Annotated in this window: 51 protein-coding genes (1 of these 51 running past the window's edge); 28 read left to right on the top strand and 23 right to left on the bottom strand. The window is 73.5% G+C overall.

What is annotated here, in order from left to right; translation table 11 throughout:
- The first annotated feature begins 528 nt into the window (after positions 1 to 528).
- The 11 genes from ACFYMP_RS15935 (at position 529) to ACFYMP_RS15985 (ending at position 11,435) form a co-directional block, all read left to right on the top strand.
- On the top strand, positions 529 to 1,749 hold the full coding sequence (locus ACFYMP_RS15935; protein ID WP_388856764.1) for a cytochrome P450: 1,221 nt from the start codon (positions 529 to 531) through the stop codon (positions 1,747 to 1,749).
- A 106-nt stretch (positions 1,750 to 1,855) separates the two neighbouring features.
- The gene (locus ACFYMP_RS15940; protein ID WP_388856767.1) at positions 1,856 to 3,022 is read left to right on the top strand and encodes an acyl-CoA dehydrogenase; all 1,167 of its coding nucleotides are present in this window, start codon (positions 1,856 to 1,858) and stop codon (positions 3,020 to 3,022) included.
- A gap of 41 nt (positions 3,023 to 3,063) precedes the next feature.
- Positions 3,064 to 4,500, top strand: a complete 1,437-nt coding sequence (locus tag ACFYMP_RS15945) for a GNAT family N-acetyltransferase (protein WP_388856770.1) — start codon at positions 3,064 to 3,066, stop codon at positions 4,498 to 4,500.
- The gene (locus ACFYMP_RS15950; protein ID WP_388856773.1) at positions 4,488 to 4,985 is read left to right on the top strand and encodes an SRPBCC family protein; all 498 of its coding nucleotides are present in this window, start codon (positions 4,488 to 4,490) and stop codon (positions 4,983 to 4,985) included. The genes ACFYMP_RS15945 and ACFYMP_RS15950 overlap by 13 nt, the downstream gene beginning before the upstream one ends.
- A complete protein-coding gene (locus ACFYMP_RS15955; protein ID WP_388856776.1) occupies positions 4,972 to 6,303 on the top strand; it encodes an aspartate aminotransferase family protein in 1,332 nt (443 codons plus the stop codon). Before ACFYMP_RS15950 ends, ACFYMP_RS15955 begins: the two co-directional genes overlap by 14 nt.
- Positions 6,300 to 6,608 carry an acyl carrier protein gene (locus ACFYMP_RS15960; protein ID WP_388856779.1) on the top strand — a complete coding sequence of 103 codons (309 nt, stop codon included), beginning with the start codon at positions 6,300 to 6,302 and terminating at the stop codon, positions 6,606 to 6,608. The genes ACFYMP_RS15955 and ACFYMP_RS15960 overlap by 4 nt, the downstream gene beginning before the upstream one ends.
- Entirely contained in the window at positions 6,605 to 7,864 is a 1,260-nt protein-coding gene (locus ACFYMP_RS15965) for a beta-ketoacyl-[acyl-carrier-protein] synthase family protein (RefSeq protein ID WP_388856782.1), read from the top strand. Before ACFYMP_RS15960 ends, ACFYMP_RS15965 begins: the two co-directional genes overlap by 4 nt.
- A gap of 57 nt (positions 7,865 to 7,921) precedes the next feature.
- On the top strand, positions 7,922 to 8,950 hold the full coding sequence (locus tag ACFYMP_RS15970) for an SDR family oxidoreductase (protein WP_388856785.1): 1,029 nt from the start codon (positions 7,922 to 7,924) through the stop codon (positions 8,948 to 8,950).
- Positions 8,951 to 9,061: 111 nt separating this feature from the next.
- Entirely contained in the window at positions 9,062 to 9,661 is a 600-nt protein-coding gene (locus ACFYMP_RS15975) for a PadR family transcriptional regulator (RefSeq protein WP_388856788.1), read from the top strand.
- 84 nt (positions 9,662 to 9,745) lie between these two features.
- On the top strand, positions 9,746 to 10,738 hold the full coding sequence (locus ACFYMP_RS15980) for a hypothetical protein (protein WP_388856791.1): 993 nt from the start codon (positions 9,746 to 9,748) through the stop codon (positions 10,736 to 10,738).
- Positions 10,739 to 10,808: 70 nt separating this feature from the next.
- Positions 10,809 to 11,435, top strand: coding sequence for a GNAT family N-acetyltransferase (locus ACFYMP_RS15985; RefSeq protein ID WP_388856794.1), 627 nt, complete (start codon positions 10,809 to 10,811; stop codon positions 11,433 to 11,435).
- Here ACFYMP_RS15985 and ACFYMP_RS15990 read toward each other — a convergent pair.
- From ACFYMP_RS15990 to ACFYMP_RS16015, 6 genes are all read right to left on the bottom strand, one after another.
- A complete protein-coding gene (locus ACFYMP_RS15990; protein ID WP_388856797.1) occupies positions 11,410 to 12,213 on the bottom strand; it encodes an NAD-dependent epimerase/dehydratase family protein in 804 nt (267 codons plus the stop codon). The genes ACFYMP_RS15985 and ACFYMP_RS15990 overlap by 26 nt on opposite strands.
- A gap of 229 nt (positions 12,214 to 12,442) precedes the next feature.
- Positions 12,443 to 13,888: a cellulose binding domain-containing protein gene (locus ACFYMP_RS15995; RefSeq protein ID WP_388856800.1), complete on the bottom strand. Its 1,446-nt coding sequence runs from the start codon at positions 13,886 to 13,888 to the stop codon at positions 12,443 to 12,445.
- Positions 13,888 to 15,435 (bottom strand): beta-N-acetylhexosaminidase, encoded by a 1,548-nt coding sequence (locus ACFYMP_RS16000; RefSeq protein WP_388856803.1) that lies wholly within the window; start codon positions 15,433 to 15,435, stop codon positions 13,888 to 13,890. The genes ACFYMP_RS15995 and ACFYMP_RS16000 overlap by 1 nt, the downstream gene beginning before the upstream one ends.
- Before the next feature lie 164 nt (positions 15,436 to 15,599).
- The gene (locus ACFYMP_RS16005; RefSeq protein ID WP_388856806.1) at positions 15,600 to 16,514 is read right to left on the bottom strand and encodes a carbohydrate ABC transporter permease; all 915 of its coding nucleotides are present in this window, start codon (positions 16,512 to 16,514) and stop codon (positions 15,600 to 15,602) included.
- The gene (locus tag ACFYMP_RS16010) at positions 16,511 to 17,515 is read right to left on the bottom strand and encodes a carbohydrate ABC transporter permease (protein WP_388856809.1); all 1,005 of its coding nucleotides are present in this window, start codon (positions 17,513 to 17,515) and stop codon (positions 16,511 to 16,513) included. Before ACFYMP_RS16010 ends, ACFYMP_RS16005 begins: the two co-directional genes overlap by 4 nt.
- Before the next feature lie 40 nt (positions 17,516 to 17,555).
- Positions 17,556 to 18,812 carry an extracellular solute-binding protein gene (locus ACFYMP_RS16015; protein WP_388856812.1) on the bottom strand — a complete coding sequence of 419 codons (1,257 nt, stop codon included), beginning with the start codon at positions 18,810 to 18,812 and terminating at the stop codon, positions 17,556 to 17,558.
- Between the two features lie 246 nt (positions 18,813 to 19,058).
- Here ACFYMP_RS16015 and ACFYMP_RS16020 point away from each other — a divergent pair, with 246 nt between their 5' ends.
- Positions 19,059 to 19,898, top strand: coding sequence for a GntR family transcriptional regulator (locus tag ACFYMP_RS16020; protein WP_388856815.1), 840 nt, complete (start codon positions 19,059 to 19,061; stop codon positions 19,896 to 19,898).
- Positions 19,899 to 20,035: 137 nt separating this feature from the next.
- Here the strand turns inward: ACFYMP_RS16020 and bla are convergent, their stop codons facing one another.
- Positions 20,036 to 20,968, bottom strand: coding sequence for a class A beta-lactamase (bla, locus tag ACFYMP_RS16025; protein ID WP_388857514.1), 933 nt, complete (start codon positions 20,966 to 20,968; stop codon positions 20,036 to 20,038).
- Between the two features lie 322 nt (positions 20,969 to 21,290).
- Between bla and paaE the strand changes: the two genes are divergently transcribed.
- The 7 genes from paaE to ACFYMP_RS16060 all read left to right on the top strand — a co-directional run bounded on the left by paaE (position 21,291) and on the right by ACFYMP_RS16060 (position 29,853).
- Entirely contained in the window at positions 21,291 to 22,406 is a 1,116-nt protein-coding gene (gene paaE, locus ACFYMP_RS16030; protein WP_388856818.1) for a 1,2-phenylacetyl-CoA epoxidase subunit PaaE, read from the top strand.
- 179 nt (positions 22,407 to 22,585) lie between these two features.
- Positions 22,586 to 23,638: a slipin family protein gene (locus ACFYMP_RS16035; protein WP_388856821.1), complete on the top strand. Its 1,053-nt coding sequence runs from the start codon at positions 22,586 to 22,588 to the stop codon at positions 23,636 to 23,638.
- A 270-nt stretch (positions 23,639 to 23,908) separates the two neighbouring features.
- On the top strand, positions 23,909 to 24,631 hold the full coding sequence (locus tag ACFYMP_RS16040; RefSeq protein WP_388856824.1) for an alpha/beta fold hydrolase: 723 nt from the start codon (positions 23,909 to 23,911) through the stop codon (positions 24,629 to 24,631).
- Positions 24,632 to 25,074: 443 nt separating this feature from the next.
- Entirely contained in the window at positions 25,075 to 26,241 is a 1,167-nt protein-coding gene (locus ACFYMP_RS16045; RefSeq protein WP_388856827.1) for an LLM class flavin-dependent oxidoreductase, read from the top strand.
- 567 nt (positions 26,242 to 26,808) lie between these two features.
- Positions 26,809 to 27,657: an LLM class F420-dependent oxidoreductase gene (locus tag ACFYMP_RS16050; protein WP_388856830.1), complete on the top strand. Its 849-nt coding sequence runs from the start codon at positions 26,809 to 26,811 to the stop codon at positions 27,655 to 27,657.
- Positions 27,658 to 27,923: 266 nt separating this feature from the next.
- Positions 27,924 to 29,108 (top strand): alcohol dehydrogenase catalytic domain-containing protein, encoded by a 1,185-nt coding sequence (locus ACFYMP_RS16055; RefSeq protein ID WP_388856833.1) that lies wholly within the window; start codon positions 27,924 to 27,926, stop codon positions 29,106 to 29,108.
- A gap of 79 nt (positions 29,109 to 29,187) precedes the next feature.
- Positions 29,188 to 29,853: an HAD family hydrolase gene (locus ACFYMP_RS16060; RefSeq protein WP_388856836.1), complete on the top strand. Its 666-nt coding sequence runs from the start codon at positions 29,188 to 29,190 to the stop codon at positions 29,851 to 29,853.
- A 70-nt stretch (positions 29,854 to 29,923) separates the two neighbouring features.
- Here ACFYMP_RS16060 and ACFYMP_RS16065 read toward each other — a convergent pair whose 3' ends face one another.
- From ACFYMP_RS16065 to ACFYMP_RS16080, 4 genes are all read right to left on the bottom strand, one after another.
- Complete coding sequence (locus ACFYMP_RS16065) at positions 29,924 to 30,919, bottom strand: SDR family NAD(P)-dependent oxidoreductase (RefSeq protein ID WP_388856837.1); 996 nt, start codon at positions 30,917 to 30,919, stop codon at positions 29,924 to 29,926.
- Between the two features lie 206 nt (positions 30,920 to 31,125).
- A complete protein-coding gene (locus ACFYMP_RS16070; RefSeq protein WP_388856839.1) occupies positions 31,126 to 32,079 on the bottom strand; it encodes an SDR family NAD(P)-dependent oxidoreductase in 954 nt (317 codons plus the stop codon).
- Between the two features lie 184 nt (positions 32,080 to 32,263).
- Positions 32,264 to 33,100, bottom strand: coding sequence for an aldo/keto reductase (locus ACFYMP_RS16075; protein WP_388856842.1), 837 nt, complete (start codon positions 33,098 to 33,100; stop codon positions 32,264 to 32,266).
- 281 nt (positions 33,101 to 33,381) lie between these two features.
- Positions 33,382 to 34,764 carry a cryptochrome/photolyase family protein gene (locus ACFYMP_RS16080; protein ID WP_388856845.1) on the bottom strand — a complete coding sequence of 461 codons (1,383 nt, stop codon included), beginning with the start codon at positions 34,762 to 34,764 and terminating at the stop codon, positions 33,382 to 33,384.
- Positions 34,765 to 35,221: 457 nt separating this feature from the next.
- On the opposite strand from ACFYMP_RS16080, the gene ACFYMP_RS16085 reads away from it, so the two are divergent.
- Complete coding sequence (locus tag ACFYMP_RS16085; protein WP_388856848.1) at positions 35,222 to 35,737, top strand: lytic polysaccharide monooxygenase auxiliary activity family 9 protein; 516 nt, start codon at positions 35,222 to 35,224, stop codon at positions 35,735 to 35,737.
- A 113-nt stretch (positions 35,738 to 35,850) separates the two neighbouring features.
- The gene (locus ACFYMP_RS16090; protein ID WP_388856850.1) at positions 35,851 to 36,582 is read left to right on the top strand and encodes a chitinase; all 732 of its coding nucleotides are present in this window, start codon (positions 35,851 to 35,853) and stop codon (positions 36,580 to 36,582) included.
- An 85-nt stretch (positions 36,583 to 36,667) separates the two neighbouring features.
- Here the strand turns inward: ACFYMP_RS16090 and ACFYMP_RS16095 are convergent, their stop codons facing one another.
- From ACFYMP_RS16095 to ACFYMP_RS16105, 3 genes are all read right to left on the bottom strand, one after another.
- Positions 36,668 to 37,405: a DUF4232 domain-containing protein gene (locus ACFYMP_RS16095; RefSeq protein ID WP_388856853.1), complete on the bottom strand. Its 738-nt coding sequence runs from the start codon at positions 37,403 to 37,405 to the stop codon at positions 36,668 to 36,670.
- Between the two features lie 270 nt (positions 37,406 to 37,675).
- Positions 37,676 to 38,425 (bottom strand): BlaI/MecI/CopY family transcriptional regulator, encoded by a 750-nt coding sequence (locus ACFYMP_RS16100; protein WP_388856856.1) that lies wholly within the window; start codon positions 38,423 to 38,425, stop codon positions 37,676 to 37,678.
- 265 nt (positions 38,426 to 38,690) lie between these two features.
- Positions 38,691 to 38,927 carry a hypothetical protein gene (locus tag ACFYMP_RS16105; RefSeq protein ID WP_388856859.1) on the bottom strand — a complete coding sequence of 79 codons (237 nt, stop codon included), beginning with the start codon at positions 38,925 to 38,927 and terminating at the stop codon, positions 38,691 to 38,693.
- A 144-nt stretch (positions 38,928 to 39,071) separates the two neighbouring features.
- On the opposite strand from ACFYMP_RS16105, the gene ACFYMP_RS16110 reads away from it, so the two are divergent.
- On the top strand, positions 39,072 to 40,349 hold the full coding sequence (locus tag ACFYMP_RS16110; RefSeq protein WP_388856862.1) for a VWA domain-containing protein: 1,278 nt from the start codon (positions 39,072 to 39,074) through the stop codon (positions 40,347 to 40,349).
- Positions 40,349 to 41,164 carry a hypothetical protein gene (locus tag ACFYMP_RS16115; protein ID WP_388856865.1) on the top strand — a complete coding sequence of 272 codons (816 nt, stop codon included), beginning with the start codon at positions 40,349 to 40,351 and terminating at the stop codon, positions 41,162 to 41,164. The genes ACFYMP_RS16110 and ACFYMP_RS16115 overlap by 1 nt, the downstream gene beginning before the upstream one ends.
- 67 nt (positions 41,165 to 41,231) lie before the next feature.
- Here the strand turns inward: ACFYMP_RS16115 and ACFYMP_RS16120 are convergent, their stop codons facing one another.
- The 3 genes from ACFYMP_RS16120 to ACFYMP_RS16130 form a co-directional block, all read right to left on the bottom strand.
- Positions 41,232 to 41,585: a hypothetical protein gene (locus ACFYMP_RS16120; RefSeq protein ID WP_388856868.1), complete on the bottom strand. Its 354-nt coding sequence runs from the start codon at positions 41,583 to 41,585 to the stop codon at positions 41,232 to 41,234.
- Between the two features lie 46 nt (positions 41,586 to 41,631).
- A complete protein-coding gene (gene ctaD, locus ACFYMP_RS16125) occupies positions 41,632 to 43,377 on the bottom strand; it encodes a cytochrome c oxidase subunit I (protein ID WP_388856871.1) in 1,746 nt (581 codons plus the stop codon).
- A gap of 196 nt (positions 43,378 to 43,573) precedes the next feature.
- Entirely contained in the window at positions 43,574 to 44,962 is a 1,389-nt protein-coding gene (locus ACFYMP_RS16130) for a carboxypeptidase regulatory-like domain-containing protein (RefSeq protein WP_388856874.1), read from the bottom strand.
- Between the two features lie 271 nt (positions 44,963 to 45,233).
- On the opposite strand from ACFYMP_RS16130, the gene ACFYMP_RS16135 reads away from it, so the two are divergent.
- A complete protein-coding gene (locus ACFYMP_RS16135; protein ID WP_388856877.1) occupies positions 45,234 to 45,971 on the top strand; it encodes a GNAT family N-acetyltransferase in 738 nt (245 codons plus the stop codon).
- A 345-nt stretch (positions 45,972 to 46,316) separates the two neighbouring features.
- Positions 46,317 to 48,320 carry a SpoIIE family protein phosphatase gene (locus ACFYMP_RS16140; protein ID WP_388856880.1) on the top strand — a complete coding sequence of 668 codons (2,004 nt, stop codon included), beginning with the start codon at positions 46,317 to 46,319 and terminating at the stop codon, positions 48,318 to 48,320.
- 12 nt (positions 48,321 to 48,332) lie between these two features.
- On the opposite strand, the gene ACFYMP_RS16145 is transcribed toward ACFYMP_RS16140, so the two are convergent.
- Together ACFYMP_RS16145 and ACFYMP_RS16150 are read right to left on the bottom strand one after the other, a co-directional pair.
- Positions 48,333 to 49,004: a helix-turn-helix domain-containing protein gene (locus ACFYMP_RS16145; RefSeq protein ID WP_388856883.1), complete on the bottom strand. Its 672-nt coding sequence runs from the start codon at positions 49,002 to 49,004 to the stop codon at positions 48,333 to 48,335.
- Between the two features lie 63 nt (positions 49,005 to 49,067).
- Complete coding sequence (locus ACFYMP_RS16150) at positions 49,068 to 49,868, bottom strand: VOC family protein (RefSeq protein ID WP_388856886.1); 801 nt, start codon at positions 49,866 to 49,868, stop codon at positions 49,068 to 49,070.
- A 222-nt stretch (positions 49,869 to 50,090) separates the two neighbouring features.
- On the opposite strand from ACFYMP_RS16150, the gene ACFYMP_RS16155 reads away from it, so the two are divergent.
- Positions 50,091 to 50,564 (top strand): helix-turn-helix domain-containing protein, encoded by a 474-nt coding sequence (locus ACFYMP_RS16155; protein ID WP_388856889.1) that lies wholly within the window; start codon positions 50,091 to 50,093, stop codon positions 50,562 to 50,564.
- Positions 50,565 to 50,669: 105 nt separating this feature from the next.
- Here the strand turns inward: ACFYMP_RS16155 and ACFYMP_RS16160 are convergent, their stop codons facing one another.
- Positions 50,670 to 51,524 (bottom strand): MerR family transcriptional regulator, encoded by an 855-nt coding sequence (locus ACFYMP_RS16160; RefSeq protein ID WP_388856892.1) that lies wholly within the window; start codon positions 51,522 to 51,524, stop codon positions 50,670 to 50,672.
- A gap of 119 nt (positions 51,525 to 51,643) precedes the next feature.
- Between ACFYMP_RS16160 and ACFYMP_RS16165 the strand changes: the two genes are divergently transcribed.
- Positions 51,644 to 52,252, top strand: a complete 609-nt coding sequence (locus tag ACFYMP_RS16165) for a TetR/AcrR family transcriptional regulator (protein ID WP_388856895.1) — start codon at positions 51,644 to 51,646, stop codon at positions 52,250 to 52,252.
- A 124-nt stretch (positions 52,253 to 52,376) separates the two neighbouring features.
- Here ACFYMP_RS16165 and ACFYMP_RS16170 read toward each other — a convergent pair whose 3' ends face one another.
- Entirely contained in the window at positions 52,377 to 53,579 is a 1,203-nt protein-coding gene (locus ACFYMP_RS16170) for an aromatic acid exporter family protein (RefSeq protein WP_388856898.1), read from the bottom strand.
- A 145-nt stretch (positions 53,580 to 53,724) separates the two neighbouring features.
- On the opposite strand from ACFYMP_RS16170, the gene ACFYMP_RS16175 reads away from it, so the two are divergent.
- Positions 53,725 to 54,771 carry a glutathione S-transferase family protein gene (locus tag ACFYMP_RS16175; protein ID WP_388856901.1) on the top strand — a complete coding sequence of 349 codons (1,047 nt, stop codon included), beginning with the start codon at positions 53,725 to 53,727 and terminating at the stop codon, positions 54,769 to 54,771.
- An 18-nt stretch (positions 54,772 to 54,789) separates the two neighbouring features.
- Here ACFYMP_RS16175 and ACFYMP_RS16180 read toward each other — a convergent pair whose 3' ends face one another.
- Both ACFYMP_RS16180 and ACFYMP_RS16185 read right to left on the bottom strand, forming a co-directional pair.
- Positions 54,790 to 54,951 (bottom strand): hypothetical protein, encoded by a 162-nt coding sequence (locus ACFYMP_RS16180; RefSeq protein ID WP_388856904.1) that lies wholly within the window; start codon positions 54,949 to 54,951, stop codon positions 54,790 to 54,792.
- Positions 54,952 to 55,001: 50 nt separating this feature from the next.
- Positions 55,002 to 56,159: the 3' portion of an MFS transporter gene (locus ACFYMP_RS16185; protein WP_388856907.1), read on the bottom strand. It continues 45 nt past the right edge of the window; only the last 1,158 of its 1,203 coding nucleotides appear in the window; the start codon falls outside the window, past its right edge; its stop codon occupies positions 55,002 to 55,004.

Below are 56,159 nucleotides of genomic sequence, written 5' to 3' on the forward strand. Positions count from 1 at the left end.
GGGCGGCCGGGGGGGGGGGTGGGGGCGGGGCCGGCGGGGGGGGGGGCCGGGGGGGGGCGGGGGGGGGGCGGTGGGGGGGGGCCCCCCGCGCCCGGGGGGGGCCCCCCCCCCCCCCGCGCCCTTGCGTTGTTGTCCCGTGCCCTCCTTCCTTCCGGGTACGGCCCGTGTACGGCCGCCCGCACCGGGCACCGGTTCCGCCCTCCGGCCCCCGCACTCTCAAGGGCCCAGGGCTCCTTCGGCGGTCGCACGCCTTCCGCTCGAACGAGGGCCGGTGCGGGTGCGAACAGCGGACCTGGGCCTCACCCGATGAGGTAGCCAGCAGGGGTTTATCTCCTCGCGCCGCGAAAGAATGTAGTGCGAACGCAGTCCGTCCCCTAACCTCTCGAAAGAGCCCCCCGGTCTCTCGGAGGAGATGGGTCGGGAGAGGTGATGGGACCTCAACCACAGGCTGCACACACTCCGTTGGCGGCGATTGACCGCCACTCAGGATTTCCGCGTTCGTACCGTTCTCCTCAGTGAGGGACGCGCATGGACCCGCACTCGGCGTTGTCCACTCTTTTCACCCCGGCCGGCCGGGACAACCCCTATCCCGTATTCGCCGCACTCAGGAGTTCCGCGCCCGTCCACCACGACGCGGAACTCGACACCTACGTCCTCACCCGCTTCGCCGACTGCCGGTACGCGCTGGGCGATCCCGCCCTCCTCGTCCCCGACCTCGACTGGTACGCGCGCCAGGACCCCGGCTGGCACGAGCATCCCGGCGCCGACTTCTTCTACTCCTCCCTGCTGCGGCGCAACGGGGCCGACCACGGCCGGCTGCGGCGGCTGGTCGCCGGTGCCTTCTCGGTACGCCGCGTGCAGGCGCTGCGCGCGGGAGTCGGCAATCTGGCCGACGGCTTCCTGGACAGCTTCGCCGACGCCTGCGCGGCCGGTGGCACCGCCGACTTCCAGGCCTTGGTGGGTTATCCGCTACCCGTCGCGGTCGTCGGACGGCTCATCGGCGTTCCGGCCGGGGAGCAGCCGGACTTCCAGCGCCTGGGCCACGACGCCGGCCGGCTGCTCGAACCCCTGCGCACCGCGCGGGACTGGGACCTGGCCGATCGCGCGGTGGACACGCTGCGCGCCTACTTCGCGGAGCTCGTCCGGCGGCGCCGGGCCGAACCCGCCGACGACCTCACGACCGACCTGCTGCGCGCCAGGGACGCCGACGACACGAGGCTCGACGAACGGGAGCTCGTCGACACCCTGCTCCTGGTGCTCGTCGCGGGCTACGAGACCACGGCGGGCCTGCTCGGACTCGCCGTCCACGCCCTGCTGACCCACCCCGACCAGTGGCGGAAGCTCAGGGAGCGCCCCGCACTGGTCCCCCGCGCCGTCGAGGAGGCCATGCGCTGGGACACCCCGGTGCAGATGACCGAGCGGATCGCCGCCCGAGCCCTCGTGATCGGCGGGGTCCCGGTGCCCGCGGGCGCCAATGTGACGACCGTGCTCGCCGCCGCGCACCGCGACCCCGAGCGCCACCCGGAGCCCGACGCCTTCCGCGTCGACCGGGCCGACGTCAAGGTGCTCGGGTTCGGGGGCGGGGCGCACTACTGTCTCGGCGCGGCCCTGGCCCGGCTGGAGACCGCCGAACTCCTCGAACGGCTCCTGATCCGCTTCCCCACGCTCTCGCTCGCTGGCGGCGCCCTTCGGCGCACCTCGATCAGTCTGCGCGCCTTCGACGTCCTGCCCCTGTCCGCACACGGCTGACCTCTTCGCGTCCGTCGCACGCGGCTGACCTCTTCGCGTCCGTCCGCACACGCCTGACCTCCCTCGATCCGTCCGCACACGGCTGACCGCCCCCGAAAGGCTTTCCGTGAGATTTCTCGACCAGGAACGTGCCGCCGCCGAGCGGCTGTTACCCGGCCTGGACGCCGCCCTCGCGCGTCATCCGCTCAGGGAGCTGGAGAGCTGCCCGAGCCCGGGGATCGCCGCGTTCCGCGCGAGCGGTGGTCCCGGGCTTCTCGTGCCGCGCCGGTACGGCGGGCTCGGGGCGAGTCCCCTGGACGCCGTCCGGGTGCAGCGTGCCGTCGGGGCCCGCAGCCCCTCTCTCGCGGTGGCCACCACCATGCACCACTTCTCCGTGGCGGGACTCGTCCACGCGGTCCGCGACGACGGCGGAGCACCGGGCCCGGAGGGGCTGCTGCTGGCCTCGGTGGCCGCTGAACGACTGCTGCTGGCCTCGGCGTTCGCCGAGGGACGCACCGGGCAGAACATCCTGCGGCCGCATGTCGTCGCGCGGCGCAGGAACGGCCGCGTCGTCCTCAACGGCAGCAAGATGCCGTGCAGTCTGTCCCGGTCGATGGACCTGCTGACGGTGTCCGTGGTGCTGCCCGACGAGGAGGGCCCCGGCCCGCGAGGGCGGGGGCCGGCCGCCCCGGGCCGGCTGGCCGTGGCCCTCGTGCCGGCCGGGACACCCGGTGTGGAGGTCCTTCCGTTCTGGGGCAGTCCGCTGCTGGCCGGCGCGGAGAGCGAGCAGGTCGTGCTCCGGGACGTGGAGATCGACCCGCAGCAGGTGGTGACCACGGAGGTGACCGCGGACGCGGTGCCCGACGACCTGCACCTCGCCGGCTTCCTGTGGTTCGAACTCCTGTTGACGGCAGGCTATGTGGGGGTGGCCAGCGCGCTGGTCGAGCGGGTCCTGCGGCGCAGCGGCCCACCCGCCGACCCCACTGTCCTCGTGACCGGTGTCGAGGCGGCGGCCCTGTCGCTGGAGGCGGTGGCCCGCGCCATGGAGACGGAGGAGTGGACCGACACGCTGCTGGCCGGCGTACTCGCCGCCCGCTACGCGGCACAGGACACCATCGCCCGCACCACGCGCGACTGTCTCGCCGCCCTCGGCGGCATGGCCTTCGCCGCCGAACCGGACGGCAGTTACCTCGCCTCGGCGGCGGGCGCCCTCACCTTCCACCCTCCGGCGCGCGGCCGCATGGCGCGGCCGCTGGGCGACTACCTCGACGGCCGGCCCCTGCGCATCGGCTGAGACGAGACACCGGCCCCGCTCACAGAGAGGTGAACGACACCGTGGAACCCGTGGACACCGGCCCCCGAGGACACCACGTCGACGTGGTGCGCACCATCGACGCGCTGCCGCCAGGACTGTGGCAGCGGCTCGCCCCGCCGCACGACCCGATGTGGTCACCCGCCGTCTTCACCGCGATGGAACGCGGTCACCTCGGCCCCGAGGGCTACGCCTACCTCGTCGTGTACGAGAACCTCGTGTACGAGGACTCCCTGTCCGAGAAGGCCCTGTCCGAGCGGGCCGGCTACGAGGAGGTCGCGGGCGACGGGCGCAGGGGCGGCGGGGCCGGGCTGGGGGACGGCGGCCGGATCAGGCCCCTGCTGCGGTCCCGCCCCAGGCCCCGTCTCCTGGACGTCGAACCGTACCGGGACGGGCGTGTTCCCGTCGCCGTGCTGCCGCTGTGCCTCTTCCGCTCGCTGCGCCTGGACGCCGTGGTGGGCCCGCGGGAGCGGCGTGTGCTGGCGCCACTGCGCCGTCTCGCGCCTCGGCTGCTGCGCGTGCCCATGCTCCTGTGCGGCCATCTGCTGGGGCAGGGGCACGTGTTGAGCGCGCGGCCGCTCACCGCTCCCCTCGCCCGGGTCCTGGTGCGCGCCGTGATCGATTTCGCGCGTCGCGAGCGGCTCGGCACGGTCGTGCTCAAGGACTTCGCGCCCGAGGCGCTCGCCCCGTGGGACGCGGTCCTGCGCGAGGCGGGCTTCTTCCTGGCCCCGGGCCTGCCCGACACCGAGCTGCGACTCGACCCGGACGGCCCGCCGGACGCCGGGGCCGGCGCCGGCTCGCTCTTCGACGCGTACGTGGCCTCCCTGCCGCCCACGCCGCGGCGCAACGCGCGCCGCAACATGCGCACGCACGCCGCACATCCGGGTCTGCGTACGGAGACCGTCGAGGACTTCGCGCACCTGATCCCCGAGATGCTCGGCCTGTACGGGCAGGTGATGGAGCGCGCCGACCAGACCCTCGACGTCATCGACGCCGCCTTCCTGCACGCGCTCAACGCGGACCGGGACAACTGCCTGGTCGCCTGTTTCCACGGGCGGCGGCTCGTCGCGTTCCTGCTGTGCCTGTTCACCGGGGAGGGCGCGACGGGCGCCAGGATCGGCCTCGACTACTCACTCGCCCACCGGGCCCGTCTCTACCACCACGTCCACTACGCGGCGATCCGCCTGGCGCTGTCGCGCGGCTGCCGCCGCATCCGCTTCGCGCAGACCGCGTACACCCCGAAGACCGAGATGGGCTGCGCGCTCGTCGAGCAGACCTACGCCCTCACCCATGTGCGACGGCTGCCGCGCGCCGTGCTGCGCACCCTGCTGCCGGACGCCCTCGCCGCGGCCCGCGACCGGGCGCTGGGCCGCTCGGGGCGCGGTACCGGCCCGGCCCGGCAGACCGGCACCACGGCGTCCGGCCCCGGTCAGGAAGGCGGGAAGCCGTGCCCCGAGTAGAGGTGGATCTGCACATCGCGGTGCCGCCCGCGGCGGCCTGGGCCGCCGTCGTCGACGTCGAGGCGTTCCCCGGCCGCATGGCCGCCGTCGAGTCCGTCACCGTACTCGCCCGGCCACGGCCCCGGCGCCGTACCACCGCGTGGTCGGTGCGGCTGAGCGGTTCGGTGCTGCGCTGGATCGAGGACGAGGTGATCGACGAGGCCGCGCGGCGCTTCGACTTCCGCCAGACCAGCGGCGACCTCGCAGCCTTCACCGGGCACTGGGGCGTCACCGCGGGCCCGGACGGCGGCAGCACCGTGTCCCTGCACGTGGACTTCGACATCGGTATCCCGCTGCTCGCCGACCTCCTCAACCCGGTGGCCGCCGAGGCCCTGCGGGAGAACGCCGGACAGATGCTCGCCGCCCTCGAACAGCAGCTGACCGCCGGCCCGCAGCACCCGCCCCGCGAGGGCCGCACCCCGGAGGGCACGAGTGCCCCGGCCTGAGACCCCCGAGCCCGGCACCTCCCGGGCCACTCCCCCGCCGCGCCCCGCCGGCCCCTCCTCCGTCTTCGACCTCGTACGCCGCCACTTCTCGCCCCGGCTCGCCCTCGCGGGGTCCTTCGCGGGGCGCGGCGCCCACGAGGAGTCCGCCGAGGGCTGCCGGGTCACGCTGTCCGACGGGCGGCGCGCCCTGGACTTCGGCTCCTACGCCGTGACCCTGCTCGGCCACCGTCACCCCGCCGTGGTCGCCGCGGTCCGCGACCAGCTCGGCCTGATGCCGACCTCGACGCGCGGTCTGGCCAACCCCACGACCGCGCGCGCCGCCGAGACCCTCAGCGGCTACTTCGGTGATGTCCTGCCGAAGGTGTGCTTCGGCCTGAACGGGGCCGACGCCGTCGAGGTCGCCGTCAAACTGGCGCGCCTGGCCACCGGCCGCCCCCGGGTCCTCGCGGTGCGCGGCGGCTTCCACGGGAAGTCGGCGGGCGCACTGTCCCTGACTCACCACTCCGCCTACCGCGTGGGCCTGTTCGGCAACGCCGCCGACACCGCGCACCTCGATCCCGGTGATCCGGGCGCCTTCCGGCGTGCCCTGGGCGCGGGCGAGGCCGCCGCCCTCGTCCTGGAGCCGGTCCAGGGGGAGAACGGGGCCTTCCCGCTGCCACTGGAGGTGCTGCGCGAGTGGTGCGCCGAGGCCCGCGCGCACGGGACCTTCGTGATCTCGGACGAGATCCAGTGCGGGCTGCGCCGCTGCGGTGACCGCTCCCCCGCGCTGGCCGCGGGGCTGCCCGTGGACGCCCTGCTGGTGGGCAAGGCGCTGGGCGGGGGTGTGGTCCCGCTGTCGGCCGTGGTGTGCTCGCCGCGGATGTACGCCCCGCTGGACGACGATCCCTTCCTGCACTCGGCGACCTTCGGCGGCCATCCCCTCAGTTGTGCCGCGCTGCCCGCCGCCCTCGGCGCGGTCGAGGGGCTCGCCGGCCACGGCGAGACCCTGTCCGCCGCTCTCGACACCGCCCTCCAGGCACTGCTCGGCGCCCACCCCGAGGTGGTGCGGACGGTACGCGGCCGGGGGCTGCTGCGCGGACTGGAGTTGTGCTCGCCGCGCGCGGCGGGCCGGGTGGTCGTCGAACTCGCCGCCGCGGGCCTCCTGGTGTCCCCGTGCCTGAGCCGGCCCACCACGATCCGGCTGCTGCCGCCCCTGGTGAGCACCGTGCGGGACATCGAGGAGGCCGCGGCGATCCTCGACACCGCGCTGCTCGCCGCCACCGCCGATCTCGACCGGGCCCCGGCCGCCACCGACCACGAGAACAGGAACCGCCCGTGACAGCTCCCGAACCCTCTCTCGGTCCCGCACCGGCCCCTGAGCGACCCGGACCGGTCACCCGCGCGCAGATCTCCGCGCTCGTGCGGACCGCCGCGGCCGACGTCCTGGGCGCCGCGCCCGAGGAGATCGACGAACACACCGACCTGGAACGCGACTTCGGTATCGACAGCCTGGAGCTGATGGACATCGGCTCCCGGCTGGAGAACGCCCTGCGCGTCCGTATCCCGCTCGCGGATCTGGTGGAGGCGCGGACCGTGTCGGACGCCGTCACCGTGCTGCACGACCGCCTGGCGGGCCGCCGGTGACCCTCCACCACCTCGCGGACGGCCCGGACCGGGGCCGTACCCGCGTCGTCGTCACCGGCATGGGCCTCAAGTGCCCGGCGGGCAACAGCGTGGAGGAGGTGTACCGCGCGCTGTTCGCCGCCCGTTCGGCCGCGGTGCGCGTACCGGAGCTGACGGCCGCCGGACTGCCCGTGGACTTCGCCTGCCTCGTCCCGGCGTTCGACACCGGCCCCTACGTGCCCCCTCGGGAGCTGCGCCAGATCGACCGCACCACCCTGCTGCTGTTGTGCGCGGCGGCCGACGCGCTCGGCGACTCCGGCCCGCTGCCCGACGTGCCCCCGCACCGCGTCGGCGTGCAGATCGGCACCGGCGTGGGCGGACTGCCGAGCATGGAGGCGACCGCGCGTGAGCACGGCGCCCAGCCGCTGCGGATGCCGGTGCACACCGTGCCCCGCACGATGGCGAACTCCCCGGCCTGCCGGCTCGCCATGCGGCACGGTTTCCGGGGTGACTGCACCACGTACTCGACCGCCTGCGCGAGCGGTACGACGGCGATCGGGGAGGCCGCGCGCAGGATTCGCGGCGGGGAGCTGGACGTCGCGGTGGCCGGCGGGGTCGACGCGGCTGTCACGCCGGTCGTCATGGGCGGCTTCGCACGGCTGCGCGCCCTGTCCTCACGCGGCGAACCGGCGCTCGCCAGCCGCCCCTTCGACACCGACCGGGACGGATTCGTGATGGGCGAGGGGGCGGCCGTCCTGGTCCTGGAGCGCCTGGACCGGGCGCGGGCCCGTGGCGCCCGCGTGCACGGTGAGGTGTGCGGGTACGCCTCCACGTGCGACGCCTTCCACATCGTCGCCCCGCGGGAGGACGGGCTCATGGCGAGCACCTGCATGAGCGCCGCCCTCGCCGACGCGGGGCTGGGCCCCGGCGACATCGGGCACGTGAGCGCCCACGGCACCTCCACGCCGCGCAACGACCGGGCCGAGGCGCGCGCGGTGCACCACTGCTTCGGGGGCGACTCACCGCCGGTGACGGCGGTCAAGGGTGTCACCGGCCACCTCATCGGCGGTTCGGGCGCCGTCGAGGCCGTCCTCGGCCTGCTGTGCGCCGCCCGGGGGCAGGTGCCGCCCGTCGCCAACACGCGTACCAACGGGGAGGCCGGCCTCCTGGACGTGGTGATCGGCCGGCCGCGCGGTGTGCCGCCCTCGCCCGTGCTGTCCAACTCCTTCGGCTTCGGGGGCCAGAACGCCTGCCTGGTACTGGGCCCGCCGCCCTGATCCGGCCGTCCTCCCGGCCGGTCGCCCCCCTCCCCCACCTCTCCCAGGACGGCTGACATGCGCATCCTCGTCACTGGCGCCACCGGCGTCGTCGGCACCGAGGTCCTCGCCGGGCTGCGGGCCCATCCCCTGTGCCGCCACGGCCGGGTGACCGGGGTCGCCCGGCGCGCGGCCCCGGGCGTCCTGTCCTGGGAGCTGGGGGCCGCGCCCACGCCGGCCGGCCTCGCGGGACCGTGGGACGTCATCGTGCACACCGCTGCCTCCACCCGCTGGACGCTGACCCGAGCGCAGGCGCGGCAGGCGAACCTCCTGCCGCTGCGCGCCGTGCTCGCGCTCGCCGGGCGCGGCACCCATCTGGTGCACGTCTCGACGGCGTACGTGGACGGGGTGCGGGCCCCCGAGGACCTGCGCGGCGCGGAGTTCGAGGGGTACCGCAACGGCTACGAGTGGTCGAAGGCGGCGTGCGAGGACGTGGTGCGCGGCGAGCACCGCGGACCGCTCACGGTGGTGCGGCCCCCGCTGATCGTCGGGCGGCGCGACACCGGGGAGATCGCCCGTTTCTCCGGCCCGTACACCCTGCTCCAGGCGCTCGTCTCGGGTCTCGCCGCCGTCGTCGTCGGCGATCCGGAGGGTTACGCGGAGATCGGCCCGGTCGACGAGGTCGCCCACGCCGTGGTGGACGCCGCCCTGAGCGCCCCGCCGCTGCTGGCCCGCACGGAGGTCGTCGCGTCCGGCCGCCAGTGCCTGCGGTTGTCCGGTCTGCTCGACGTGGTGTGCACGACCCTGGACGAGTTCCGCGCCGACCACGGCGCGCCCCCGGTGCCCCGGCCGCCCATCGTCCCCACCGAGACGTGGAACCGCTTCTTCCTGCCGCTGGCGGAGCAGTACCTGTCGCCGCTCCAGCAGCAGGCCGTCCGCCTCCTGGCCATGTTCCAGAGCTACACCAGCATGAGCGCCCCCTTCGAGCCGACCCGTCAGGTCGAGGACCCGGCGGCGGTCATGGCGGCCTCGGTGCGGCACTGGGCGCGGAGCAGGCCGCGGCTGGCGCTGGCCCGGCCCACCCCGTGGACGCTTCTGGGCGCCTGACCCGGCCGAGGCGCCGCGAAAGGCCCTGTCACCTACGGATAGGAGGCGTCCCGCGCGGACCGCGCCGAGACCCGGTCAGACATAGTCTATTTAGACTGGTACAGTTCGACCATGCCGCGTCGCACTCTCGACAACCCCGTCGTCCTCGCCGTCCTGGGCCTCCTGCTGGAACGGCCTTCGCACCCGCACCAGATGCTGAGCGAGCTGCGCCACCGCAGTGCGCACCACGCCGCGGCGATCTCCCGGGGCACGCTCTACAACACGGTGGCGGCACTGGCCGAGGCGGGCTGGGTGGCGGAGGAGGACAGGCAGCGCGCCGGGAACCGGCCGGAGCGGACTGTCTACGCCCTCACCGCGGCGGGCCGGACGGAGCTCGTCCGCCGCCTCGACCTACAGATCCGTACACCCGAACGGGACTTCCCCCAGTTCCTGGGCGCGGTCACCTACCTGGGCGCGCTGGGCCCCGAGGGCGCGACGGCGGCCCTGTCGGAGCGGGTCCGGCTGCTCGCCGAGCGGACGGCGGGCGACGAGGAGCGACTCGCCGCCGCACTCGCCGGCGGCGTCCCCCGGCTGCACGTCATCGAGGCCGAGTACGCCCTGAGCCTGGCCCGCGCCGAGTCCGCGTGGATCGGCGCGGTCCTCGCGGACATCCGCTCCGGCGCGCTCGCCTGGCCCGAGGGGCAACCGGACAGCGCACCGGCCGGAGGGTGACCGCCGTCGGCCACCCGTCGCGCGCCGCGACGAGACGTACACCGGACATCCAGCACGCGGCGTCAGCCGCAGGAGGGGTACATCATGACGTGGACCACGCGGGAGGGACTGCTCTTCGGGATATACCCGGGCTCGGCCACCGGGGACGACACGGGCGGACTGGCCCGGGGGGCGCCCGACGATCCGGCACAGGTGGAGGAGGCGCTCGACCGTCTCCAGGGACGGCGTGAGCGGCCGTTCCTCGTACGCGCGTACACCGCCTTCGAGGACTCCACCCGCGCGGGCACGGCGCACCGGACCGAGACCCCGGCCGACGCCGCGCGGTACGCCCGCCGCGGACGGCGCCTCGATCTGGTCGCGCAGTACCGCTCGGCCTCCGGTGACGTCGACGGCTACTGCGTGTTCCTGCGTGAACTGGTCGAGCAGTACGGCGCGGTGACGGGCACTCTGCAGGTGGCGGAGGAGCCGAACGTCACGGGCAACCCCACGCTGGACGGGTACTGGCCACGGGTGGCCGAGGCGATCGTGCGGGGCGTCTCGGCCGCCCGGACGCGCGCCCGCGAACTGGGCCACACCCACCTGCGGATCGGCTTCAACACCACCCCGCTCCTCGGCCCCGGGGCGTCCTTCGTGAGCGATCTGGCCTCCCTCGGGGGCGAGGAGTTCCGCGCGGACCTGGACTACGTGGGGCTGGACTTCTTCCCGGACGTCTTCCGCCCCGTGGCGGCGCCGGAGCTGGCACCGGCCGTGGAGGGGCTGCTGCGTCACCACCGTGAGGCGGTGCTGACACCGGCCGGTCTCGGCGCGGTTCCGCTGCACATCACCGAGCACGGCTGGCCGACGGGCCCCGATCGCTCCCCGGCCCGGCAGGCCGCCGTGGTGGAGACCGTGGTGGAGACGGTGGCCGCTCAGGCCCAGGCGCTCCGCCTAAGTGGTTACACCCATTTCGCGCTGCGCGACGCGGACAGCGCGCACCCCGGCCTGTTCCACCAGTTCGGGCTCACCACGGACGACTACACCCCCAAGCCCGCCTTCGAAACGCTGCGGGGGCTCGTCGAACGGTTCGGCGCCGGGTGAGGGAGAGGGCGTGGAGCAAGCTCACCGCACCGCTGTGGACAGGCCGGGCGGTCTTTGATCAACTGCGCGGATGACGACATCGATATGGGCGGGTGATCTGGTGCGGCTGCGCGCGGTCGAGCCGGAGGACTGGGTCGCGTTGCGGGGTTTCGCCGAGCAGGAGGAGCGCCTCGGAGACCTGGCGCAGCCGCCTCGTTCTGCCGAGAGCCACCGTCGGCGGGTCAAGGAGCAGTCGGTGCCAAAGGACGAGAGCGACCAATTCGTGCTGGCCGTCGAGACGGTGGAGAGCGGAGAGATCGTCGGTGCCGTCGGCTCGCACCACACGGACACGCGGGCAGGCTGGTTCGAGTACGGCGTGTCGATCGGAGCGGAGCACCGGCGCAAGGGGTACGCGGCACAGGCCGCCCTGCTGCTGATGCGTTTCCTGTTCGAGGAACGGCGCTACCACAAGTGTGTGGCCCGGGTCTTCGCCCACAACGAGGCCTCGCTGAGGCTCCAGCGTCGGCTCGGTTTCGTGGAGGAGGGCCGGCTGCGCGATCAGGTGTTCGTCGCGGGACGCCACCGCGACCTCGTCGTCCTGGGCCTGCTCGCCGAGGAGTACACGCGCCTGCACACTCCGGATCGTGCCCGGGAGCCGGGAGGCGACGAGGCCCCGACAGGGCTACGGGCCGTCAGGGCCGAAGGTGGCGCAGGGTGAACTCGGGTGCGGCGAAGGCGCCGCCCTGGGGTGCCTCGGGGTCGGTGGGGTCCTGGGCGCCCGGGATCTGTCCGGCGTACGCCTCCGCGTCGTCGACGGGTGTGTAGTCCAGCTCGCGCGCGCCGGGCAGCGTCCAGAAGCGCCGGGTGTTCGCGGAGACGGCGTACACCGTGGTGAAGGGGGTGGTGGGCGGGGCGCTGAGCGCGGCGCGGAAGAAGCCGAGCGCGTCGCGCGGGCTGAGCCAGGTCGCCAGGTGCCGCGGCTCCTGGGGGGCCTGCTCGTAGCTGCCGATCCGCAGGCAGATCACCGACAGACCGAACTTGTCGGCGTACAGCCTGCCCAGCGCCTCGACCGCCACCTTGCTCACTCCGTACAGGCCGTCCGGGCGTGGTGGTGCCTCGGGGCCGGTGAGCTGCCCGGCGGGGTGGAAGCCGGTCAGGCGGTTGCTGCTGGCCAGCACCACGCGGGAGATCCCCTGGCGGCGCGCGGCCTCCAGGACGTGGTGGGTGCCCAGTACGTTGGCGTCCAGCAGTTCGGGCAGGGGCGCCTCGTCGGGTACCCCGCCGAGATGCAGTACGCGGTCCACTCCGGTCAGGGCCGACTCGACGGCTTCCGCGTCCCTCAGGTCGACGGTGAGGGTCTCCTCGTTGTCGGCCTCGGGCCGCAGTGGTACCTGATCGAGCAGGACCAGCCGGTCCGCCTCGGAGCGCAGGGCCCGGCGTACCGCCGAGCCGATCCTGCCCGCCGCGCCGGTGACGGCCACCGTTCCCACAACCATGTCGCTCCTCCCCGTCTCCGCCGGCACCCGGGCGGACGGAGGGTGATCCTGTCACCGGTGAGTGGCGCCTGTGAAGGCACCGGGCGCGAGGACACCGTGAAACACCCCACAGGAGGGCATGCGTGCAACAGTCCACCGTCCGCGCGTGCGGCGGCCCCGGTGCGCGCACCGCCGCGGCCGGGCGTGTGCACGACGCCCGTGTGGCCGCGGCGGCCCGCTCACCCCGAGGTCAGCTGCCCGGGACGGTGTCCTCGAAGGCGGTGCCCGCCGAACGGTAGGCGGCGACCTTCGCCGCCACCTGCTGCGGGGTCAGGACCTGATCCTTGACGTGCAGGACGTAGTCCACCTTCTGGTCGTAGGCGCGCGGGGTCGTGGAGGTCTGGCCCGCCAGGTCGATCAGCCACTGGTTGAAGTTGATGGACATGGGCGTCTCGGGCAGGTACTTCGCGTCGTGCTTGCCGAACTCGGTGCCGTCCACGTAGTAGGTGATGGACTGCTTGTCGATGGTGAGGACGAGGTCGTGCCAGCCGGCGTAGGACTGCCGGGACTCGCTGTGCTGGTTGACGGCCTCCCACGGGTCGGGCCGGTACGTCTCCCAGGAGGTGGTGTACAGGATGTTGGAGGGCTCGCCCCAGCCGCCGTTGGGCAGGTACTCGAAGTCGTACTCGCCGTAGTCGTCGTCCATCGGGGCCTTGAGCGCGTTGATGGTGAAGAAGGTCTGGACGAGGTGGTCGCCGTCCGGGCCGTTCTTCGGGGTGTCGGCGAACTTGACCCGGGCCGCGTAGGTCCCGTCCTTGAACTTCGTGGCCTTGGTCAGGACTTCGGTGTGCTTGGTGGACTCCCCGGTGCCCGCCGTGGAGGTCTCCAGGTTCATGACGGTGTTGGTGCCCTCCTTGGCGAAGGTCACCTTCGAGGGGTCCCAGCTCGCCCCGGCCACTCCGGGGCCGCCCGAGTTGGAGCGCACGCTCCAGCCGTGCGCGTCGATCTTCGGGTCGTTGTAGGCGGTGTACGTGAAGTCGTCGAACAGGGTGCCCTGGCCGCCGGTCGGCGGGTCGGTGGGCGGGTCGGTGGGGTCGACCGGTCCGTTGCCCTCGGGGGCGGTGCCCCATACGCGCGTCTGGTCGACGGTCGCGGTGACCTTGTCCCAGTCGGCGTAGGAGGTACGGGCCGCGCTGAACGAGTAGTCGTCCGACTGGTTCAGGGCGCCCCAGTTGGAGCGGTAGAAGCGCAGCTGGATGTCGCCGGTGTCGGCGCCGGGGGCGAGGGTGCCGGCGTTCGCGCCGAAGCCGACCTCCAGGTAGCGGTCGGCGTTGGCCGTGGTCTTCGACGGGGTGCCGAAGGTGCCGGAGACGTTGGCGCAGCCCTTGACCGCCCAGGAACAGGCGAAGGTGTAGGAGGACCCGCCGTCGGTCTTGAAGTAGTACCGGAACTTGACCTTGCTCAGCGCGACGGGCGTACTGCCGTTGTTGACGACCTTGAACCAGGGTTCGGCCTGGTCCGCTCCGGTCGAGCTCTGGCGGTACTGGATCTTGACGGACTCGCCGGCGGCGTTCGCCGGGAGAACGGTCAGGGCGGTGCATCCGAGACCGGTCGCGAGGGCCGCGGCCAGCAGGGTCCTGCCCCTGAAGCTGCGGAGGGAGCTGTACGTGCGGGAGGTTCTGAGTGCGGTGCGCATCAGGCGGTTTCCTCTCCGGGTGGGGGTGTTGCCGTTGCCGTCCGGCGACGGCCCCGGACGCCGAGGGCGTCCAGGCGTTCTTGGTGGTGGTCCAGGCGCAGGGCGAACCCGTCCCAGTCCCGCCGCCGCGACCAGCCGCGTTCGGCGAGTGCGGCCAGGCGCGGGAAGGCCAGATATTCGAGGTGCGCGGGCGTCGGCGCGTACTCGCTCCACAACTGGGCCTGGACGCCCAGGACATGACGCGCGGCCGAGTCCTCCCAGGAGCTGGGCACGGCCTCCGCCTCGTAGACGTCCCGCAGGGTGAGCAGTCCGGGCTGACCGGGCGGTTCCGCGGGGTGGTCACTCTGCGGGTAGTCGAAGTAGCTCGTGCGGTACGGGGCCATGATGACGTCGTGTCCGCGGCGGGCGGCGACGTGGCCGTGCTCCGCGTCGCGCCACGGCAGCACGGTGAAGGACTCGGGCAGGTCCTCGCCGGACTCGGTCCAGCCGAGCGGGCGCCTGCCGTGCTCGACGAGGTGGTCGCCGACCTGCCCCATGAACCAGGCGTGCAGGGCCTCGGGCCCGGCCAGGCCCGCCTCGCGCACGCGCTCCAGGGCGCTCGGCGAGGTGTACCACTCGGTTTTCGGGCACTCGTCCCCGCCGAGGTGCACGTACGGCGAGGGGAAGACGTCCATCACCTCGTCGAGGACGGTGCGGCAGAAGTCGAGGGTCGTGTCGTGGACGCCGAAGACGTTCTCGCACACCCCCCACCGGGTCCACACCGCGTGCCGTACGGAGGGGTGGTTGCCCAGCTCGGGGTAGGCGGCGAGCGCGGCGCGGGCGTGCCCCGGGATCTCGATCTCGGGGACCACGGTGACGCCCCGGGCGGCGGCGTAGGCGACCAGGGCGCGCAGCTCGCGCGTGGTGTAGGAACCGCCGTGCGGGATGCCGTCCCCGGCGCTCTCGGCGCGGTGTCCGCCGACCTCGGTGAGCAGTGGGTAGTCCGCCACGGGCAGGCGCCAGCCCTGGTCGTCGGTGAGGTGCAGCTGGAGGACGTTGAGTTTGTGCAGCGCCAGGAGGTCGGTGAGGCGGTACAGCCACTCGACGGGCTGGAAGTGGCGCGCCACGTCGATCATGAAGCCGCGGCGGGCCAGCCGCGGGGAGTCGGTGATCTGGACGCAGGGCAGTTCCCAGCGGGTGCGCCGTACGGGGGCGCTGCCCAGCGCCGAGGGCGGCAGCAACTGGCGGAGGGTCTGGACGCCGTGCAGCAGCCCGGCGGGGCGGGCGGCGCGCAGGAGCAGGGCGTCGCGTCCGACGGTGAGCCCGTAGCCCTCCGCGCCGAGTCCGCTGAGCGCGGGGTCGAGGGCGAGCACGATCCGGCCGTCGGGCGAGGGGCCGAGGGACAGGCCGGTGGCGGGGCGCAGCAGGGTGCGCAGCAGGTCGGCGGCTTCCTGGGCCCCGCTGTCCGCGTGGACGCGGGTGTGCGGGTCGAGGACGAAGTGGCCCGAGCGGCGGCTGACCCGGGTGGGACGGGGCAGGAGGGCGAGCTGCTGGTGCGGTGGGGGCATGGCGGCGCCTTCGGTCGGCGGGCGGGACGGGTGCCGGGTGCGGTGCGGGCGGGTCACGACGGTGGTGCGGGTGGACCGGGGGGCGGCGGACAGCCGGGGCTGCCCCGTCCGCCTGCGGCCGTAGGGCGGTGCGGTGGTGCTGTGCGAGGAGGTGGGGCCGGGGCTCAGCCCTTGACCGCCCCGCCCGTCATCCCGGCGCCGACCCGGCGCTGGAGGACCAGGAACAGGACGAGGACGGGCAGTGCGAACAGGGTGGAGGCGGCCATGGTGGCCCCCCAGTCGGTGCCGAAGACGTTCGAGAACGAGGAGAGCCACACCGGCAGCGTGCGGTCGCCCTGGTTCTTGATGATGAGCATGTTGGCGAAGGCGAACTCGTTCCAGGCGGTGATGAAGCCGAAGAGCGAGGTGGCGAGCAACCCTGGGGCGAGCAGCGGCAGGGTGACCCGCCGGAACGCCTGGGTGCGGGTGCAGCCGTCGACCTGCGCGGCCTCCTCCAGTTCGGCGGGGATGCCGGTGAGGAAGGAGCGCAGCGTGACGATGGTGAAGGGCAGGGTCAGCATGAAGTAGACGAGGGTCAGCATCGAGAGCCGGTCGAGCATGCCGAAGTCCCGCGCGATGATGTACATCGGGATCAGGAGGGCTTCCCAGGGCGCCACTTGGGCGAGGAAGACCATCAGGATGAACCCGCGCCGGCCGCGCCAGCGCAGCCGGGCGACCGCGAAGGCGGCGGCCAGGGCGACGACCAGGGCCAGCAGGACGCAGCTCACCGTGACGAGCAGGCTGTTGCGCCAGAAGCCCCAGAACCCGTCGGTGTGCACGGCGTCCGCGAAGTGGTCGAGGGTGAGGTGGGTGGGCAGGAAGACGGGGGTGTCGGCCTGGATGTCGGCGGTCGGTTTGAACGCCGTCAGGATCATCCAGTAGACGGGGAAGACGGAGAGGACGAACACGAGCGCGGCGGCGCAGTGCAGCAGGAGCCGGCGCGCCGGGCGACCGCGGGACCCGGAGCGGCGCGTGGTGGCGCGCGGCACCGCGGGGCCGGAGGGGGGCGCGGCGAGCGGGGCGGGGGCGGGGAGGGTCACAGTTCGGCCTCCTGCCGGAACATGCTGCGCAGGTACACGATGAGGACGGCGACCAGGAGCAGCACGGTGACGCTGGAGACGGCGGCGCCGAGGTCGTAGCGGTGCAGGGACTGGGCGATGCGGTAGGCGTAGACGGGCAGGGTCGTGGTGGCGCCGTCCGGGCCGCCCTTGCTGATGGCCCAGATCTGGGCGAAGCAGCGGAAGACCCAGATGATCTCCAGGCACACCACGAGGCCGAACACCGGGCGCAGGACGGGCAGGGTCACGGAGCGGAAGACCCGCCAGGGGCCGGCCCCGTCCATCCGTGCGGACTCGACGAGTTCGGCGGGGATGGTCAGCAGCGCCGAGTACAGGGTGATGGCCGCGAAGGGCACGGACTGCCACACGACGAGCAGGACGAGGATGACGAAGGTGGCCCTGCCGTTCGCGAACCAGGAGAAGTCCTGGAAGGAGTCGAGTCCCAGTCGGGTCAGGAGCCAGTTGACGACGCCGAGCCGGGAGGCGAACAGCCACTGGAAGACGGTGGTGGTGGCGATGACGGGGCTGGCCCAGGCGAGGACGAGCCCGCTGAGCACGACGACGCGCCAGCGGCTGCCGAGCCGTTGCAGCATGAGGGCGACCAGGGTGCCCAGGCCCACGATCAGGACGACGTTGACGGCGGTCCACAGCACCGTGCGGCGGACCACCTCCCAGAACTCGGGATCGCTCAGCACGGAGCGGTAGTTGTCGAAGGCGGCCCCGCGGGCCCCGCCCCTGATGAGTTCGCCCATCCCGAAGTGCTGGAAGGAGATGACGAGGTTGCGTACGAGGGGGTAGCCGAGCAGGAGCAGGGCGCCCAGGACGGTGGGGGCGACGAGCAGGTAGGGCCACCAGCCGCCGCCGCGCGGGCGCCGTACGCTCCTGCCGGCGGGGGTGGGCCCGGCGGCGGACGGTGCGGTGGGGCCGCGCCCGGCCGGTGTGGTCTTCAGGGGTGGCGCGGTGGGTGCTGTCTGGCGGGCCACGGGCTCCTCCTCACGGTGGTCGGCCGGCTCGGGGCGCGGGTCACGGGTTGAGGGTCTTGGTGATGGACTGCGAGGCGGTGCGGGCGGCCTTGGCGGGGTCGGTGCCGGTGAGGACGGCCGTCATGTACTCCTTGATCGGGTTGGTCGCCTCGACGGCGGCCCACTCCGGGGAGTTGGGCGTCGCGTGGCCCTGGGCCGCGCCGGCCGCCATGGCCGCGGTGCCCTCGTCGCCGGCGAGGACCTTGGCGAGCGAGGTGCGGTTGGGCACATAGCTCATGGTCCTGGCCATGTCGCTCTGCCACTTGGTGCCGGCCAGGGCCTTGACCACCTCGTAGGCCGCCTCGGGGTGGGCGGAGGCTTCGGGGACGATGAGGTCGGAGCCGCCGGTGAAGACGGAGCCGGGCTTGTCCGCGGTCTTTCCAGGGATCGGGAAGAAGCCGATCTTCCCCTTGAGGGCGGGGTTGGCCTGCTCGACTATCTTGGCGCCGCCCGGTACCGCGACGACCTGCGCGACGTCGCCTTTGGCGAACACGTCGGCCTGCGGGGGCTTGGCCTCGTCGGAGTCCTTGGGGCCCTTGCCGAGCGCCTGGAGTTCGCGGTACCGCGCCATCCCGGCGAGGGCCTCGGGGCTGTCGAGGGTGCCCTCCCACTTGCCGCCGGTCTTCTTCGCGAGGTCGCCGCCCTCGTCCCAGATGAACCCGGCGAGGGTGTACCAGTTCTGGCCGGGCAGGTAGATGCCCTGGACCTTGCCCTTGTTGAGCTTCTTGGTGTCGGCGAGCCATGCGTCCCGGGTGGTGGGCGGCTTCGTGATGCCGGCCTCGGCGAAGAGGTCCTTGTTGTAGAGCACCACGCGGTTGGCCGCGTACCAGGGGATGCCGTACTGCTTCCCGTCGATCCTGCCGGGTTCGGCCAGTCCGGGCAGCCAGTCCCCGCCCTTGAGATCGGAGACCCGGTCGCTCAGGTCCGCGACTCCGCCGCTCGCGGCGTACTGCGCGACCTGGGTGTTGCCCACCTCGATGACGTCGGGCGCGTCCTTGCTGGCGAGCGCGGCGGTGACCTTCTCGCCGATGCCGTCCCACTCCTGGACCTGCACGTCGACGTCGACGCGGTCGTGCTGCTTCTCGAAGTCCTTGGTGAAGCGGTCGAGGAAGGCGTCGGTGACGCTGTCCTTCATGACCCACACGGTGACCTTCTGTGGACCACTCGCACTGTCGGATTCGTCGCCGGACGAACAGCCGGTGAGCGCGGCGGCGGTCGCGAGGAGAGCGAACGGGCCGGCGAGGAGGCGGATCTTCACGGGGGCACTCCACGAAAATAGTTGACCAATTGGCCAACTGGTCAGTTGGCGTTGCTAGAAGGTGGCATAGACCACATCGACCGTCAAGGCCCTTGCGCAGCCTGCCGTTTCAGGCGAGTTACGGTTTCCGGCGCGGGTGCGCGCGAGCGGGTACGCTGCTCTCAGCTGACCAGTGGTCGCCCACTGGTCAGCAGCATGATGGACTGGGTGGCACCAACGGGACCGGGTGACGGAGGCGGGACGGCGATGACGAGCAGCTCTTCGGGGGCGGTGCCCAAGCGGGAGAGGGTGCGGGAGTTCCTGCTGTCCCTGATCGAGTCCCGGGGGGCGGGCGAGGCGATCCCCTCGGAACGCACCCTGAGCGCGGAACTCGGCGTGTCCCGGCCCACCCTGCGAGCGGCCGTGGACGAACTGGTGGCGACCGGGGCCCTGGTGCGCGAGCACGGGCGGGGCATGTTCGTGGCCCCGGCCAAGATCACGCAGGAACTGGTCTCGGACGACACGACCTTGTCCGTGCCCGCGGCCCAGGGCACTTGGTCGAGCCGGGTGCTGGAACAGTCCACGATCCAGGCGGGGGCCCGGATCGGCCGACGGCTGCGACTGTCACCGGCGGCGCGGCTGGTCTACATCGCGCGGCTGCGGCTGGTGGACGGACTGCCCATGGCGATCGAGCACCTGCACATCCCGCGGGAACTCGTCCCCGGGCTCACCCCGGCGGAGCTGGAGGCGGGGGACCTCTACGAGCACCTGCGGGAACACCACGACGTCCACGTCCACGAGGCGACGCAGTCGATCGAGCCCACCGTGGTGAACGAGGCGGAGGCGGAGGTCCTGGACGTGCCGGTGCTGTCCCCCGCCCTGCTCATCGAACGGCTGACCACCGACTCCTCGGGGCGGCCGGTGGAGTACGTGCACTCGGTGTACCGGGGCGACCGCTACCGCATTGTGTCGCGGCTTGCCCTGGGCACGGGCGCGGGCCGGCGGGACGCGGCACGGCGGGGCCACCACCCCGGCATCCCGCCCGGGGACTTCGCGCACGGGGACATCATCACCTCGTCCACGGTGGGCGACGTCCAGGACGGGTGAGCGCCCGAGGACAGGAGGGGCGTCATTCCCGGGCGGCGGGCGGCGGGCCCTCGCCGCGCGCTGCCCGGGACAGAAGGGGGCCCCAGTCTCCGGGCCGCGGGCGGCGCGCCCTCGCCGCGCGCGTGGGCGCCCCGTGGTCAGCTCAGCGCCCGGACGACGAGGCGCGCCACCTCGGCCACCAGAGCGCTGTCGCCCTCGGCCTCGGCCGTGTGCCGGGTGGTGAGGACCGTGAGGAGGACCGGCGCCCGGTCGGGCGGGTAGGCCACGCCCGCGTCGTTGCTCGTGCCCCAGTCCCCGCTGCCGGTCTTGTCGGCCAGGGCCCAGTCCTCGGGCAGGCCGGCCCGGAACTTGTCGTCGCTCGTGCGGTTGGCCCGCATCCACGCGTCGAGCCGGGCACGGTCCCCGGGGTCGAGCGCGTCGCCGAGCAGCAACCGGCCGTAGGTCGTGCCGAGGGCGCGCGGGGTCGTGGTGTCGGTGACGCGCCCGGGTTCCGCCGAGTTCAGTTCGGGCTCGTACCGGTCGAGGCGGGTCACCCGGTCCCCCGTGGAGCGGCAGAAGCGGGTGACGGCCGCCGGTCCGCCGAGGGCGCGCAGCAGCAGGTTCGCCGCCGCGTTGTCGCTGTGGATCAGGGCGGCGGCGCACAGGTGCGCGACGGTCATGCCCTCGCGCAGGTTCTCCGGGGTCCCGGTGACGGGCGCGTAGCCGGCGGCGTCGACCTCCTGCCGGGTGTAGTGGACGCGCCGCTCCAGGTAGCGGCCGTCGCGGTCGAGGTCGCGCAGGACGGCGCCCACCGCGAGCGTCTTGAACAGGGAGCACAGGGGGAAGCGCTCGTCGGCGCGGTGGCTCACGGTCCGGCCGCTGCCGGTGTCGTGCGCGTGAACCCCGAGGCGTGCCGAGTGCTCCCGTTCCAGCGCGGCGAACCGGGCGGACAGCCCGGTGGTGGTGGCGTGTTCGCCGCCATGTGCGGCCGGTGCGGCGCCCAGGAGCGCGGCGGCCGCCGCCGTGGTGCCCAGGGCGAGCACGGAGCGCCGGCCGGGCCCGGTGGCGCCGGGCCCCGGCCGGACGGACATGGGGCCGGCGTGCTCCGGGGTGTGGTAGTCGCGCAAGTCGTCCTCCCGAGTTCGCTTCTGCGGTGCCACCGTTCTAGTGGTCCGCTCCCACCACTTCCAGCAGGCCGGTCCCGGGCCTGGTGACCCGGCGTGGTGCGGCCTGTTCCCCGGGGGCTTGCACGTGCCGGGAATCTTTGCGACGCTGCTACCGAACGAATGGTCGGTAGAGACTCTGGCCGACGCGCCCGCGCGAGCGGAGCACGGCCGGCGGCACAGGTGCCGGCCCGCCCCAGCCGTGGTGGTCCGCCGCCCGAACCGTTCGCGTACGTCGAGGAGAACCGTTATGACCGCGCCCACGACCGCCGCCGGGGACGTGCGCCCGCCCGCCCGGCGCCGCCCCGCCTTCCACACCCTGCGGGTAGCCGAGGTCGAGCACCTGTGCGACGACGCGGTGTCCGTGGCCTTCGAGATCCCCGCCGGACTCGCCGGGGACTACGCGCACCGGCCCGGTCAGTCGCTCACACTGCGCCGCGAGGTGGAGGGCAGGGACGAGCGTCGTTCGTACTCGATCTGCTCCCCGGCCGGCAGCGCCCCGAGGATCGGGGTCCGTGAGGTGTCCGGCGGGCTGTTCTCCTCCTGGCTGGTGCGCGAGGTACGGCCCGGTGACGAGGTCGAGGTCATGGCGCCGACCGGCGTCTTCACCCCCGATCTGGCCACCCCCGGGCACCATGTCCTGATCGCGGCGGGCTCCGGCATCACCCCGATGCTGTCGATCGCCGGGTCGGTCCTGGCCGCGGACACCACCTCGCGGGTCACGCTGTTCTACGGCAACCGGCGCACCGACACCGTGATGTTCGCCGACGAGCTGGCCGACCTGAAGGACCGGTACCCGAGCCGTTTCGAGCTGGGCCACGTCCTGTCCCGGGAGCCCCGCGAGGCCGCGATGTTCTCGGGCCGTCTCGACGCCGACCGGCTGGGGGCGCTGATCGGCGCCCTCGTGGACGTCGAGGCCGCCGACCACTGGTGGCTGTGCGGACCGCACGGCATGGTCACCGACGCCCAGCGGGTCCTGTCGGGCCTCGGGGTGCCCGAGGCCCGCGTCCACCAGGAGCTGTTCTTCGCGGACGGGGAGCCGGTCGCCCCCGCCCGCCACGAGGACGGCCCGGACGGCGAAGCGGGCCCGACGAGCCAGGTCACCATCACGCTCGACGGCCGCTCCACCACCTCCGCCCTGCCCCGTGACCGCACGGTGCTCGACGGCGCGCAGAAGGCCCGCTCCGACCTCCCCTTCGCGTGCAAGGGCGGGGTGTGCGGCACCTGCCGGGCGCTCGTCACCCGGGGCGAGGCGGACATGCGCCGCAACTTCGCGCTGGAGAGGGGCGAGGTCGAGGCCGGTTACGTCCTGACCTGCCAGACCTTCCCGGTCTCCGACACCCTCACCGTGGACTACGACAGCTGAGCGCGCCGGGAGGGCGGGCGCGGGCGGCCGAGCGGCTGCCGGGCCCGCCCTCCAGCGGTACGGTGGACGGGTCGGGGGTCCGACGTGCGCGGCTGCCTGTGGCCGTACCGCCCCCGCGGTACCGACACACCGGGTGAGCGTGCCCCGGGGGGGAGCCCGGTCGGGTTGGGGGTTTCCTGATGACTGCACTGATCGTCGCACTGGTGGTCGTGGTCCTGCTCGTCTTCTTCGTTCTCGCGCTGAGTGTGCGCAATGTGCAGCAGTACGAGAAGGGTGTGGTGTTCCGCTTCGGGCGGCTGCTGCCGCGCATCCGGGAGCCGGGGCTGCGACTCATCTGGCCCGTGGCGGACCGTATGCAGAAGGTGTCCGTCCAGACCGAGGTGCTGGGCGTGCCGCCCCAGGGCGCGATCACCCGGGACAACGTGACGGTCACGGTGGACGCCGTCGTGTACTTCCGTGTCCTGGACCCGGTCAAGGCGCTCGTCAACGTGACCGACTACCCGGGCGCCGTCTCGCAGATCGCGCAGACCTCACTGCGCTCGGTCATCGGCCGCGCGGACCTCGACACGCTGCTCGCCGACCGCGACCAGATCAACTCCGAGCTGAAGACCGTGATGGACGCGCCGACCGAAGCCCCCTGGGGCGTGCGGATCGAGCGGGTGGAGATCAAGGACATCGCGCTGCCCGGCGACATGATGCGTTCGATGTCGAAGCAGGCGGAGGCGGAACGTGAACGGCGTGCCCGGGTCATCGCCGCCGACGGAGAGTTCCAGGCCTCGCGCAAGCTGACCGACGCCGCCGGCACGATGGCGGACACCCCGGGCGCTCTGCAACTGCGGCTCCTGCAGACCGTGGTGGACGTCGCCGCCGAGAAGAACAGCACTCTCGTCATGCCGTTCCCCGTCGAACTCCTGCGCTTCTTCCAGGGCGGCAAGGACCTCAGCCCCGACCAGGGCGGCGCCACCGGAAGGCCGGACGCCCGGATCACCGACGGCCCGGACGCCGCCGAGCCGCACAGGGGTGGGGGCGGTTCCTCCCCGGCACGCCCCTCCCGAGGCGCCGGCGCCCGTCGCCCCGCCGCGCACCGCGCTCCGGCGCTGGACGGCCGCGTGGACGACCAGCTGGCGGCCACCCGCACCCGCGCCGAGGTGGCCCGGCTGCGCCGCGACACCTGGCCCGAGCCGCTGGCGGGCGGGCTGAGCACCGAGGAGGAACGTCCGGTGCGGGCCTGAGCCCGCGCCGCTCTCCCTGCCACCCGCGTCCCTCCGCCCCGACCGGTCCGCCGTGCGCCTTCCCGCACGGCGGACGCGGCCGGGGCGGAGGGACGCGGGAAGGTTTCCGTGCCGCGCCCGCGCGGCCGCTCATGCCACGAGGGGCGCACACCCATCCGTGGCGCCGGCGGCACCGGATCACCCGCGGGCGCCGCGGCGCCCGCGGCCCGCACGGGGTACGCGGTCCGGGGGGTGCCGTGGGCACCCGGCCAAGGGAGCAGAGGGAGACGTATGAGGTCGACGACAGCGGACGGCGGCGCGGGGGCCGACACCTCGCCGGGGGCGCGGGCGCTCGTGCTGGCGCGGGAACCGGCGGGGGCACGGCATGTCGCGCTGCTGCTGCACGGCGGGCGGTCCGAGGGCCGGCAGACGGCACGGCCCTGGCAGCTCGCGGCCCTGCGGATGCGGCCGTTCGCGCACGCGCTGTCCCGGGTGCTGCCGGCCGGGTCCACGGTGCTGGGCACGGTGCGCTACCGCTACCGGGGCTGGAACGGCGGTGCCGCCGACGCGCTGGGCGACACCGTCGCGGCCCTCGACGAACTGGAGCGTCGTACGGGTGGCCTGCCGGTCGTGCTGCTCGGCCACTCGATGGGCGGCCGGGCGGCTCTGCGAGCGGCGGCGCATCCTTCGGTGCGCGCGGTGGTGGCGCTCGCCCCGTGGTGTCCCGAGGGCGAGCCGGTCGAGCAGTTGGCGGGCGCCGGACTGGTCGTCCTGCACGGCGATCACGACCGCGTCACCTCGGCGCGCGCCTCCTGGGCCCTGCTGAGGCGCGCCGAGGCGGCGGGGGCCCGCGGGGCCGGGGTGTGCGTGGCGGGCGGGGAGCACACGATGCTGCGCCGGGCACCGGTGTGGCAGCGCACGGCGGCCGGGGCGGTGGCGGGGCTTCTGGAGGTCGGCCCGTACCCGGCGGCCGTGACGAAGGCGTTCGCGAGCGAGGAGCCGGTGACGGTCTGAGCGAGAGCCGGGGACGGAGGTGGGGGGCGTTTCGGGGGGTGTCCAGCCGTCCCCGGCCTTCTTGACAGGCCAGGACGGCGGCTGTTGGATCGTGGACATGAGGATGCGAGTGGTTCTGACGCGGCGTCGCCACGTCGATCTCGCGTTCGTCTCCAGCGCCACCTGTCGCGCCACGCACCGCTTCCGCCGCGCCGCCGGCGTCCGCTGATCCACCGTCCGCCGCTCCGGTAACGCTCCGGACCGCTCCGGCCCCGGTCGGCGGGATCGCTTCTCCGGTGCCCGTACGCGTTCCGCCCCGGCCGCCCCGTCAGCCGTCCGTCTGTTGGGGCGGTCTGGGGGCGGCCGGCCCGTGCCGCGAGCACCGCGACGCGCCTCCGGCCTCGTCCCCCGCGCCTCTCCCGCCTGTTCCCGCTCGCCCGCTCTCCTGAACGGAGTCACCTCCCGTGAGCCTGACTTTCCACTGGTTCCTGCCCACCAACGGCGACAGCCGCGACGTCGTGGGCGGAGGGCACGGCACCCCTGTCACGGCAGCGGGCCGGGACCGGCCGCCGACGGTCGCCTACCTGAGCCAGATCGCCCGCGCCGCCGAACAACTCGGCTTCGTCGGTGCCCTCACCCCGACCGGCACGTGGTGCGAGGACGCCTGGCTGACCACGGCGATGGTGAGCCAGCACACCGAACGCCTCAAGTTCCTCGTGGCCTTCCGCCCGGGTTCGCTCTCCCCCACCCTCGCCGCGCAGATGGCCTCGACCTACCAGCGGCAGTCCGGCGGCCGGTTGCTGCTCAACGTCGTGACGGGTGGGGAGAGCCGTGAGCAGCGCGCCTTCGGCGACTTCCTGGACAAGGACGCGCGGTACGCCCGTACCGGCGAGTTCCTGCACGTCGTACGGGAGTTGTGGCGCGGAGGCACGGTGAACCACGTCGGTGAGCACCTCCGGGTCGAGGAGGCGCGCCTGAACCGGTTGCCCGATCCGGTGCCGGAGGTCTACTTCGGCGGCTCCTCCCCCGCCGCGGTCTCGGTCGCCGCCCGTTACAGCGACGTGTACCTGACCTGGGGCGAGCCGCCGGCCGATGTGGCGCTCAAGATCGACCGGGTCAGGGAGCTGGCCGCGCGCGAGGGCCGCTCGGTGCGCTTCGGCATCCGTCTGCACGTCATCAGCCGGGACCGGTCCGAGCAGGCCTGGGCGGAGGCACACCGTCTGCTGGAGGGTTTCGACCCCCAGCTGGTCGCGGACATCCAGCGGGGCCTGGGGCAGAGCGAGTCGGAGGGGCAGCGGCGGATGCTCGCGCTGCACGGCGGGCGGCAGGACTCCCTGGAGATCCACCCCAACCTGTGGGCGGGCATCGGTCTCGTACGCGGCGGCGCGGGCACGGCCCTGGTCGGCTCCCACGAGGAGGTCGCCGACCTGATCGAGGAGTACCACGCGCTGGGCATCGAGGAGTTCGTGCTCTCCGGGTATCCGCATCTGGAAGAGGCGTACTGGTTCGGCGAAGGGGTCCTGCCGGTCCTGGCCGGGCGCGGACTGTGGCACCACCCCGTGTCCGGCCCGCTCACGCGCGAGGCAGCGCCGGAGCCCGCCCTGGAGGTGCCCGCCGCGCGCAGGGGATGAGGGGGGGCGCTCCGTAGCAGGGGGTGCGAGCGGGCGCGGACACGCGGTGGTGAGCCGTGCCGGGGGGCGTTCGGGGGAGTTCGCCCCCCGGCACGGCGGGGGCCGCGTCCGGGACGGTACGGGGGATGATCCGCCCCAAAGCGGCGTTCGGGCCGGTCGCCCTGGTGGGCGTACCGAGGTGGGTGTGCGGCCGGTCCGCCACGGAGCGGACGCCGCGGCGCGGCCGCCCGGGGCCCGTGGACGCGTGGCCTCACCGGGACAGACGTACAGCCGGGCGTCGGCGTTCCCGGAGCGGGCAGGAGAAGGTCCGGGCCCGTACGGAACCGGACGCTCGGTCCGGCTTCTGGGCGGGTCCTCCCGGGCCCGGCGGCCGGCTCCGGCAGGCGTCCGGGACCCGTTCGCGCCATGCTGGTGAGGGTTTCGCGACCAGTCCTGACCGGGGAATACGCCCCGCGCGCGGGGAGGTTGACCGGGACGCGCCCTCCCCTGCCGGTGGCCCCCGCACCCGGGGCCCGGGAAGGTCCGGGCGGGGGAACCTACGGAGAGCACCGAGAGAAGGAGTCGTTCATGGACGTCGGCCGTTTCGGCATCTGGGACCACAATCTGGCCCGTACCGCGCGGACGGAGGCCGTCGAGACGGTCGCCGAGCTGGAGGAGCTGGGGTTCGGGACGGTGTGGCTGGGCGGCAACAGCTCCGTGGAGGCCGCCGCCCCGCTGGTGCGCGGAACCTCCCGCATCATCGTGGCCAACGGCATCCTGAGCATCTGGGAGCACGAGGCGCGCGACGTCGCCCGCGAGCGGGCCGAGCTGGAGGCCACCCACCCCGGCCGGTATCTGCTCGGTCTCGGCGCGAGCCACTCGGCCCTCGCGAAGAACTACCACAAGCCGTACTCCGCGATGGTCGCCTACCTCGACGCGCTGGACGCCGCGGAGGTCCCGGTGCCGCCGAAGGCCCGGGTGCTCGCCGCGCTCGGCCCGAAGATGCTCCGGCTCGCGGGCGACCGGGCCCGGGGCGCCCACCCCTATCTGGTGACGCCCGAGCACACGGCCGAGGCCCGCGAGGCGCTCGGTCCGGACGCCCTGCTGGCCCCCGAGGTCAAGGTGGTGCTGAGCGAGGACGCCGCACGGGCCCGCGCGATCGGCCGCGGTGTGCTGGAGATGTACCTGAAGCTGCCGAACTACACCAACAACTGGCTGCGTCTCGGCTTCACGGAGGAGGACTTCCGGGCGGGCGGCAGCGACCGCCTGGTCGACGCGACGGTCGTGTGGGGCAGCCCCGGGACGGTACGGGCGCGGCTCGCGGAGTTCCACGAGGCGGGCGCCGACCACGTAGCCGTCCAGCTCCTGGAGGACGACCCCGAGAAGCTGCCGCGCGGCGGCTGGCGCGAGCTGGCGGGCGTCCTCGGGCTGGGCTGATCCCCTCGCGGCGCGCGAGCCCGCCCGGCCCGGCGGACGCACAACCGCACCTCACCCGTTCGGCCCAGTCCGGCGGGGTGCGGCCGGGCGCGCGAAAGGGGAAGGCCCGAGGCTGGGAGGGACCGTCCGCCGCTCCGGGAGCCGGCGACCGTCTCCCCCTCGGAGGCGGGCGCTTCTCGTCACCGGGCGTGGGCCTCGCCGTACCGGGCACCCGGACCGGGTCCCGCCGAACGCCGCCGGGGCGGTCCGGACCCTAGGGAGCAGCGATGCGCGCACTGACCTGGCAGGGCAAGCGGGACGTACGGGTCGAGACCGTGCCCGACGCCCGGATCGAGCAGCCCGACGACATCGTCGTCAAGGTCACCTCGACCGGGATCTGCGGCTCGGACCTGCACCTGTACGAACTCTTCGGCCCGTTCATCGACCCCGGGGACATCCTCGGCCACGAGGCCATGGGGGTGGTCGAGGAGGTCGGCCCGGCCGTGCGCTCCCTCTCCCCCGGTGACCGGGTCGTCGTCCCGTTCAACGTGTCGTGCGGGACGTGCTTCATGTGCTCCCAGGGCCTGCACTCGCAGTGCGAGACCACGCAGGTCAGGGACCGCGGCATGGGCGCCTCGCTGTTCGGCTACACGAAGCTGTACGGGCAGGTGCCGGGCGGTCAGGCCGAGTACCTGCGGGTCCCCTTCGGCGACCGGCTCCCGGTCAGGGTGCCGGACGGCCCGCCCGACGACCGCTTCGTGTACCTCTCCGACGTCCTGCCGACCGCCTGGCAGGCCGTCGAGTACGCGGCGATCCCGCCCGGCGGTTCCGTCACGGTGCTGGGGCTCGGCCCCATCGGCGACATGGCCGCGCGCATCGCCCAGCAGCGGGGCGCCGGCCTCGTCGTCGGGGTGGATCTGGTCCCCGAACGGCTGTCCCGGGCGGCGGCGCACGGCGTGAAGTGTCTCGACGTGCGGCGGCACGGCAAGGACCTCGGGGACGTGATCAGGGAGCTGACGGAGGGCCGCGGCACCGACTCGGTGATCGACGCCGTCGGTATGGAGGCGCACGGGGCGCCGGTGGCGAAGGCCGCGCACTGGGCGGTCGGCCTCCTGCCCGACGCGGTGGCCGACCCCTTGATGCAGCGCGCGGGGGTGGACCGCCTGAGCGCGCTGTACGCGGCGATCGACCTCGTACGGCGCGGCGGGACGATCTCCCTGTCCGGGGTGTACGGCGGTGCCGCCGACCCCATGCCGCTGCTCCAGATGTTCGACAAGCAGCTTCAGTTGCGCATGGGGCAGGCCAACGTGTGGCGCTGGGTCGAGGACATCCTGCCGCTGCTCACCGACGAGGACCCGCTCGGGGTGGACTCCTTCGCCACGCACCACCTCCCCCTGGAGGAGGCCCCGAAGGCGTACGCGACCTTCCAGGCCAAGGAGGACGGCATGATCAAGACCCTCCTGCGGCCGTGACCGTCCTCCCTCCGCCCGCCGCCGCTCCCTCACGCCCCGCCCTCGTCCCGCGTCGTCGTCCCCGCCCCGAGAGGTTCTCATGACCCGCGCCGCCCTCTTCGACGTCGACGGCACACTCGTCGACACCAACCACCTCCACGTGACCGCGTGGTGGGAAGCCTTCCGGCAGGCCGGGCACCGCGTGCCGATGACGGCTCTGCACCAGGCGCTCGGCCTCGGCTCGACCGACCTGATCGCCCATGTGCTCGGAGCGGACCGCGACACCGCGGGGGACGCGGACATCAGCGCCGGCCACAAGGCCCTGTACGGCACGTACTTCGAGCGGCTGGACGCCTTCGGGGACGCGGCCGAACTGCTGCACACCCTGCACGGCGCGGGCTGGTCCGTCGTGCTCGCCACCTCGGCGGGCGGGCCGGAACTCGGCGCCCTGCTGGGCGCGATCGGGGCCGACGAGGCCATCAAGGACACCGCGAGCGCGGACGACGTCGAGGAGGGCAAGCCCGCTCCGGAGCCCGTACGGCACGCGCTGGAGCTGGCCGGCGCCGAGGCCGCGGACAGCGTCTTCGTCGGCGACTCGGTGTGGGACATGCGCGCCGCGCGCGCGGCGGGCGTCACCCCGGTCGGGCTGCTGTCCGGCGGCATCCCGCGCGCCGATCTGGTGGCGGCCGGGGCGGCGGAGATCTACGCGGACCCGGCGGAGTTGCTGGCCCGGCTCGGGGAGAGCGCCTTCGCCGGCGGGGCGTGACGCGGCAGCCGCACACACGGCGAACGCTCCCCGGCCGACCGGCCGGGGAGCGTTCGCCGGTTCGGACGTCTCAGGCGCTCGTCGTCGGTCCGGGGCGGCGCTGGTTGCCGGGGCCGACCGCGCGGTCGTTGAGCCTGCTGCCCCAGGCCCTGAGCCTCCTGGCCACCGGGCCGATGGGTTCGCCCGCCTCGTGCCCCTGGCTCAGGCCGGTGGGGCCGGACGCCTCGGGCAGGGCCTTGGCCACCAGCGTCGTGAGCTTGGTGGTCAGCGCGGGCGCGAGGCCGTGGGCGAGCCCGGCGGCCCGTGCCATCGGGGTGAGGACGAGCCGGGTGCGCCGGTGGCCCACGGCGCGCACGATCCGCCCGGCGGCGCGCCGGGCGTCCATCGACACGACGGGCGCCCCCGCGAGCGCGCTGAACCAGCCGAACTCGCGGTCCACGTCGCCCCCGAACTCCGCCTGGAGATGCGAGCCGGTGCGCATGAGGCCGGGATGGACGGCGGTCACGCTCACGCCGGGTCCCGCCTCGGCGTGCAGCCCCTCGGCCAGGGCGCCCACGGCGGCCTTCGCGCAGGAGTAGGGCAGCAGGTGCGGGACGGCGAGCAGGCCGCCCACCGACCCGATTAGCGCGAGGCGGCCGCCGGCCGGGCTCTGCCGCAGGTACGGCAACGCCTCCAGCGAGGTGTGCAGGGCGCCCTCGAAGATCGTGCCCATCGCGTCCTGGAACTGCTCGGCGCCGATGGCCGCGAGCGGGGCCACCTGGATGACGCCGGCGTTGGCGACGACCACGTCGAGGCCCGCGGCCTCGTGCGTGGTGCGCATGAGTTCCCGTACGGTCGCGCGGTCCCGCACGTCGCACACCGCGACCCGGACGGTGGCGGAGGTGCGCGCGCGCAGCAGTGCGGCGGCGCGCTCCAGTTCCTCGCGGTCGCGGGCGGCGATGGTGACGGTGGCGGCTCCCTGAGCGGCGAGCTGCTCGGCCAGCAGCAGCCCCAGCCCGCGGGAGCCGCCGGTGACGAGGGCGGAGAGGTCGTCGAGAGGGCGCGTACGGGAGCCGGGGCGTGTCATGGAGGGGCCTCCTGGTCGGGTACGTTCCGGGTTCCACCCTCGCAGCAAGGCATGCGCGCCGCCTGCCGGGAACCGGGCGCCGCGGCGGGCACGGCGCCCGCAGCGGCACGGCGCCCGCACCGGCACGGCGGAGCGCAGCGCGGGCGGCGGCCGCCCTCGGGTTCACCCGAAAGCGGCCGCCGCCCGCGCTCCTTCACCCGGTCGCTCTAGGAGAACGTGTCGACACCGGTCAGCTCGGCCGAGAGGGTCCACAGCCGGGCGGCCTCCTTCGGGTCGGCGGCGTACGCCCGTACGCCGGTGCGGCCCTCCTCGGTGGGCAGGGCGATGTCGCAGTCCTCCAGGTAGACCCCGCCCGCCCCGGCCAGACGCGGGGAGGTCGCGGCCCACACGGAGGTCGCCGCGCCCTGTTCGGGGGTCTTGAAGGAGTCGTTGACCTGCTTGCCGTCCTCGTCGATCCAGCCGAGGGCGACCATCTCCTCCTTCGGGAGGTGACGCTGGAGCGGGGTGAGGATGCCGCCGGGGTGCAAGGAGAAGGCGCGCACCCCGGCGTCCTTGCCGAGCGCGTCGAGGTGGACGGCGAACAGCGCGTTGGCGGTCTTCGCCTGTCCGTAGGCCTTCCACTTGTCGTAGCCCTGCTCGAACTGGGGGTCGTCCCAGCGGATCGGCGAGTTGTGGTGGCCGACCGAGGAGACCGAGACGACCCGGGCGCCGCCGTCGCGCACGAGCGCGGGCCGCAGCCGGTTCACCAGCGCGTAGTGGCCCAGGTGGTTGGTCGCGAACTGCGCCTCCCAGCCGGGGCCGACGCGGGTCTCGGGGGCGGCCATGATCGCGGCGTTGTCGATGAGGATGTCGACCGACCGGTCGGAGGCCAGGAAGCGGTCGGCGAACTCCTTGACGCTGTCGAGGTCGCCGAGGTCGAGGGCGTCCACCTCGGTGTTCCCGATACCGGCGAGGTTCTCCCGCGCCACCTCGGGGCGGCGGGCGGGGACGACGACGTGGGCTCCGGCGCCGGCCAGCGCGCGGACGGTCTCCAGGCCCAGGCCCGAGTAGCCGCCCGTGACGATCGCCAGTTTGCCGGTGAGGTCGATTCCCTCGATGACTTCGGAAGCGGTGCTGCGGGCGCCGAAGCCGGAACCGATGGGGTGCTGTGTGGTGGTCATGCCCTGACGCTACGAGTTGGAGCACCCTCCAAGTCAAGAGCGCCACGGGGCGGCACGCGCCGGGAGGCTCGCTGAGAGCAGTTCCCGCGGTGCGCGCAGCGGACGGGCGCCGGGTGCGCGGCGGCCGTGGCGCGAGCGCCGCCGCCCCGCCGGATGCCGCCGCTGCCCCGGTACCGCGTCCCGGTTACTCCGGGACCATGTTGAAGGTGTCCGGGTCCGGCCCGGTGCGCTCGTCGCGGTTGAGGGCGCTGATTTCCGCGAGGTCTCCCTCGCTCAGCTCGAAGTCGAAGAGGTCGAAGTTCTCCTCGACCCGCGACCGCGTCACCGACTTGGGGAAGACGATGTCGCCTCGCTGGAGGTGCCAGCGCAGGGTCACCTGGGCCGGGGACTTGCCGAGCCGTTCGGCGATGCCCACGATGACCGGGTCGCCCAGGACCTTGCCCTGCGCGATCGGCGACCACGCCTCGGTGGCGATGCCGTGCTCCGCGTCGAAGGCGCGCACCGTCTCCTGGGTGAGGTACGGGTGCACCTCGATCTGGTTGACGGCGGGCACGACGTCGGTGTTCTCCAGCAGCCGGCGCAGATGGTGCGGCTGGAAGTTGGAGACGCCGACGGCCTTGGCGCGGCCGGAGCGGTAGATCTCCTCCATCGTCTTCCAGGTCTCCACGAAGTCACCCACGGCGGGCAGCGGCCAGTGGATCAGGAAGAGGTCGAGGTAGCCGATGTCCAGGTCGTCGAGCGACTGCTGGAAGGCCACGAGGGCGTCGTCGTGGGCGTGGAAGCCGTTGTTCAGCTTGCTCGTGACGAACAGCTCGGAGCGGTCGATGCCGGATTCCCTGACGGCCTGGCCCACCTCCTTCTCGTTGCCGTACATCTCGGCGGTGTCGATGTGCCGGTAGCCGGTCTCCAGGGCGGCCACGGTGGCGTCCCTGGTCTTCTCCGGCGGGATCTGGAACACACCGAAGCCGAGCTGGGGGATCTCCACGCCGTTGTTCAGGGTGATGCTCGGTACTGCGGACACGTGCCTCTCCTCGGGTTGTCGGCCGGGCGGGCAGGGGCCGGGCCGGGGCGCGGCCCTCCCGTCGTCCAGTGGGGCACCTCCCCACCTCGCCAGCCGAAAAACATATTTTGTACAGCTTTGCCGCGTTTTTCCCGCTTGGCCAGCCGACGGCGGCCGGGACCGGCGGGTGCGCGGTGCGGTCACGGAACGTCCGCGACGCTCCGGGCTCTCTCCTGCCCGCGCCGCGCGTCACCACACGGTCGCGTCCTCCCGGCCCTCGCCTCCGGCCTGCGCCGGGCGGGTCACTCCTTGCCCCGGGCCCTCCGGAATCGCTCGACCCCTTCCGAGAGGCCGACGACGGGTTCCGGGTAGTCGTAGCGGTCGCGGTCGGCGAGTTTCCACGGCTCGTGCACCGCCGCGCCCCCGACCTCGCGCAGTTCCGGCACCCAGCGCCGTACGTACGCGCCGTCCGGGTCGTACCGCCTGGCCTGGATCACCGGGTTGAGGACCCGGTTGGGCCGCGAGTCGGTGCCGGTGCCCGCCGTCCACTGCCAGTTCATCTGGTTGTTCGCGAGGTCGCCGTCGACCAGGAGACTCAGGAAGTGCTCGGCACCGGTGCGCCAGTCCACGTAGAGCGTCTTGGTGAGGAAGCTCGCGGTGAGCAGCCGGCCCCGGTTGTGCATCCAGCCCTCGTGGGCGAGCTGGCGCATCGCGGCGTCCACCACGGGATAACCCGTACGCCCCGCGCGCCAGGCGGCCGTCTCGGCCTCCGCCCGCTCCCCGCGGCGCCAGCGGTCCCCCTTCGTGCGGTAGTCCCGTTCCGCGGCGGCGGGGCGGGCGGCGAGCACCTGATGGTGGAAGTCGCGCCAGCACAGTTGCCGCACGAACGCCTCGGCACCCGCTCCGCCGGCCGCACGGGCGCGGGCCACGCACTCCGCCGCGGACACCGCTCCGAAGTGCAGATAGGGGGAGAGCCGCGAGGTCGCGTCACCCGCCATGTCGTCGTGGTTCTCCTCGTAGGAGTCGATCCCCGAACGCCGCCAGGCGGCGAGCCGGGAGCGGGCCTCCCGCTCACCTCCCGCGGCGAGGCCGGGCGAGACGCCCGCGACCTCCTCGCGGCGCGGCACCGGCTCGGTGCGGACCGAGTGGGGGACGCGGACGGAGCGCGGCGCGCCCAGCGGTGTCCGCAGGGACTGCCCGGACCAGCGACGGAAGTACGGCGTGAAGACGCCGAAGTGGTCCTTGCCGCCCGGGACGACCTCGCCGGGGGGCACCGCGGTGACGACGGCCTCGTGCTCGACGAGTTCCCTGCCCTCGGCGGCGAGCGCCGAGGACAACCGCTCGGCCCTGCGCCGCGCGTAGCGGCTGACGCCTGCCGCGAGGTGTACCCGCTCGGCGTTCACCTCGGCAGCGACGGCGCACACCTCGCGGACCACGTCCCCGGAGCGGACCACGAGCCGGCCGCCGCGCTCGCGCAGCCCCTCGTCCAGGTCCGCGAGGCAGTCGGCGAGGAAGGCCGCGCGGTTGGGAGGGGCGAACCCCCTCGCCTCCACCGCCTCGTCGCGCACGAACATCGGCACCACCTCCCCGGCCTCGCGCAGGGCCGCGCGCAGCGGCGGATGGTCGTGCAGCCGCAGATCGGAGGTGAACAGGACGACGGAGGTACGGGCGGGCTGGTCTGGCATGGCGGGGGCGCTCCGGGACGACTGGACGGGACGTACCGGATGATGCCCCGGCGCGCGGCCGGCCGGGCGCCGCCACACGTGTGCGCCCGCCTCGCACACGTGCCCGTACGGGTCGCCGTACCGGGACGGGTGTATGCCCGCCCGGACGCTCGCCCACACACCGGGACGTCACGAACTGCCGGGCGTCGGGGAGTTGGCGGATCATACGGTATCCGGCTGCCCCCGCACGGCTGGATGGCAGAGTCCTCCGGACTCTCTTGACGCGAACGCGTCGGCCGGTATGGTCTAGTCCAAGTGGCCCAGACCTTTGGGAACTCCGTTGCACATGGGCGGAGTTCACTTGGACCGCGACCAAGTCCCTACGCACCTCTCGACCCCCCACTTGGAGAGGCCGGCCCGCCGCAACGGCGTCCTCGCACAGCCGGGCACGCGGGCAGACCTTGGTGAAGGAGTAGGCATGCACAGCAAAAGGAAGACCGCAGCGCTGATCGGCGCCGGCCTCGCCCCCGTCCTCGCGCTGACCCTGCCGGCCGCCTCGGCGAGCGCGCACGGCTACATCTCGAACCCGCCCAGCCGGCAGGCGCAGTGTTCGGCCGGCACCGTCTCCTGCGGTGACATCAAGTACGAACCGCAGAGCGTCGAGGGCCCCAAGGGCCTGAGCAGCTGCAGCGGAGGCAACAGCCGCTTCGCCGAGCTGGACAACGACTCCAAGGGGTGGGTGGCCACCCCGGTGAACAGCTCCACGCAGTTCACCTGGAAGCTCACCGCGCAGCACTCGACAAGCACCTGGCAGTACTTCGTCGGCGGCAAGAAGATCGCCGAGTTCAACGACAACGGCGCCAAGCCGGGAGCGACCGTGACCCACACGGTCAACTTCGGCAGCCTCAAGGGCAAGCAGAAGGTGCTCGCGGTGTGGAACATCGCCGACACCACCAACGCCTTCTACAACTGCATCGACGTCACCGTGAGGTGACACGCGGTGGTGCGGACGGGCCCCACACCCCTCGCACCGCTCTCCGCCTCTCTCCCACCCCCCACACCGGCGGGCCGCCGCTCGGCGCGGCGGCCCGCTGAAGGAGCGACAGCGTGCGCACACGCCTTCTCACCCTGCTCTCCACGGCCGCCTCGGCCGCCGCACTCACCGCGCTGACCCTGACCGGCTCGGCGGGCGCGGCCCCCGCGCCGCACACCTCGGCCGCCGGGTTCGTGGTCAGCGAGGCCCAGTTCAACGACATGTTCCCGGGCCGGAACTCGTTCTACACCTACCAGGGACTGACCGCCGCGCTCGACGCCTACCCCGGGTTCTCCGGCACCGGCAGCGACACGACGCGCAAGCAGGAGGCCGCGGCCTTCCTCGCGAACGTCTCCCACGAGACGGGCGGCCTGGTCTACGTCGTGGAGCAGAACACGGCCAACTACCCGCACTACTGCGACACCTCGCAGTCCTACGGCTGCCCGGCAGGCAACGACAAGTACTACGGTCGCGGCCCCATCCAGCTGAGCTGGAACTTCAACTACAAGGCGGCCGGGGACGCGCTCGGCATCGATCTGCTGAACAACCCCGACCTCGTGCAGACCGACGCGGCCGTCGCCTGGAAGACCGGCCTGTGGTACTGGAACACCCAGAGCGGTCCGGGCACGATGACCCCGCACGACGCCATCGTGAACGGCGACGGCTTCGGCGAGACCATCCGCAGCATCAACGGAAGCCTGGAGTGCGACGGGAAGAACCCCGCGCAGGTCCAGAGCAGGATCGACAGCTACACCCGCTTCAGCCAGATCCTGGGCGTCGACCCCGGGGCGAACCTGAGCTGCTGAACGGCGCACCGGTACCCGGCCGGGGCCGGCCCCCGGCAGGCGTACGCCGCGGGGCCGGCCCCGGTCGCGCCGGCCGGGAGCCGGGTCAGGAAGGTCCCGCTCCCGGCTTCAGGGAGGTGACGGTGAAGGTGTCACCGCACACCCGGAACGTCCCGCTGCGGGTCGTCATGGCCTCGCGGGAGCCCGGCGGATAGACCCGCAGGAGCTTGCCGGAGGGCCGGCACCCGCCGTTGATCCCCTCGTTGAGCGTGTGCACCACGCTGTACGCACGCGCCCCGGGGGCCAGACGCACCCCGCCGCCGCCCCCGCCCTCGCGCGTGGCCGGGGCGCCGATCTGCTGACCGTCGCCCGCGAGCAGCGACACCCCGGGGTAGCCGCTGAGCGTGCAGGACCGGCCCGAGGTGTTGGTGAAGACGAGCGAGTAGTGGACATTGCCCGCGCCCGTGTCCCCACGGCCCAGTTCCAGGCGCATCCCCGCCGAGGGACAGCGGTCTGCCGCGGCGGCCTTCTTCGAGGTGGGCGCGGCGGAGGGCTTGGTGGTGCCGGAGGCGGCGGGGGTGTCCGGCCCGGAGGGCGAGCTGCTCTGCGTCGCCGGGGGGCTGCTCTCCTTGGCCCCCGGGGGCGTACTCGGCGAGGCCGCGGGCGAGGAGGCGGCCGGTGGAGACGAGTCGGCCACGCTCTGCGTCGCGTCGCCGTCGCCCCCTCCCCCCGAGCAGGCGGCGAGCGCCGCGCCGAGCAGCAGGCACAGCGCCGGGGCGGACCCCCGGCGCAGCAGGGCCCGGCGCCCGCGACCGGCGGCGCGATCGGTCAGTGGCTCATGCACATTTCTCACAGTCCCCATAGTCGGCCTGTGCCCAGCACAGGGCCAGTCGAACCCGTACCGGTGGCGGCGCGGGAGGCTCCGGAGAGTGACGAAGCGTCTCCCGCGCCGGAAACCGCCGGTGGCGCGGGCGCCTCGCACCGGCGCGCCGGACGAGGTGCCGCGCGCCGGACGAGGTGCCGCGCGCCGGTGCCCGAAGCCGTGCCGGGTGGCCAAAAAGCCCGGCCACCCGGCCGTTCACGCGGTGGTGGGTCGCCGGTGGCGAGCCGGTGGTCAGGCTCCGGCGGCCTGGGGGGCCGGTTCCTGCGCGCGGGCCGCGTCGACATGCGTGTAGAACACGGACTTCTGCTGCTTGGAGCGGTGCACGAGCCCCTTGGCGACGAGCGCTTCGAGGGTCGTGCGCACGACGTTGCCCTTGATCTCCCGCTCGGGGTGTTCCTGGGCGAGCGTCGCGGAGACCTCGGAGGCGGACCTCGGCTCACCGTGGTCGGCGAGCTGACGGGCGATGAGCTCTCGCAGGGTGAGACGGGCACCGGTGGTGTCCTCGGCGGAGGCGGCGGTCTTGGCCGCGCCCTTGGCCGCGGACTTCGCGCCGGACTTGGCGCCCTTGGGCGCGGAGGTCTTCCTGGCGGCCCGGCCGCCCTTCTTCTCGGACGCCTTCCCGGCCTGCTTTCCGGCGGTCTCCGCCGCCGCCTCGGCACCGGTGCCCCGCGGCCTGCGCGCCCGGGGAACCTTCGGCGACTGCGGCTGCGCGGCCGTCGGCGAGGGGTCGGCCTTGGCCTCGTCCGGCGTGCCGGGGGTCTCCTCGGGCGCGGCCTGGGTGGTGCCCGCGCCGGCCGCGATGGCCTGCTGCACGCCTACCAGCATGGCCTGTTCGCGTTCGAGGACGGTGAGCCGCTCGCGCAGCTCGCCGATCTGCTCGCCGATCCTGGTCTGCTCCTCGACGTTGGCCTGGAGGTCTGAGGCCACTTTGGCCTCGTACTCGTTCTTGAGGTTCTGCGCCTCGGTGGAGTGTTGGGTCACGAATGGCTCGCTTCCTGCGTGGTGGTGGTGTGGCCCGGTCCTGCGGACCGGGTGGTGCGCGCGGCCGTCCGTGGTCCGGGACGCGTGTTCCTCGTGGGGCCGCCCGCGGTGCCCGGTCGCGTGCCGTCCGGCCGCGGGCAACCCCGCTCGAAGTGGCGCCAGTCAGCGGTGGGCGGGAGTGCGCGGTGGGCTGAGAGTACCCCCGTCGACGGCTTTCGTGGGCCGTGGGCGGTGAAGTGCACTCCCCAGGGGCCCACCGCGCGGTTCAGCGGGGCGCCCAGGTGTAGGAGTCCCCGCCCACCCACCGGACCTTGTCCGGGTCGTCGAGGTCCTCGGCGGTGTACCCGAGGCTCACGGCCACGGCCACGACCTCGCTGATCGAGGTCGCCTCTCCCACCACCTGTCCGTCCACCTCCAGCACCCGGAAGGGCGGATCGGCGGGTTGCGGAGCCAGGATCACCAGACGCGGGAGCTCGGCGCGGGGACTTTCTCTCTCTGTCATGACTTCAGCCGTTCCCCTGCCCGCCCGCGCGCATACGTCCCCCAAACGCCCGCCGGACACGTGCCCGGCGCGCCCGGACGATGGTCAACTGCGCTTTTCCGCCGTCGTTTTGGCTTCCGGCGCGATTGTCCGTACGATCCCACGATGATCATGAAGAAATACCTGGCGGTGGGCGCCTGTGGGCTGCTCGCCGCCTCGTTGACCGGGCTGCTGTCCGGTACGGCCGCGGCGGCCGGTGAGCCGGACACTCCCAGGGACGCGCCGAAAGTGGAACTCGTGCTCGACGTGAGCGGTTCCATGCGCACCCGTGACATCGACGGCGCCTCCCGGATGTCCGCCGCGAAACGGGCCTTCAACGAGGTGCTCGACGCGGTCCCCGCGGACGTGCGGCTGGGCATGCGTACCCTCGGCGCCGACTACCCCGGCGAGGACCGCAAGGTCGGCTGCAAGGACACCCGGCAGTTGTACCCGGTGGGCAGACTCGACCGGACCGAGGCGAAGGCGGCGGTGGCGACCCTCGCGCCCACCGGCTGGACCCCGATCGGCCCGGCCCTGCTGGGCGCGGCCGAGGACGTACAGGGCGGGGACTCCAGCCGCCGGATCGTGCTGATCACGGACGGCGAGGACACCTGCGCCCCGCTGGACCCCTGCGAGGTGGCCCGGGAGATCGCCGCGAAGGGCGTGCACTTGGTCGTGGACACGCTCGGCCTGGTGCCCGACTCCAAGACCCGCGACCAGCTCACCTGTATCGCCGAGGCCACCGGCGGGACCTACACGACGGTGCGGCACACGAAGGAACTCTCCGGTCGTGTGAAGCAGTTGGTGCACCGGGCGGCCGATCCGGCGGTGACCCCGTCGGCGGTCTCCGGCGCGGGCGACTGCGCGAAGGCACCCGAGCTGAGGGCGGGGCTGTACAGCGACCGCGAGGCGATCGGCGAGCACCGGTGGTACCGCGTCCAGGTACGCCCCGGCCAGGAACTGCGCGCTTCGGTGAGTGTGTCGGCGGACCGTGCGGTGGCGCCCGACTACGGCGTTCTGCTGCGTGCGCTCACGGTGCACGGCCGGGAGATCGTCCGGGGCGCGGAGGCCGGCACCGGCCGCACCGACGCCCTGTCGACGGGGCTGCGCTACCCGAAGCCGGAGCTTGACGACGTGGACGGTGAGGAGGCGCCGGCCGAGACGGTGTGCCTCCAGGTCTCCAACTCCTTCTCGTCCCAGGAGGCCGGGAAGAAGGCCCCCGGGCTGCCCGTGGAACTGACGGTGGATCTGGTCGACGGCCCCGACGACGGCGCGGATGTCGCCGCCTTCGGCCTGGGGCGCGGCTGGTGGCTGCTGGGCACGCTGGTCCTGGTGGGCCTGCTGACCGGACTGGTGTGGGGCTTCCTGTCCCGCTGGCGCGTAGCGGTGTGGAGGAGCAACTGATGGGCACGCAGCCACTGCGAGGCGACACCCCCGCACACCGGCCGGGACCGCGCGCCCGTCGCACGGTCCGAGTGCGGTGGGCCGCCGCGCTGACGGGGGCTCTGCTCGCGCTGGGCACGGCGGGAGGCGCGAGCGCCGACGACGCTAAGAACGAGGCACCCACCGAGGCCGGTACCTCCTTCCGTACGGCCACGGCGCTCGCCCAGGACCAGCGGGCGAGCGCGCACGCCTCGACCGGGGACTACCTGTACTGGGTGTTCCCCGCCGACACCGGGCAGACGCCGACGGTCACGACGACGGTGAAGCTCCCTCAGGAGACGGCGCGCCACGGCGCCTCGACCTGGCAGGTGGACGTGTACGACGGGCTGCGCCGCCGGCAGGCGTGCCGCTACGGCGCGCAGACCCGGACGGTGGCGCCCGGGGCGAGGTCGGTCACGCTCTCGTGCACCCTGCGCGTGGTGCGGGCCTGGGCCGAGCCCTGGTCGAACGACCCGCTGCCAGGGAGCTACTTCGTGCGGCTCACCGCGCTCGACGCGGCGGCGCGGGACCTCGGGCTGCCCGTGGACACCGAGATCGAGGTGGTGTCCGGGGACAAGGGCGGGGCGCGGGCGGTGGGCGGTTCGCTGTCGAAGCCGCTGGTTCCCGCCTCCGTACCGCAGGCGGTCGCCCCGGAGGACGGCTGGTCCTCGGGGTGGTGGACGGACCGCTGGCTGTGGACGGCGGCCGGTGGGGTGCTCGGCGCCCTCGCGGGGATCGGCGGTTACGCGCTGACCCGGGGCCGGGGACGCCCCTCGTACGTGCCGCCGAACGCCTGACCACCCCCGGTCGACGGGTGGGCCCCGTCCGGTGACCGGACGGGGCCCACCCGTCGGGGCGCCGCGGTCAGCGGCGCCCCGCGGCGGTGAGAGCCGCGCACACGAGACTGCCCGCGGCGGCGCCGACACCGAGGACCGCGGTGGCGACGCACCGGCGCCGCAGTCGCTCGTAGCGTGCGGTGTACTCGGCGCGCAGACTCACCGAGCGCTCCGCGATCCGGGTCAGCGTCTCCTTCGAGGCGGTCAGCCGGTCGGCTGCGTAGACCCGTTCCACGTCCTCACGCTGGGCGGTGGTCAGCCACGGCAGTTGTTCGCACAGCTCACGGGCGCGTTGCCGGGCCTGTGCCACCTCGGCGTTCCACAGGAGGTACCCCTCCAGCCGGACGAGGCCGCGCGCGCTGTCGGGGGTGGGCTGCTCCACGTCTGGCTCCTTGCTGCCGGCCGGACCCGCCTGGGCCCACAGCGGCTCAGTCCTCGCGGTGGTCGCGGTCGCCGGGGGCGATGGTGGCGGACTTCTGCGGCGCGTTGACCGCCTGGTCCATGGCACCGATCGCCGGGTGGTGCAGTTCGAAGGCCGGGGACTCGCTGCGGATGCGGGGCAGGGTGGTGAAGTTGTGGCGCGGCGGCGGGCAGGAGGTGGCCCACTCCAGGGAACGGCCGAAGCCCCACGGGTCGTCGACCTCGACCTTCTTGCCGTACCTGGCGGTCTTCCAGACGTTGTAGAAGAACGGCAGCATCGACAGGCCCAGCAGGAACGAGCTGATGCTGGACGTCATGTTCAGGGCCGTGAAGCCGTCGGCGTCGAGGTAGTCCGCGTAGCGGCGCGGCATGCCCTCGGCACCCAGCCAGTGCTGGACCAGGAAGGTGCCGTGGAAGCCGACGAACAGCGTCCAGAAGGTGATCTTGCCGAGCCGCTCGTCGAGCATCTTGCCCGTGAACTTCGGCCACCAGAAGTGGAATCCGGCGAACATCGCGAAGACCACGGTGCCGAAGACCACGTAGTGGAAGTGCGCGACGACGAAGTACGAGTCGGAGACGTGGAAGTCGAGCGGCGGGGCGGCGAGGATGACGCCGGTCAGACCGCCGAAGAGGAAGGTCACGAGGAAGCCGACGGCCCACAGCATCGGCGTCTCGAAGGACAGGGACCCCTTCCACATGGTGCCGATCCAGTTGAAGAACTTCACTCCGGTGGGTACGGCGATCAGGAAGGTCATGAAGGAGAAGAACGGCAGCAGCACCCCGCCGGTGACGTACATGTGGTGGGCCCACACCGTGACGGAGAGGCCGGCGATGGCGATGGTGGCGCCGATCAGGCCCACGTAGCCGAAGATCGGTTTGCGGGAGAAGACCGGGAAGATCTCCGTGACGATCCCGAAGAACGGCAGCGCGATGATGTACACCTCGGGATGCCCGAAGAACCAGAAGAGGTGCTGCCACAGCAGCGGGCCCCCGTTGGCCGGGTCGAAGACGTGCGCGCCGAACTTCCGGTCCGCCTCCAGGGCGAGCAGCGCGGCGGCCAGTACGGGGAAGGCGAGCAGGACGAGGACGGCCGTCAGCAGGACGTTCCACACGAAGATCGGCATGCGGAACATCGTCATCCCGGGGGCGCGCATGCAGACGATGGTGGTGATGAAGTTGACCGAGCCGAGGATGGTCCCGAACCCCTGGAAGGCCAGGCCCATGATCCACAGGTCGCCGCCGACCCCCGGCGAGTGCACGGCGTCGGTCAGCGGCGAGTAGGCGAACCAGCCGAAGTCGGCCGCTCCGTTCGGGGTGAGGAAACCGCCGATCGTGATGAGGGAGCCGAAGAGGTAGAGCCAGTACGAGAACATGTTGAGCCGGGGGAAGGCCACGTCCGGCGAACCGATCTGGAGTGGCATGATCCAGTTCGCGAAGCCGATGAACAGCGGGGTGGCGAACATCAGCAGCATGATCGTGCCGTGCATCGTGAACGCCTGGTTGAACTGCTCGGGTGACACGATCTCCAGACCGGGCCGGGCCAGTTCCGCGCGCATCACGAGGGCGAGGACGCCGCCGATGATGAAGAAGCTGAACGACGTCACCAAGTAGGAGGTGCCGATCATCTTGTGATCGGTGGTGGTGATCCAGCGGATCACCCAGCCTCCGGGATGCCGCCTCACGGGTGCGGGAGGCGTCGGGGGGAGGGTGTCCACCCGGGTGTCTGCCGAGCTCACTCGGTCTCCATTCGTCATGCGTCAGGCGGCGTTGCGGGAAGACCCGACTCGCTCGTATGGCGAACGAAGCCTATAAATACGGATACGCCGGACATGCACGCCGCGCGGGCCACGCCCCCCGATCGGTTGACGCGGATGGGCCGTGGGATGACGAAAGCCCCGCCACCGGGCCGCCGGCGGGCGGTCAACGGTGACGGGGACGCGGAGGGGCCGGCTACTGGAGGGCGGCCACGAGGGGGCGGGGCTCCAGCCGGAAGTCCTGGTGCGCGGGCCGGCCGTCCACGATCGAGACGCGGGCCACACTCGCGAGCCAGGCCGGCGCACTCGCGATGACGTTCACGAACTGCTCGTTCATCCCGCCCGCCGCGTACTCGCCGTGCGCGTCGGTCGTGGCCCGTACGAGTTCGTGGCCGTGGGTGCCGGTGACGGTGATGACGACGTCGCGCAGAGGCTCGCCCGACGCACCGGTGACGCGTCCGGACAGTTGCGGCAGGGGCCGCCGCGCGTCGCGCTCGTGGGGCGGGAGGGCGGCCGGTCGCGGCATCTCGATCGCGGGGTCCTCGACGGGCGGCTCGGGCGGCTCGGCCTCCTCGGCCGCGGCCTCGCGTGCCGCGGCCCGCCGCTCCTTCCACACACCGAGTCCGTGCAGGACGAACCCGGCGGCCACCCACGCGCAGATCACCAGGACGTGGCCGGTGACCCCCTTGCCGTGGAAGTAGAAGAGCCCGCGCAGCGCCTCGATGAGGTTGCCCATCGGCATGACGGGGTGCAGGGCACGGAAGAAGCCGGGCACCATCTGCACCGGGATCGCACCGCCGCTGGAGGGCATGCTGAGCAGCACGAACAGGCCCATGGCGACGCCGGGCAGGTACTGCTTGACGAAGGGCACGAGCCCCAGGGAGGTCTGCGAGACCGCCTGCGTCATGAGGAAGAGGAAGAGGATGGCCAGCGGGTCGCCGGGGATGACGTTCATCCAGCGGGCGACGCCGTAGGCGATCAGGGCGAGGACCGCGCCCGCGACGGCGAGCGTGAGGATCTTCTTGCGCCGCCCGAAGCTCGTGGCCCGCAGCAGCATCATCACCATGACGTAGGCGGGGATGGTGCAGGCCAGGACGGCGTAGAAGAGGCCGGTGCCCAGCCCGTCGCCCGAGGCGATCGGGGCGACCTCACTGGTCCGCAACGTGCCGCCACCGTGCTGGGCCACGCCGGTGAAGGTCTTCTGCAGCGCCGACTCCAGGGAGTACCCGTCGGCCTTGGCGGTGTACAGCCGCGGGTCGCCCGGTCCCGGTACGTAGCCGGCGATCGCCTGCCGGTCGGTGACCGCGGCGCGGGCCTGCGCCGCGCTGTCGACCGGGACGATGTCGTAGCCGCCCGGCAGGCTTTTGTCGAGGCTGTGCTGCAACGGCCGGGCGGCCGCGGCGGGCACGGCGACCTTGACGTGGTGCGGGGTGGGGTTGTGGAAGGGCAGCAGGTAGCACACGAGGAAACCGGCGAACATGAACGCCGGGAACCAGAGGGTCTGGACGAGGGTGAGAGCGGACTCCCGCAGCCCCTCCCCCCGCGTGGACCGCGTGGGCCTCTCCGGTGTTGCCGATGGCGCCATGAACCTTTCCCGCCTCCTCGCGGCACCCCGGGACCCCCTCCCTGCCGGAGGACGGCCCAGATGGATGCATGTGTCAATATTTAGCCAGACTAACATTAAGGCGCAGTCCCACGGAAATGCACACGTGTACGGATATGGCAAAGACGCCCCGGACCGGGCGCAGTGGTACCCCCTGGACCGCGCGCATCGGCCCCGCCGGACCGGGCGCAGTGGCTCGCCGGGCGCCGAAATCCGGTCGACACCCCCCGCGGCCGTGCGGCAGCATCCGGCCATGACGGACACCGGCACGACACCCGCGGCCCCCTGTCAGGGCCGTTCCTTCTGGCCCCTGCACGGTCTGCGCGTACGTACGCCGCGCCTCGAACTGAGGCTGCCGGACACGGCGCTGCTCGAAGAGCTGAGCGCGGTGGCCGCGGCCGGGGTGAACGCTCCGGGCACCATGCCGTTCCTCTTCCCGTGGACGGACACCGCTCCCCTGGAGCGGGGGCGGGCGACCTACCAGCACGTGCTGGAGACCATCGCCTCCTGGCGTCCGGAGCGCTGGACGCTCTCCCTCGCCGTCTCGCACGAGGGCCGGGTCATCGGCCGCCAGGACGTCATGGCGGCCGATTACGCCGTCTCCCGGGAGACGAACACCGGCTCGTGGCTGGGGCTGGCGCGTCAGGGCAGGGGCTTCGGCACCGAGATGCGGGCGGCGGTCTGCCACCTCGCCTTCGAGGGGCTCGGCGCGCTCGCCGTCACCTCGGAGGCGATGACCGACAACCCCGCCTCCCTCGGCGTCTCGCGCCGGCTCGGTTACCGGCCGGACGGGGTGTCCACGTGCGTGGTACGGGGTGAGCGCCGCACGGTGCAGCGGTTGCGGATGGAGCGCGCGGACTGGGAACACCACCGGACCGTCGAGGTGACGATCGAGGGGCTGGAGGAGTGCCGCGAACTGTTCGGCCTCGCCCCCGGCCCCTCCAGGACCGCGGACCGCCCGGACGCCTCCCCGGTCCGCGGCGGCGCCTGAGGCCGCGGCCCGGCACTCCCACGGGCACCACCCGTGTGGCGCTGACCGCCCCGACCGTCACGGCGGACCGGCTCACGGCGCGGGAGCGCGCCTCCACCACCGGGGCCGTTCCCACTTCCACCTCTCTGACCTGCGAGGAACGACGTCACCGGGGGTCCGGGCGAGGACGCGGGGCGAAGCCGCGGACTGGGCAGGAGGCCCCGGCCGCGCGGGGCCGGGGCCCGGACGGCACTCGCCTGGTGGTCGTGACGGTGTTTTGTGGTGATTCTGGGGAGTGAGGTCCTGTCCCGGGACCGTCTCCGGCGAGAGCCGGCCCCTCGCCCCGGAGCGCCCGAAGGGGAAGCGATGACCTTGATCCCCGAGAGTGCCCACCGCGCCGCGGCCCACGCCGAAGGGTCCGCGTGGCTGCTCGTCGACGTGGGCGCCGGCCCTGAGGACGGACGCGTCCTGGACGTCGGTCCGCGCGTCGCCGCCCTGCTGGAGACGGACCGCGCACACCTGCTGGGCCGCCGGCTCACCGATGTGGTGGCCGAGCACAGCAGGCAGAGCGCCCTGGCCCTGCTCACGGAGGACGTCGACCCGACGGACGAGGGCCCCGACGCCTCCCCGCCCATGCAGCCCGTGGAGTTCGCCCTGAGCAGCGGCGCGGTGATCTGCACCCTGAGCGCGCGCCGGCTCCGGGGATCGGACGGGCGGCCGCTGGTGCTGTTGTCCTTCGAGGAGAACGACGAACGGCGGCGCTGGGAGGCGCTGCGGCTGGGCATCGTGCTCAGCGGCGAGTCGCTGTGGGTGTTCGACGAGGACCACGACGTCTTCCACTGGCTGGAGGGCGAGTCCCCCTTCTCCGCGCTCGGCCCCGGCCGGAGCGTGGAGAGGGCGAAGGTGTTTCCCCGGGTACATCCGGACGACCGGGCGAGTCTGGCCCAGATGTTCGAGAGCCTGCGGACGAACAACACCGACAGCGACGAACTGCTGTTCCGGATCGCGGACGGGGCGGGCGGCTGGAGAAGGCTGCGTTCCCGGGCGAGAGCGGTGCGGTTCGGCTTCGGTGGGCGGCGTCGCGTCGTGGGCACCACGGCCGACACGACGCCCTTCCTGGAGCAGCACGAGGCGCTGCGCGCCGCGTACGCCAGCGAACGCAAACGGGGCGAGCTGGTCGAGCAGCTCTCGGCGGCGTTCATCGGCGCCTCGACCGAGGAGGAGCTGACGGAGGCGGTGCTGCACCGGGTGGCTCCCGCGTTCGGCGGGGTCGGGACGCTGCTCGCGTACGTCGAGGGGGACCATCTGCGGGTGGCCTTCGGCGACGAGATCGACCGGGCGCTGGCCCGGACGCTGGACGGACTCCCGCTGGCCGCCGAGAAACCCCTGTCGTACGCCGTCAGGACCGGGGAGGCCCAGTTCATCCCGAGCCGCGACGAGTACCGCAGGAGGTGGCCCGCGGCGCACAGCCTGCTCGACGCGACCGAGGCCCGGTCCTTCGCGATGGTCCCGCTGCGCGCGGCGGGCCGGGCGCTGGGCGCCTGGGTCATCACGTACCACGAGCGCGACGGGGCGGCGGAGCAGGACCGCACGCTCATGCGGACCCTGGGCACCCTGGCCGGTCAGGCGCTGGAGCGCATCCGCCTGCAGGAGGCCAGGATCGAGCTGGCCAGGATCGTGCAGCGCAACATGCTGCCCGAGACGCTTCCCGAGGTGCCAGGCGTCGAACTTCAGGCGCTTTACCACCCGGCACAGACCGGTCTGGACGTGGGCGGCGACTGGTACGACGTGGTGCCGCTCCAGAACGGGGGCGCGGCCTTCGTCATCGGGGACGTGCAGGGGCACGACCTGCACGCCGCCGGGCTCATGGGGCAGGTGCGCACGGCGCTGCGCGCCTACACGTGGCAGGACCCGGAGCCGGGCAAGGTGCTGGCCCGCACCAACGACCTGTTGATCCAGATGGGCGTGCGGGCCTTCACGACCTGCCTGTACGTCCTGCTGACCCCGGACGGACGGCTGCTCACCGCGCGGGCGGGGCACCCCCCGATGGTCCAGCTGTCCGCCGGGGGCGAGGTGGCGGTCAGGGACGAGGAACCCGGTCCTCCGCTGGGGATCGTGGAGGGCGCGACGTATCCGGTGTGGGAGTACGCCTTCGGGGAGAGCGGCATCCTGGCGCTGCTCACGGACGGCGTCGTGGAGGGGCCGAGGTGCACGGCCGAGGAGGGGCTGAGCCGGGTCGGCGATCTGCTGGCCGACAAGGGGCACGAGCCGCTGGATCTGCTGGCCCAGTACCTGATGTCCACGGCGGGCAACACCGGTCACCTGGACGATTCGGCGCTGCTGCTGGTGCGCAGGCCGCCCGCCCGGTGAGGCGCCCCGTGCTCAGGTGCGGACGCGGCGCCCGCTGAGGCGGTCGGGGTGGACGAGGAACCAGACGGCCCGGCCCGGGTCGGCCCACGGCTTCGAGAAGGCGGCGCGCTCCAGCCGGTCGGCCTCCTCCGCTCTGCGCACCCGGCGGGCCGCTCCGACGGCGAGGACGGACCAGCCGGCGCTGAGCGCGTCGTCGACCCGGTCGACCTCGAAGGCGACCCGCTCGCCCTCGGCGGCGGTGAGCGGGGTGTCCTCGCCGGTCCTGAAGGCGATGTCGCCGTCGAGGACGCAGTAGTTGACGGGCAGGATCAGCGGGCCGCGATCGTGCGCCAGGAGCCCGACCCGGCCGACCCCGTGCTCCGTCAGCCGGGCGCGGCACTCGTCCTCGCCGAGCGCCTCGAAGACGGGGGCGGCGGACGCCCCGCCCCGCCCTTGCGGGTACTCGACTCCGGTGCCGCGCAGATCGGCGAGGTTGACCCCGAGGGCCGCGGCGATGCGCAGCAGGACGGCGGTGCCCGGGGCGGCGTTCTCCTCCTCGATGTAGCGCAGGTAGGAGGGGTCGGCGCCGACGGCGCGGGCCAGTTCCGCGCGGCTGAGCCCCGCCTCCTCGCGGCGGTGGGCGATGCGCCTGCCGACGTCGCCCCCCGCGCCGCCGGGTGCGGTGAACTGGGAGACGGGGCTCATGGGACGGACCTCCTGGTGTCGGCGGGGCCGCTCCCCCGGCATGGCGGGAGGCGCGGGCCGGGCTCAGCGCTGGGGCAGTTCCGTGACGGTGAACAGGGCGCCGTCGGGGTCGCGCAGCATCGCCTCCCTGCCCTGCGGGCTGTCGTGCACGTCCACGAGCCGGCCGCCGTACTCGGTGGTCGTCCGCAGCGCCGCCTCCAGGTCGTCCACCGGGAAGTGCACGCGCCACATCGGGCGGACCATCGGATCGGGGGCGGCCTCGACGGCTCCGGAACTGATCCGCGCGAGCTGCTGCCCCTCCGTGCGCACGACGACCTCCTCCTGCTCGTAGTGCACCTCGGGGGCGCCGGGCCGGTCGTTGCCCCAGCCGAACACCTCCCCGTAGAAGATCGCGGCCTCGAAGGCGTCGCGGGTGCGCAGCCGCAGCCAGGCGCGCGGACTGCGGCCGGAGATGCGGCCCGGTACGCCGTCGTCCTGCCACATGCCGAAGACGGCGCCGTCGCGGTCGGCTCCCAGGGCGGCGCGGCCGTACGGCAGCCGCAGCGGGCCGACCGCGACGGTCCCGCTGCGCTCGCGCACCCGGGCGACGACCTCGTCCAGGTCGTAGACGGCGAAGAAGGGGGTCCAGGCGACGGCGACCTGGAGCGTCGAGGCGATCGCGCCGATCACGGCGGCCGGGCTTCCGTCGGGGCGCTGGGCCACGCAGAACTCCTGGCCGAGCCTGCCGTCGCGGAAGGTCCAGCCCATGACGGCGCCGTAGAAGCGCTGGGCCTCGGCGAGGTCACGGGTCATGAGGTTGACCGAGCCTCTCGTGCCCAGCCCGATGCCGTCCTGGTCCTGTGTCGCGGGCCTGTCAGCCATCACCCTGGGGCCGCCTTCCTCAGTCCTTCGGTCCCCCGCCCGGGGGCGCGCGGCGCGCGGGCGTGCGGGGCTGCGTTCATCTTCGGCCCGGCGGCCCCGGCGCGCATCCGCTGACATGCCGGGGCCGGGGCCGGGTTTCACCCCCACGCACGGTCGCCCGTAACCGTGATCGACGCACGCACGTTCACGTGGTTGACCGATGACCGCGACAGAACGGAGCGCACCATGGCCAAGCGTCGTCAGCAGAAGGGCCGCAGGCACCGGACGGTCAACCGGACCCCGCGTCCTGTGAGCCGCACGGGCAGCGCGCGGCGGGCCGTGGCGACGGCCGCCGCGCCGGCCGGTTCCCCGGCCGGAGCGTCCGCCGCCACCACGGCCCCCGCCGCCGCGCCCTCCGCCACCGCGTCCCCCGCTCCGGCCACCGCGTCCGGGGCCGCCGTGCCGGGCGGCCGGGGCGCGCCGGAGGCCGAGCTGTTCGCCCCGGCGAGCAGCGGCGGCCTGGGCCGTACCGCGGCACGCACCTGGGAGCGGCTCAGTTCCGCCGGGGCGGCGGGGCTGACGCAGGAGGAACTCGCGGAGCGGGCCGGGTACCAGCCGGCGACCGTCGCGAAGCACCTGAGCGGGCTCGCGGAGCGTGGGCTCGCCGAGCGGCGGGGGGAGCGCTGGTATCCGGTGGCAAAGGCCGCTGTGCCCGCCTGATCCACGCGCCCCGCCCCGGGGCGCCCACGGCCCGCCGGGCCGCCCGTGCCGCCGGGCCCCGTCCGCTCCCGTGGTGCCCGTCGCGCCCGTGGTGGGGCGAAACGTTCAGCCCTCGGTGGTGTTCCTCCCGGAGGGCCTGGGGGCCTGGAGGGGCTGCTGGAGTTCGGTGATCCAGCCGGCCGGGTCCTCGGGGCAGTCGAGGTACAGCTCGCGGGCGTAACCGAGGGCCTCGGCCCCCTCGACGTCGAGCCAGCGGCCGAGGAGCTGCTCCGAGACGAGGACCTCGTCCATGGAGCCCCGGTGGACGAGGGTCGCGGCACGCTCCACGGCGGGCAGGTCCACCAGGGTCCAGCCCCCGTCGGCGGAGGCCGTCGCGGGGACGGGGAAGGCGGCGTGCGCGGTGACCGCCTCCCCGTCCCCGCCGGCCGGCGTGTAGTAGGCCAGCCCGGGGCCGCTCGGGCGCACGCCCGCCTCCGCCAGCAGGGCGCACAGGCGGTCGAAGAGGGGGCGGAGCACCGGTCCGACCTCCTCGGGGCTGAAGTCGCTCACCGTGCCGCTGAGTTCCGCGACCCGTACCGCGGGCAGGGAGGTGACGACGATGTCCTCGACAGGCATGCGGCCCTCGCTCTCGATCGACCGGAGTCTCGCCTCGATCCGGGCCAGTCCCGCCCGCCCCGCCGCGACCTCCTCGGCCAACTGCGCCCGCCGCAGTCGCAGCATGCCGCGCAACTCGGCGGCGTCCACCTCTTCGCAGAGGACGCGGCCGACCTGCTGGAGGCTGAAGCCGAGGTCCTTCAGGGCGACGATGCGGTTGAGCCGCGAGAGCTGGGCGGCCCGGTAGTAGCGGTAGCCGCTGACCGGGTCGGTCCTGGCGGGGCGCAACAGTCCGAGGGCGTCGTAGTGTCGCAGCATGCGGACGGACACCCGGCCGTGCCGTGCGAAGTCTCCGATGGTCAACATGATGGGCTCCACTGCACAGGCTGACACGGTGTGAGGGTCAAGCATCGCCGGCCGGCGCGGGCCGTGCGCACCGCCCCGCACGCATGTAGTCACCGCCTACAAGAGAGTAGGGTGGGCCCATGGAGACTACGGAGCGTCCGCGTACCGCCTATCACCACGGCAATCTGCGAGCGGCCCTCCTGGAACGGGCCGAGGAGATGCTCGACGTCGTGGGTCCGCACGATCTGTCGCTGCGCGAGCTGGCCCGTTCGGTGGGGGTGAGTCACGGGGCGCCACGCCGGCACTTCCCCGACCGGCAGGCGCTGCTCGACGCGCTGTCCGAGGCGGGTTTCGCACGCCTGGGCGCGGAGCTGGACGCGGCGACGGCGGACCTGCCGCGGACGCCGCCCGGCGGGGGCGTCGTGGACGAGGAGGCGTTCGTACGGCACCTCTCGGTGTTCGCCCACGCCTGGGTGCGGTTCGCCGTGCGGCACGCCGCCCTGCTGGAACTGATGTTCGCCCCGCGCGACCGGCCCGGGGCGGCGCGGCTGCGCGCGGCGGCCGAACGGTCGATCGGTCCCTCGGCGCGCTTCCTCGCGGCGGCGCCCGAGGGGGCGCAGACGACGGTGCTGGCCGCCCTCCAGGGGCTGGCGGCGCTCATCGGCAGCGGGATGACCGGCGAGCGCCCGGCGCGGGAGCTGATCGACGACACCGTACGGATGCTGGCGCGCGGGCTGCTGCCGCGCTGAGGGCACGTCAGCGGGCAGGGCACGCGTCGCGTCCGCGTCCGCGGGGGTGTCAGCGGCCGGCGGGGAGCGCACCCTCCGTCCGTATGTCCAAACACCGGCCGTGCGTCCCGCGCCTGGGCGAGGGTCAGGAGCGGCGCGCTTGCAGGCGGTCCAGGACGGCCCGCAGGCGCGGGCGCTGTTCGTGGGTGCGGGCGGTGAGCCGGTCGAGTTCCTCGATGAGCCGGGCGGAGCGCTTCTCGACGTCGAGTTCGTCGAGCACCCGGTCCGCCTCCGCGAGCAGCGCGCCGTGCAGCTGCCACTGGCGGGGCTGTTCCCGTACGAGGTCGAGCAGGCGGTTGGCGAGGCGGTCGCGGTCGGCCCGGCTCGCGGTGAGGGCGGCTTCCAGACTGTCCTCGGCCGCGTCGGCTCCGGAGGCCGCCGAGGTGGTGATGAGGGTCGCGAAGCTCTCGACGGCCTCCGCGGTGTGGCGCAGCAGTTGCGCGTACGCCTGGGCGGCGTCGTCCGGCAGCATGGGCTCGTCGGGACGTGCCTTCGCGAGGTCGGTCAGCGAGCGGAACTGCACGCGCTGGACGACGGCGCAGATCTCCAGAGTGTCGAGTCCGGTGCGCAGGGCGACCCGGCTCAGCAGCCCCTCCTTGACCCGGGGGTTGAGCCGGGTGCTGTCCTCGGCCTGACGCAGTTCGGCGTCCACCCCCGAGATGTCGTCGTCCAGGCGGCGCGCCGCGTGCAGGCGCTTGGCCGCCTCGGCGACCGGGACGTGTCCGGTGACCTCCTCGGCCATGTCCCGGTAGAGCCGGCCCATGCCGCGGGCCATGCCGGTGATCGCGTCGCCCGCGCTCTGCACCCACACCGGTGGGGCGAGCGAGTTGAAGACGAGGCCCACCACGGCTCCGATGAGGGTCTCGAACACACGGTCCAGGGCGGTCGCGGTGACCTGGGCGACGCCGAGGACGAGCATCGCGCTGATCGCCACCTCGGGTACGAACTCGCCGACCCGGACGAGGCGGCCGATGACGAGGGCGGTGAGGATCGTGAGTCCGAGGGTCCACCAGGTGAGTCCGACCAGCGCGCTGAAGCCGGTGGCGATGAGCACTCCGGCGAGGACCGCGTTGACGCGCCGGATGCCGGTCTTGAGGGTCGCGTAGAGGGTCACCTGCACGACCAGCAGGGCGGTGAGGGGCGCGGTGAGCGGCGCCGGCTGGGGAAGCAGGAGGGTGGCGATCACGTAGGACAGGACCGCGGCGGTCGTCGAGCGGATGGTCTGCGCGACGACGGGTTCCGTGGTCCTGCGCACCAGGGCGACGACGGGGGCGGGGACTTCGGGCACGCCCCCATCTTGACCAGGCGCACCCTCGCCCGGCGCGGCGCCGCGCGGGGGCCGGAAGGTGATTTCGCGGGCGTGGCGGGACGTAGGGCCCGCTCGCGGGGAAGGAGTGGGATGGACAGCGGGCCCCTACGACGGAGGGACAGTCATGGCCGAGGACAGCGAAGCGACGCGGGACGGGGCGGGCGCCGACGGCAACAGCTCGTACGGCAGCAAGCCGTTCAAGCGCTCGCGCAGCCACTTCGCGGACCGGGTGACGGCGGACGGCCGGGACGGCTGGCCGGTGGAGGCCGGCCGCTACCGGCTCGTGGCGAGCCGGGCCTGTCCGTGGGCGAGCCGGGCGGTGATCTCACGGCGGCTGCTGGGGCTGGAGGACGCGATCTCGCTCGCGGTCACCGACCCGGTCCAGGACGACCGCAGCTGGCGCTTCACCCTCGACCCGGGCGGCCGGGACCCGGTGCTCGGCATCCGCTACCTGAGCGAGGCGTACGACGCGCGGGAGACGGGCTATCCGGGCGGGGTGAGCGTCCCGGCCCTCGTGGACGTCCCGAGCGGGAAGCTCGTGACCAACGACTACCAGCAGCTCACTCTCGACCTCGCGACCGAGTGGAGCGCGCTGCACCGGCCGGGCGCCCCCGATCTGTATCCCGAGGAGCTGCGGGGGGAGATCGACGAGGTGATGGACGGGATCTACCGGGATGTCAACAACGGTGTCTACCGGGCGGGGTTCGCGGACACGCAGGAGAGGTACGAGGAGGCGTACGGCGACGTGTTCCGGCGTCTCGAACAGGTCTCACGGCGGCTCGCCGACCGGCGCTATCTGGTCGGGGACACCATCACGGAGGCGGATGTCCGGCTGTTCACGACGCTCGTGCGCTTCGACGCGGTGTACCACGGCCACTTCAAGTGCAACCGGTTCAAGATCGCCGAGGACCGGGTGCTGTGGGGGTACGCGCGGGACCTGTTCCAGACGCCCGGCTTCGGGGACACCGTGGACTTCGACCACATCAAGCGGCACTACTACACGGTGCACACGGGAATCAACCCCACCCGGATCGTCCCCCTCGGGCCGGACCTGAGCGGCTGGCTGTCCCCGCACCACCGCGAGGAGCTGGGGGGCCGCCCGTTCGGCGACGGGACACCGCCGGGGCCGGTACCGGTGGACGAGGCGGTGCCGGAGACCGGGCGCCCCTGAGCCCCGGCCGGCCCCGTCTCATTCCTCGCGTTCGAAGTCCGCCTCACTCACCTCCACGTCGAGGTCGTGGCGCGCCGCGTCGTACAGCTCCCGCACGAAGCCGCGCGCGGTCGGCTCGTCGAGTGCGGGAGCTGTCTCGCGCAGTCGCCCGGTCCAGTGGTCCATGGCCTGATCGCTCATGGTTCCAGGGGACTACGGACGTCCGTGGCCCGCCACTGGGGCGGCGCCGCTCACCGGGGCAGGGTGGCGCCGACGCGCGGACGCAGCAGGTACCCACCCGCGACCGCGGCCAGGACGAGTACACAGGCGGAGAAGAGCAGGCCCGCGTCCTTCAGGCCGACGGCCCGAGCGAGGGCGCCGACCGCGACGACCGGTACGGAGATGCCGACGTAGGCCACCACGAAGTACGCGGAGAGCGTCGCGCCCCGGCGGTCCTCCGGGGTCTTCGCGCCGATCGCGGTGGTCCCGGCGCGGAACGCGAGGCCCTGGCCGACGCCGCCCGTCACCCCGCCCACGACCAGCAGCGGCAGCAGTTCGAAGGCGAGGCCGGCGGCGACCATGAGGAGCGCCGCGACCAGCAGGAAACAGCCCGTCGGCAGCGCGCGGCGCACCCCGAGGCGGCCGAGCGCGGACTGTCCGGCGATGGAGCCGAGGAAGACGAGGAAGACCACGAGCCCGACGACGGCGAGGTTGCGCTGGCCCAGGGTCTCGGTGAGGAAGCTGGGCGAGACGGCGGTGAACAGTCCCAGCAGGGAGAAGCCGGAGAAGGCCGCGCAGGCGGCGGGAACGAACACCCTGCGCACCTCGGCGGGCACGGCCATCCCCTCGGGGTGCGGGGCGGACCGGGGGTCGGCGCCGGGGAGGGGTTCGGGCAGCAGCTGGACGGCGAGCCCGGCGAGCAGCAGCAGCCCGAGGTGGACGAGGTAGGGCAGGCGCAGCGGCCACGGGGCGTACTGGGCGAGCAGCCCGGCGAGCAGGGGGCCGCAGCCGAGTCCGCCCATGTTGGCGGCGGTCGCGGCGAGCCCGGCGCGGGTCTTGTGCGGCGGTGCCAGATCGAGGACGTAGGCGGTGGCCGCCCCGGAGAACAGCCCCGCCGCGAAACCGGACAGGAGCCGGCCGGCGAACAGGGCGGGCAGTCCGCCCTCGAACACGAAGCACAGCGCGCTGGCCACGGACAGCACCAGGCCCCAGCGCACGGTGGCACGGCGGCCGGCCAGGTCGGAGTAGTTGCCGGCCAGCAGGAGGACGGCGATGACTCCCAGGGCGTACACGGCGAAGACGACCGTCACGATCAGCTGGGAGAAGCCGATCTCCTCGCGGTACAGGCCGTACAGCGGCGTGGGCAGGGTGGTGCCGGCCATACCGACGGCGAAGACACCCGCGACGAC

This window comes from Streptomyces sp. NPDC007088 (assembly GCF_042869355.1).
Classification (GTDB): Bacteria; Actinomycetota; Actinomycetes; order Streptomycetales; family Streptomycetaceae; genus Streptomyces.

Excerpts from the sequence above, each read along its gene's own strand:
- ACFYMP_RS15935 (WP_388856764.1), top strand. The coding sequence starts at position 529 with ATGGACCCGCACTCGGCGTTGTCCACTCTTTTCACCCCGGCCGGCCGG.
- ACFYMP_RS15970 (WP_388856785.1), top strand. The coding sequence starts at position 7,922 with ATGCGCATCCTCGTCACTGGCGCCACCGGCGTCGTCGGCACCGAGGTC.
- ACFYMP_RS15975 (WP_388856788.1), top strand. The coding sequence starts at position 9,062 with ATGCCGCGTCGCACTCTCGACAACCCCGTCGTCCTCGCCGTCCTGGGC.
- ACFYMP_RS15980 (WP_388856791.1), top strand. The coding sequence starts at position 9,746 with ATGACGTGGACCACGCGGGAGGGACTGCTCTTCGGGATATACCCGGGC.
- ACFYMP_RS15985 (WP_388856794.1), top strand. The coding sequence starts at position 10,809 with ATGACGACATCGATATGGGCGGGTGATCTGGTGCGGCTGCGCGCGGTC.
- ACFYMP_RS15990 (WP_388856797.1), bottom strand. The coding sequence starts at position 12,213 with ATGGTTGTGGGAACGGTGGCCGTCACCGGCGCGGCGGGCAGGATCGGC.
- ACFYMP_RS15995 (WP_388856800.1), bottom strand. The coding sequence starts at position 13,888 with ATGCGCACCGCACTCAGAACCTCCCGCACGTACAGCTCCCTCCGCAGC.
- ACFYMP_RS16000 (WP_388856803.1), bottom strand. The coding sequence starts at position 15,435 with ATGCCCCCACCGCACCAGCAGCTCGCCCTCCTGCCCCGTCCCACCCGG.
- ACFYMP_RS16020 (WP_388856815.1), top strand. The coding sequence starts at position 19,059 with ATGACGAGCAGCTCTTCGGGGGCGGTGCCCAAGCGGGAGAGGGTGCGG.
- bla (WP_388857514.1), bottom strand. The coding sequence starts at position 20,968 with ATGTCCGTCCGGCCGGGGCCCGGCGCCACCGGGCCCGGCCGGCGCTCC.
- paaE (WP_388856818.1), top strand. The coding sequence starts at position 21,291 with ATGACCGCGCCCACGACCGCCGCCGGGGACGTGCGCCCGCCCGCCCGG.
- ACFYMP_RS16035 (WP_388856821.1), top strand. The coding sequence starts at position 22,586 with ATGACTGCACTGATCGTCGCACTGGTGGTCGTGGTCCTGCTCGTCTTC.
- ACFYMP_RS16040 (WP_388856824.1), top strand. The coding sequence starts at position 23,909 with ATGAGGTCGACGACAGCGGACGGCGGCGCGGGGGCCGACACCTCGCCG.
- ACFYMP_RS16050 (WP_388856830.1), top strand. The coding sequence starts at position 26,809 with ATGGACGTCGGCCGTTTCGGCATCTGGGACCACAATCTGGCCCGTACC.
- ACFYMP_RS16055 (WP_388856833.1), top strand. The coding sequence starts at position 27,924 with ATGCGCGCACTGACCTGGCAGGGCAAGCGGGACGTACGGGTCGAGACC.
- ACFYMP_RS16060 (WP_388856836.1), top strand. The coding sequence starts at position 29,188 with ATGACCCGCGCCGCCCTCTTCGACGTCGACGGCACACTCGTCGACACC.
- ACFYMP_RS16065 (WP_388856837.1), bottom strand. The coding sequence starts at position 30,919 with ATGACACGCCCCGGCTCCCGTACGCGCCCTCTCGACGACCTCTCCGCC.
- ACFYMP_RS16070 (WP_388856839.1), bottom strand. The coding sequence starts at position 32,079 with ATGACCACCACACAGCACCCCATCGGTTCCGGCTTCGGCGCCCGCAGC.
- ACFYMP_RS16080 (WP_388856845.1), bottom strand. The coding sequence starts at position 34,764 with ATGCCAGACCAGCCCGCCCGTACCTCCGTCGTCCTGTTCACCTCCGAT.
- ACFYMP_RS16085 (WP_388856848.1), top strand. The coding sequence starts at position 35,222 with ATGCACAGCAAAAGGAAGACCGCAGCGCTGATCGGCGCCGGCCTCGCC.
- ACFYMP_RS16105 (WP_388856859.1), bottom strand. The coding sequence starts at position 38,927 with ATGACAGAGAGAGAAAGTCCCCGCGCCGAGCTCCCGCGTCTGGTGATC.
- ACFYMP_RS16110 (WP_388856862.1), top strand. The coding sequence starts at position 39,072 with ATGATCATGAAGAAATACCTGGCGGTGGGCGCCTGTGGGCTGCTCGCC.
- ACFYMP_RS16115 (WP_388856865.1), top strand. The coding sequence starts at position 40,349 with ATGGGCACGCAGCCACTGCGAGGCGACACCCCCGCACACCGGCCGGGA.
- ctaD (WP_388856871.1), bottom strand. The coding sequence starts at position 43,377 with ATGACGAATGGAGACCGAGTGAGCTCGGCAGACACCCGGGTGGACACC.
- ACFYMP_RS16130 (WP_388856874.1), bottom strand. The coding sequence starts at position 44,962 with ATGGCGCCATCGGCAACACCGGAGAGGCCCACGCGGTCCACGCGGGGG.
- ACFYMP_RS16135 (WP_388856877.1), top strand. The coding sequence starts at position 45,234 with ATGACGGACACCGGCACGACACCCGCGGCCCCCTGTCAGGGCCGTTCC.
- ACFYMP_RS16140 (WP_388856880.1), top strand. The coding sequence starts at position 46,317 with ATGACCTTGATCCCCGAGAGTGCCCACCGCGCCGCGGCCCACGCCGAA.
- ACFYMP_RS16145 (WP_388856883.1), bottom strand. The coding sequence starts at position 49,004 with ATGAGCCCCGTCTCCCAGTTCACCGCACCCGGCGGCGCGGGGGGCGAC.
- ACFYMP_RS16155 (WP_388856889.1), top strand. The coding sequence starts at position 50,091 with ATGGCCAAGCGTCGTCAGCAGAAGGGCCGCAGGCACCGGACGGTCAAC.
- ACFYMP_RS16160 (WP_388856892.1), bottom strand. The coding sequence starts at position 51,524 with ATGTTGACCATCGGAGACTTCGCACGGCACGGCCGGGTGTCCGTCCGC.
- ACFYMP_RS16165 (WP_388856895.1), top strand. The coding sequence starts at position 51,644 with ATGGAGACTACGGAGCGTCCGCGTACCGCCTATCACCACGGCAATCTG.
- ACFYMP_RS16175 (WP_388856901.1), top strand. The coding sequence starts at position 53,725 with ATGGCCGAGGACAGCGAAGCGACGCGGGACGGGGCGGGCGCCGACGGC.
- ACFYMP_RS16180 (WP_388856904.1), bottom strand. The coding sequence starts at position 54,951 with ATGAGCGATCAGGCCATGGACCACTGGACCGGGCGACTGCGCGAGACA.